Here is a 57,671-nt window from a genome sequence, read left to right as displayed (position 1 = left end):
CGTAGAAAAGTATCGTCTCGTCAATGACGCCTTCACGATTGATGGAAGGGATGTGGCGTTGGAAGGGGCGAGGAAAATAGGCCTCCATCAACTGCATGTCTTGGCTGCTCAAATATTTCGCATAGAAGTTCTCTGGAGTGTCGAGCCATTCTGGCCGAAGGGCACGATTGACAATGATGTCTTGGCAGAGCACCATGAAATGATATGCGCGCTCGGCTGGCGACGCGGAGGGGGGCGACTGGAGATCCCCTTCCTCCAGTATCACCACAGTTCCTTCGGGGGCGACACGTTTCAGGAAGGCCCCTATCTCGGACCACCGATGTTCAGGAAAGACGTGGTGCAGTGTCCAGAAGGCCAGAACTATATCGAATTCCGTGCCGCCCATCCCTTCCATCTCGGTCGATTGCACATCATTGATGTCGGAATGCTGAAGGCTGCTGAAAGGATTGTAGCGAAAAATGATGGCCTCCTTGCAAGCTCCCCGCTTGATGAGACCCTCGGCGATCCGGCGTTCATCCGCACACGAGTCAGCTCCATAGCCGAGAATATTGATCGAATCCCGAGGAGATAGAGCTGAGAGGTGCTGCATCATTGCGGCGTTAAGGGCGCGGTCGCGGGTGGCCGTTATCTCGAAGAAGGCCTTCGCCGACACTTGTGACGGATAGTTGAGATAGTTGCGAATAAGTACTTGAATCACCTCCTCCTCGACGGCTTCACCAGAAAGGAGCCGCGTCATCAACTCGCCATGCGCGGCGATGAATTCCCTTGCCATGGCGCAGTATTCATCGCCAATGATCGGATATGATCGGAAAATTCCGAGCTTGCGGCACATGCTTGCCGAGTCCGGCGACGAGAGCATTTCGATAACCTGGCGAGACGTGATGCTGTTGGATCCAAAAATCAGTTCCGAATTGTTCGTTGTTTTTCGCACGACTCTGACCACCTACTCCTTGTCGTCTCTCGGTATTGGCGTAGCGAGAACTGTGCCCCTCCTGAACCCTTGTGAGGGCCGACCAGGAGCGCACATTGCCTGTCCTGTTCTTGAACAGTCGCAAACTGCCGACATCTGATCAGTTCGCGATTTCGCAATCGGCAGCTGTGCGCCCCTCCTGCTCAAGCTTCACTAACTGCATGCGCTCACAGCGGTGATCGGTGCCTAAGCAAGTACTTTCCCTGGCCTCGCCCACGTGTGTCAATCCCCTGCAATCGTGGAGGGTGTCGTTATGCGGCCGGGCCTCCGGTGCGCGGGTCTCTGATCGTTCTCAGCCGATGGGTGATCGCCGGTCGCAGACGGAGTGTCGGCGGCGCCGGTTGTAGAAGTCGGTGATCCAGGTCGCGATCTTGCGGCATGGAGTACGCCGACTGGAAGTCGTCGCTTACCGCCATCGGCTTCGAGATCGACGCTGGCTTACCGACATCGGCTTCGAGATCGACGCCGCGAGCGGAACGTCCCGCAACGATTGGATCGTCACCAGCCGTCTCGCCCCGGTGGCCGCCTCAGCGCCCCGGCCGGCGAGCCGCTGGACTGGCCGGTCACCCACGTGCGCCTGGTCGCCCGCCGTCCGGTCAACACCTGACGGCCCGGCAGCCCGGTCGGGGGAGGGCCGCGATGTCGGTGGTCGGCCCAGTGCCGACCCACCTTCGCGTGCCGTCGGCTCGCGGAGACCGTCAGCCGCTTCGCCGAAGCTCACAGGTGCGTTCCGCCGGTGGCGTCGACGGTCTGGCCCGTGATCCATCTGCCGGCGTCGCTTGCGAGGAAGCGGACCACGTCGGCGATGTCCTCAGCGGTTCCGAGGCGGCCGAAGGCGGACAGCGCCGCGGCTTGCTCGCGCGCGCCGGGCGCGTCGATCCAGTCGGCATTGATGTCGGTGTCCACGACGCCGGGCGCGACCGCGTTGACGGTGATGCCGCGGGACGCCAGCTCGGGCGCGATGGCTCGTAGCGCCCCCTCCAAGCCAGCCTTCGAGGCGGTGTAGGCCACGTGGGTGGGCGCAGCGATCCGCGTGTACCCGGTCGAGATCGCGACAACTCGCCCCTGGTCGGTGAGGTGGTCGCCGAGGGCGTGCAAGAGGAAGAGAGGCGCAGTCAGGTTCACGGCCAGCACGCGGGCGTAGGTTTCGGGATCCAGCTGCGGGAGTGTCTGGGCGCCGTTGATCCCGGCGTTGCTGACCAAGATGTCCGTGCCCGAGTGCCCATGGTCGGCGACGGCAGCCTTCCACTGGTCGGCGATCGTCTGCGCGGCCCGTTCACCCTCGGAGAGGTCCGCTCTGATGATCACGGGAGTGGCGCCGTGCGCGCGGATGCGGTCGGCGGTCGCCTCCGCGGCGTCGCGGTCGTGGCCGTAGTGGATGCCGATGAGTGCGGCCCCATCGCGGGCTAGGCCTTCGGCGACGGCAGCGCCGATGCCGCGCGAGGCGCCGGTGATGAGAGCGGTCGGTCGGGTCACGACTTCCTCCGTAGCGATCGTTACGAAATCCTTCGTGCGATATCGTAGCACTCACTATGGAACCTCTGACGCGTCGCGCGGGACGCCCGCGCTCCTTCGATCCCGATGTTGCGCTGGATACGGCGCTGGCCCAGTTCTGGGAGCACGGATACGAGGGCGCGAGCCTGGCCAGGTTGCAGGAGGCCACGGGGCTGACCGCGCCCGCCCTGTACCGGGCGTTCGGATCGAAGGAGCAGCTGTTCGAACAGGCCGTGAAGCGGTACCAGGACAAACAGGGGTTCGCCCTGAATGATGAACTCCCGTTCCGCCGAGCCGTCGCCGAATACCTGACCCGCGCCGCCCGCGAGTTCACCACCGGTCCCGGGCGCGGCTGCATGATCTCGACGGGCATGCTGGCAACGAGCCCGGATGCACACGTCGCGGCCGAGGCCGTCCGCATCGAGCGCGAACGCGCGCTGGACATGATCCGCAACCGCTGCGACGACGCCCTGGAACAGGGGGAGCTTCCCGAGGGAACCGACACCGAGAGCTTGGCCAGGGCGCTGGCAGCGGTGATTCAAGGCATGTCCGTCCAAGCACGCGACGGCGCCGACACTCGGCAACTTGAAGGCCTCGCCGAGGCCGCCATGGCAGTCATCCCGAGTCGCGGATAGCGGCAGGCCGTGCGTAATCCACGGTTCGCTGTGCGTGGCACCCCGTCGACTCGGCCAGGCTCGGTGGCATCCTGGTGATCACCGCCGCCCCGGTCAGCGCGGGTGGGTCATTCGCAGCGACCAGAAGTTCTCCATCAGGGGCGTTGTCGTAGCTGTCGCCGACCGACCCATCGAGGGCAGGATGCCGTTGGCGGCCAGGCGTTGGGCGAAGCGGAAGGATGTGTAGTTCGATCCCCTGTCCGAGTGGTGGATCAGTTGGCCGTCGCGGACGTCATGCGACCAGATGCCCGTATTCGAGGGCGCCGAGGATCAGGTCCGTGTCGCACCGGTCGGAGCAGCGCCAGCCCACGATGTGGTTGGAGAACACGTCGCGCACCGCGATTCCTGATGCTGCCGGCCCCGGACGTTACCGCAGCCCGTTTCGGTCAGGCCGATGACACATGGAACCCAGGTGCACGGATCTGCCGCCGATCGCGCGCGCCGACAATCTGCGAGGCATCTGGGCCTGGTGCGGCAGTTGCGTCCGAGCCGCCCGGCGACGGCGATCAGTGCCGCGCTCTTCTGCCGCGAGCCGTGCGTCGCGGTACCTCGTGCAGGCGCGACGGCGCCCCGCGCGGTCTTGCCGATGTGAGGCCCCCGCACGCGCACTTGTCCTGATGGGAGTGCGTCGTCGAGGCAGCGTGGCGCTGCTTCCCCGGTCAGATCGGAATGTGGCCGGATAGTCCCTGTGGCTCGCAGGCGAGGGCCGAGGAGAGCGCGGGCGCTGAATGCCAGATCCTCCGCTTGCGCGGAGGTACCGAATCGAACGGGATAGCAGGAAGCGCCCGCATGGCCTCGGCTCTCGCCGCTTACTCAGGGATCAGCTCACTGAGCCGATCTAGTGTATATGCCTCCGATCCGTCTGGCAGGTCCTCGGGCGCCTCGATGCCGACGAAGGTGACCGGCTCGTCCGGCAGTTGGCCGTTCCACGTCGTCACCTCGGCCCCCGCGCGCCAGCGGTCGACAAGGTACGACACGGTGAGGTGACGCCGCTCCATCAGTGCTCGTACCCGGTCGGCCGTGGTGAACGTGTTCTCCTCCACACGGTTGAACGACGGCCTGCCCCGCAGGTACAGGTGCAGCCACACGGCCTGCCAGCCATGCTCGCTCCTGGCGAACACCATCGGCAGCGCGACCCGGCCCTGGCCCCGCAGGTGCGAACGCGCCCGCACGGTCCGTGCGTCGAACGGGGCGCCGAGCTGGTCCCGTGTGCGGGTCTGGTACCCGAACATCGACTCGGCGACCTCGTCGAACGACTCGCCCGAATAGATGTTGACCTGCGGAACCACATAGTGCCCGCGGGCGGTCAGCGGCACGTCGATGAACTCGGTCGCACCGTTCGTCGCGTCGGTGATGTCGCCGGAATGCACCACGCCGTCGTGGCGGTAGTTCGTCCATGACACCTGGCCCGCACTGTGGAACCCGTCATCGAGCAGCAGCACCGACAGGTCGTAGTCGGTGCGACGACTGCTCTGGCGCCAGTACGTGAAGAAGCGCAGCAGCTCACCGGAGACCGATGCCCGCGAGCCCCTCGGCAGCACCGCGAAACCCCCTTCGGCCGCCTTGCCGGACAGGGGCAGTGCGACGTCGAGCACCTCCGGGGCCACCACCAGCGGTCGTTCCAGTACGGGCAGCCGGGCGCTGATCTCGGCGTCGAGCAGCGACGACAGCTCGGCCACCAGCCCGGCCGGCAGCGGCGGCCGCTCGTCGGGCCCGACCCAGGCGTTGCGCGAGCGGCTCGAGTACATCCGGGCGGACGCGGGCGTCAGCCGGTTGTCGACATGCTCCCGCAGCGAGAGGAGCACCCGGCCCGACGCCGAGCCGAGCGCACCGGTGACCGCTTCGACAACAGCGGTTCGCTCCGACGCCGACGCCAGCCGCAGCAGCCGGTCGGCGGATCGCAGGAGCAGGCCCGGCGCAGCCGACAGCACCGATGCGGCCCGACCGACGGCTCCGGCGCGGATCGCCGCGTCCGCGCGGCCGGCGATGGTGCGTACCCGCCGCTCGCCACGCGCGACCGCGAACACCTCTTGCGCGTGCGGCCAGTGGTCGTACTCGTGCGGGTGCAGCCGCTCCCCGAGCCGCTTCCACCGCTCCGCGTAGCGCACGACGTCACCGAGCTTGGCGGGACTCGCACCGACGACCTCGTCCAGCGCGGCCAGCAGCATCCGCCGCTCCGGGCGCCGGAAGGCACGAAATCGCGTGGGCGTCTCGAGCGAGGCGTCCCCACCGGAGACCTGGCAGGCGAGGCGCAGCACGTCGGTCGTCGTGTCCACGCCGACCAACGGCCGGCCGAGGACGAGCCGGATCCCGTTGAGCACGGCACGGTTCTCCCGTACCGGAATCTCGGCCGGCTGCGCGCCGTCGACGCAGGCGACTGCGAGCTGGCTGAGGATCGCGAGGTCCGCCTCGCCGTGTGGCGTCGAGCTGCCGGCCAGGGCCAGATAGAGCCGCGCTGCCTCCGCGTCGGCGGTGTCGCCGAGACGCAGCAAGGTCACCCGGTCAGCGGCTGCGGTGATCAGGTCGTCGTGCACGGCCAACAGCTCGGCGTAGGTGTGCCGGTAGGTCCCGTAGGCCGGCAGGTCGAGCAGATTCACCCCGCCCGACGCGACGGCGTCCCGCAGCTGCTCGTCGGTCGCCGTGCCCCCGCCGGTGAGTACGGCGGCCCGCAGCCGGTCCGTCCAGAACTCGATGGTGTCCGGCACGTCGTCCGGGAAGCCGATGAAATAGGCGTTGTGCTGGACATGGTCGCCCACCAGCTCGCGTACCGCCGAGACGACCGTAACGGCGAGGTCCATCGCCGGTGCGGGCGCCAGGGTGCCGATGTGTTCCAGCAGAGCCCGCGACGCCGAGAACCCGACATCGAGCAGCGCCGCGTCCAGTTGCCGGGCCACCGGTGCGCCGTCGCCAGCCGCGCCGGTGCTAGCCGGCACGCGCAGTGTCTTCTGGATGATCAGCTTCTCGAGCACGTGGTCCTCCGGTCCGGTCGACTCCGGCACATGCCGGCCTGCAGCCGCGGCACAGTGGGTCGCCGGGGACTCGAACCCCGAACCCTTCGATCCAACTAGGAGAAGGAAGCGCTTCCATGACCGCACAGGCGGAGGGCGTTCGCGCTACTCAGTCGAATGCTCTGCCATTGAGCTAGCGACCCAGATGTCGATCATCGCATCGACCGAGTCGACACGGCTACCGGGTTTCGGAGTCCCACCATCTGCTTGACGAATCCGTCCCAGGACATGCTTGACGGCCTGGGTCTCATCACCCCTAGAGTCTCGGCCCCATGGGTTGGTTCGGGACGCTGCTGCTGGCAAGGCCGACGACCGCCACGCTTCCATCGCAGCCGGGGGTGCGCGAGGCATTCGGTTCTTCCTTCGCCACGCCGACTTCTTCAGGTAGCAAGCTTGGGCTCTACGACCTGGGCCAGGGCTGGCAGCGAGTGGGAGTCATGCCGTTCTACACGGAGCGGCTGCGGTTCTCCGCGGGCGTGGACGGTCTCGTGACGGTTGCGGCGGCTCCAGCTATGGCTGCGTACGTGTCCAACAGCGCCTGCGCCCACCTGGAGGGCCGGACTTCGGTGGGCCACAGCTTCTCGCTGCACCTACCCAACACGGACCAGCCGTGTGGGTACCAGCACTCGGAGGGCAGGCCCGGGCGGGTCGACCCGGACGTCGCGGTGGATGTGTTGCGAACCTGGGCGGTGGAAGCAGGCCGAACGCCTTCGACGGAGGCCGAGCAAAGGGTGGCCGCTTGGCGACGACCTGAAGGCAGCCCCTCAGAACCTCGACTACCTCCGCTTCCGGGACCTGCTGTGGAGTTCGGTCGACGGCGGAGGAGCGACACGGACGAACTGGTCGCGCAGTACCAGCAATTGGCCGCTCGATGGAAGAAGCACTGACGGTCGCCCAGTCCCGCTCGAGGAGACGCGCGGCGGCCGGCAGGTGCGACGACGCCGGCCGCTGAGGCCACACGCCTGCTGTCGCTCACCCACGGCCGGGCACCAGCCTGCTGGTCGGTCACCACACCGCAGCGACCGGCAACCATCCACCCGGCCCCGACGCGACTGCGATGCCGCGCGCCCGCGCCAAGCGGCGACTGGACGAGACGAGCGCGTCACTCGTTGACCCGGCCGCTGCGGTGTCTTCAGACCAGGAGACGCTCCCGCATCCTCGCGCCCAGATTGATGGCACCCACCGCCCGAGGGCCGGTCGGATCGTGCACGTCGAGGGTGTTGTTGCGACGCATCAGCTCACGGACCGCAGGTGGCAGTCGGGGCGGGTCGTCCATGGCTGCGAGGATCTGGCCGGCGCTTGAGATCAGTCGATCCGCCAGGGCGGCGGCGTCGGTGTCTATCCGCACCCGGCCGTACTCCCAGCTGGCGGTGGTGAGGTCGAGCACCTCGAACACGTGGGTCACAAGCGGGTTCGGGTCGGTCACCCGGTCGAGCCGGGGCGCCTGGCTGCCGACCACCGCGACGGCGGCGGCCACCTGCGCGTACGGGTGGAAGCCGGACGGCAACGCGATCAGTGGCCAGCGCAGTGCTGGGCCGGCCTCCAGCCACAGCGGCCGGTAGTTGCGGCGGTGCACCAGGAGCCGCCGGCCCGTCCGCCGGTGTATGTCGTGGGCCTGGGCCTGTAGGTCCGCGTAGGCCTCGTCGGCGACCTGGCTCACGATCCGGGCCGCCACCACCAAGCCGTCGTCGCCGTTGAGCATCCCGGTGATCGCCTCGACCTGCTCGGGAAACCGGATCTGCGCGTGGGCGCCGTACCGGTGCTGGACGTCCCGTAGCAGAGCCTGCTGCCGTCCCGGATCGAGCTGGACCCGCCCGCCGCCCAGCAATCGCTGGAGCCAACGCATGTCGCCTCGTTTCAGCAGAGCCGTCCCGGACTGTGGCAATGCTAGTGCGTCGGACCTTTCCCGCGTGCCGAAGGGGTGGCTGAACGATCCCCTTGACGTTGACTGCGGTGCACGCGCTCTCGTCGGCACCCGACCCAGCCACCGCCTTCTGTCGTGGGCCTGGCGGGGTGCCGGAGCTTGCGCTGGGTTCGCTCTGTCGGTGCGGCAGGATGCTGGTGTGAGCGCGGAGGAAGACGACGAGTTCGAGGAGGTCGCCATGTCCTTCGAGGGCGGACGACCGTTGACGCGGAACTTCGCCCGGCAATTGAGGCGCTTGAGGCTCGGCTCGGTCAGCCCCTCATTGCCCTCACCTGCGGGTCCATGAACTTTGTGGCCGGTCACGGAGTCCCGGGCGTGGAGGTTCCGACCATCACCGCCTGGGTACGTGGCGCGGCACTCGACCATGATCGCCGCCTGCAGGCGGACGCCGTGCTCGATCAGATCGTTGCCGAGTTCGGTCCGTGGCGGTGGCGGCAGTTCACGGCACGGGCGTTGCGAATCGGGAGCCTTCCACGTTCGCGGGCCCGGCGCATCGCAGCACTTGCCGGCGGCGAGTACGTGACTGATCCGGTTATGGGCGGGCTGGGGTACTTCGACGAGGAGGCCACGGCACGTGTCATGGCAGCGATACCGCAGGAGCGGTGGGACCAGTTCCGCGACGACTGGGGAGACAGCGTCTGGACCGTCGCGGTGAACGCGGATCTTCACCGCGTCTCCGTGCTCGTCCACACCGCGGCTCAGGTCGCGCAACTGCAGCAGACACCGCGATGGCATGAGTGGGAACGACAACTTCGCGCTCTGATCGCCGAAGAGGACGAGTTCGGGTCGACCAGCATCATCCCGGTAGATATCGCTCTCGAGAGCCGGGAATCATTCGAGTCCGACTGCCAGGGAAACTGGAGCTACTACTGGTACTGAGGTTCGTGCCGCGCTCGCGCCGAGCACAACACCGGCGGCCCGCCATCGCGACAGGCCGGCGTCGACCACCGGCTGCGCCCGGTCTCGGGATCGGGCGAGGGGCCGCGACGGCTCCTGGGCGAAGAGCAGGGGAGCGGTGAGGCGACGGTGTTGCTGCCGGCCGGCGTGGTGTCGGCAGGGCTGTCTCGTCGCCCTCATCTGGCCGGGCTGCGGTCGTAGCGCCAGTTGACGAACAGCCGGTGAGAGTGCGTCGCTCGACCGGCAGCCTCGCGATCAAAGCAGCTCGCCGGCGCAGCGTTCATGCTCGCCACAGCCGTAGCAGGTGTATCGCATGCAGCCGGTGCAGATGCCGAGGTTCTCCAGTCGGTACCGGTCATGGCAGGTGGAACAGATCTCGCGGCTGTTGAGCATGGCGTTCCAGCCGGCGGACCCGCCATTGAGTTCGTGCGAGGCGGCGACGAACTCGGCCAGCTCGGCATCGTAGGTCGGAGCCGTCGGGTCGCCGATCTTGTAGTTCAAGCTCCAGCAGTAGACCGCGAAGAACGCCGTGTCGGTGACCAGGAAAGCGCGACCGCGTCCGTCCCGGACCCAGGCGTCGTGGAGGTGCTGGACGCGTTCCCGGATAGGTCGCGAGCCGTCCAACATCACGCGTTCGCCAGTCATCACGGCATCATGCGGGCAGAGTCAGGTGGTGCTTGCAACGGCGCTGGTGCGCCGTTGGCTCGTTTCACACCGGCGGTGTCACCTGTTCGATCCGCTCCCGGACGCATGTCGGGCATTGTCCGCGCTACTCAGGACGGCGGCCATGGTGTGTCGCCGACCGGCCGCCCTGCCCGCCTCGACCCCAGGGGAGGTGACGACGCGGTCGGGGCCCGGCACCGCGCCGGGCCCCGGACCGCGTAGCGGGGATCAGCCCTTGCGACCCTGGGTGGCGACGCCCTCGATGAAGTACCGCTGGCCGAAGCTGAACAGCAGCAGCATGGGCAGCGTGACGAGCAGCGAGGCGACCATGACGTACTGATAGTCGCCCTCCCCGCCCGCCGTGGGGCTGTACTTCGTCATGGCGTATGCGATGCCGAGGGGAGCGGTGAAGTCCTCCATCGACTCCCCGTTGAGATAGATCAGCGCGCCCTGGAAGTTGTTCCACGCCGCCTGGAACTCGAACAGGAAGACGATGACGAACGACGGGATGGACAGCGGCATGGCGATCTTCCAGAACAGCTGCCAGTAGTTGGTGCCGTCGATCCGGGCCGCCTCGAACAGCTCCCGAGGCAGGCTCAGGTAGAACTGCCGTTGCAGGAAGATGTAGAACGCCGACCCGAACAGGTTGGCGCCGAACAGCGGCACCCACGTGCCGAGGAAGCCCGCCTCCTTCCAGATCAGGTACATCGGGATCATCGTGACCGCGCCGGGCAGCATCATCGTGCCCAGGACCAGCCCGAACAGGATGTTGCGGCCGGGGAAGCGGAAGTAGGCGAACCCGAAGGCCACCATCGAACTGGAGATGGCGACCGTCGTCGCGGCGAGCAGTGAGATCGACACGCTGTTGAACACCCAGTGCAGCAGCGGCAGCTCGCTCCAGACCTGGACGTAGTTGTCCCACCGCCAGGTCTCGGGGATCAACGAGTTGTCGAACACCTGGCTGGCCGGCTTGAGACTGGCCGCGACCAGCCAGACCAGGGGATACAGGAACAACGCGGCGAACCCGACGAGCAGGAGGGTGAGCAGTACCCGCCCGATCGTCCACCTCGTGGGTCGACGCCCGGGATCCCGTCGCCCTCCGGAGGGCGCGGCGTCCACGGCCTGGGCCAGGGCGGGGGCCGCGGTGGGTGCGGTGCTGGGGCCGATTGTCGTCACGACCGCTCTCCCTCGTAGTACACGAAGCGGTTGCCGACCTTGACCTGGATGAAGGTCAGGATCATCAGGATGACGAAGAGCAGCCAGGCCATCGCCGCGGCGAAGCCGAAGTTGAACTGCCGGAACGCCTCCTGGAAGAGGTAGACCGCGTAGAACAGCGACGCCTCCGGCGCCACGTTGTTCTGGTCCCGCCAGAACAGCAGGTACGCCTGGTCGAAGACCTGGAACGCCGCGATGGTCAGGATGATTACGTTGAAGAACATCGCCCCGGAGATCATCGGCAGGGTGATGGAGAAGAACTGGCGGACGGGTCCCGCCCCGTCGAGCGAGGCGACCTCGTACAGGTCACGCGGCACGTTCTTCAGCGCGGCCAGGAAGATGACCATCGTGCCGCTGACCGTCCAGAGGGTCATGAGCACGATCGACGGCTTGACCCACGTCGGGTCGACCAGCCACTGCGGGCCCTCGACGCCGATGAAGCGCAGGCCCTGGTTGATGGCGCCGGTGTTGCCGTTCAGCAGCAGGAAGAAGATCGATGCCGTCGCCACCGCCGGGGTCATCTTCGGCAGGTAGTAGACCGTGCGGAAGAACCCCGCGCCGCGGCCCACCCGGTTGAGCAGCACGGCCAGCAGCAGCGCGAAGCAGATCTCCAGGGGTACGGCCAGCACGGCGTAGAACAGGGTGTTCGCCAGCGACTTGGCGACCTTCGGGTTCTCCAGCAACGCCTCGTAGTTGCTGGTTCCGGTCGGCCGGATGACGTTCGTCGCCAGGTTGTACTTGCTGAACGAGATGACCAGGCTGTAGATCATCGATCCGGCGGTGAAGACGAGGAAGCCGATGATCCACGGCGAGATGAAGAGGTAGCCGGCCAGCGCCTCCCGGCGGTTGTACTTCCTTGTCCGGCCCGGCCGTTTCCTGCTGCTGTCGCGGGTGCCGTCGCCGGAGGGTGCGACGGTGGTACTTGTCATCCAACGCCTCCATGGTGTGCCGGGTGCCGGAGATTCCCGGGGTGGATCGCAAGATCTCCACAATGCGGCGTGGCGGGCTCCCGCGCCATGCGAGGACCCGCCACGCCCACGAGGAACGTTGCTGGCGGTCAGCCGCCGGTAACGGTCTTGTACGCGTTCATCGATGCCGTCTGGGCGTCGGCGAGCGCCTGCTGGGCGGGCTTGCTGCCGAGCAACGCCGCGGTGACGGCGTTCAGCAGCTCCTGCTTGATCTGCTGGCCGGCCGGCGAGGCTCCCACGCTCTTGCCGGCGTCCGCGACCTCGTAGTAGGTGCTGATCACCTGGTCGAAGCCGGCGTCACCGCTGGGCTTGACGTACTTCTCCCGGATGGCCTTGTCGGACACGGGCGACCCGGTGAACAGGCCGGTGTTGATGGACTTCTTCTCCGCCACCGTCTTGGCCCGGGCCTCTGCGGCGGCGTTCCAGGAGCCCTCCTCGGTCAGCGCGAGCGCCCACTTGCAGGCGGCCGAGGGGTTCTTGGCCTGTGCGGGGATCACGAACGAGGTGCCGCCGGCCTGGGTGACCGGGTTGCCGTCCTTGCCCTTGAACGGCACGGCGCCCAGCTTGATCTTGTCCTTGTACGGCGAGAGGACGTTGGGGTACCACTGGGCGTCCACCTCCGCCCCGACCTGGTTCTGGACGAACTGGTTCTTCTCGCCGAACATGTCGAACGAGTCGGTGAAGCTCTTGTACTTGGCGAACCCGCCCTGCGCGTCCACGATCTTCTTGAGCAGTTCGAGCGCGGCGACGTTGTTCGGGTCGTCCAGGGTGGGCTTGCCGTCCGCGTCGGCGAGCTTGCCGCCCATGCCGACGAGCCAGAGGTTGATCTGGCCGGTCGCCTGCGGGTTGAACCCGAGCGTCGTCGGCACGCCGCCGTTGGCCTTGTACATCTTCGCGACGGCGGTGAGCAGCTTGTCGGGGTTCGACGTGTCGATGTCGGCGTCCTGCACGCCCGCCGCGTCCATGGCCTTCTTGTTCAGGATGATCGCCGCCGGCTGGTAGAACTGCGGCACCGCCCACATCTGGCCCTTGTACGTGACGTCGTTGGCCACCGCCGGGTACCAGCGGTCCTTGGTGACCTTGTTGACCTCCAGGCACTTGTCGAGCGGCTGGATGAGGCCCTGGGCGGCGTAGGTGAGGACCAGCTCACGGTCCATCTGCACCACGTCGGGGACGTTGCCGCTGGCCTGGCGGGTGGTGAACTTCTGCGCGTCGAAGCCCGTCTGGTCCATCTCGATCTTGACGCCGTCGAGCTGCTTGGCCGCGTACTCGATCCGGGCCTTGCCGACGTCGTCGGCGTTGTTGAAACCCCAGGCGCTCAAGGTCCCGGTGGGCTTGGCGTCGAAGTTCGCGGCCTCGCCGCCGCTGTCGCCTTCGGACGATCCACAGGCGGCAGTCGCGACAAGTGCGGCGGCGACGCCTGCGGCCATGAAGGCAGCTCGCCTTTTCCTCATCTGGGTCCCTTCGACGGCGTGCGGGGCCGGCGGGACCGGCCCTAAAGAGGCTGAAGTCAGCATGGAATCCGTACCAGGCGGGACCGTATCCGAACGTGACACCGGACACAAGTGGGGAATGTTTCCATTAGGTATCGGCGCAGCTCAGAGGCAAAACTGGGGTTGCCAGGAGGGCCAAAGTGGAGTTGGATCCGGTGTGACAACGATGCCACAACCGGGGGCCTGAGTGTCGACCATCAGCCAGATCCTGCTCGTCGGACATACCCACCACGACGTGGGCTACACCAACAGCCCGCGACTGCTGGACGATCAGCACCGGCGCGTCGTCGCCGAGGTGCTGCGGCTCTGCGAGGCGGACCCGGAACCGGGCCCGGCCCAGTTCCGCTGGACGTTCGAGGTGGCCCGGCCGGTGCTGCGCCACCTCGCCGAGACCGACGAAGCCGGGGCGGCGCGGCTGCGGCGGCTCGTGCACGAGGGCCGGGTCGCCGTGACGGGTGGCTACCTCAACATGACCCAGTTGCCGTCCGATGCGGAGTTCGGGGCGGCGTACGACGCGGTCCAGGTGCTCCGGGCCGCCGGGCTGCCGGTGCGCACCGAGCAGCACGGCGACGTCAACGGCATCGCCTGGGGCGCCGTCGAGGCGATGCGCCGGGCGGGGATGTCCCGGCTCGTGATGGCGCTCAACCCCGACCACGGCCGGGCACCGTACGAGCAGCCGACCGGGTTCTGGTGGGAGGGGCCCAGCGGCCAGCGGGTGTTCGTGTGGCTGTCCACGCACTACGGCATCGGCGAGGAGTGGGGGATCGTCGACGGCGACGTGGTCGCCGCGCAACGCCACATCGCGGCCTTCGTCCAGCGGCTGGAGGCGCGCCCGGACTACCCGTACGACGTCGCGGTGGTCCACGCGGCGAACGACAACCGCTGGCCGACGCCGTTGTTCCTCGACGTGGTGCGGCACTGGAACGCCGTGCCGGGCAACCCGCCGATGCGCACCGCGACCATCGACGAGGCCCTCGACCTGCTGGAGCCGCAGGCCAGCCGGGCGGACGTGCCGGTCGTACGCGGCGAGTGGTCGGACTGGTGGTCGCACGGCCACGGCTCCACGGCCCGGGAGGTGGCCGTCTACCGGGAGGCCCGGTCGTTCGCCCGGGCGGCCCAGACGAGTCTCGGGCTGACCCTGCTCCGGGGGGACGGCGACCCGGCGCTCGCCCACGTGCTCGGCTACCGGCGCGGGCCGACCCGGCTGCGCGACGAACACGAGTTGGTCGCCGACCTGGCCAGGGTGGACGAGGACCTGCTGCTGTTCGGCGAGCACACCTGGGGATCCTGGGAGACGTACTCCAAGCCGCACTCCACCTTCAGCCACTCGCACTGGAACGCCAAGGCCGGATTCGCGTACCAGGCGTACGACCTCGCGCGGGACCTGGCCGTCGAGGGGATGTTCCGGCTCGCGGCGAGCGGCGCGGACCCGGCCGGCACGGCGCCCGTGCCGGCGGCGGGCGACGGGATCCTCGTGGTCAACCCGACCGAGCGGGACCGGACCGAGCCCGTCGAGGTCGAGCTGGACACCACCCGCCGGGCGCGACTGGTCGCCCGGGCGCCGGCCTTCGGCGTGGCACTGCTGCCGGCGCCCGGAGCGTCGACGGCGCGGACCGGCCGGGAGATCGCCAAGGGGCCGTACCGGGTGGTGGTCGATCCGGCGGGCGGCGGCGTGGTGTCCCTGGTCGACCGGCGCGACGGCCGGGAGCTGGTGGACCCCGCGGTGCCGCACGGGCTGGGCGCCGTGGTGATCGAGAGGATCCCCACCGGCTGCGACCATCCGATGGTGGTGCGCTCGCCCAAGGACTTCCATCCGGACTTCCCGGGACCGGACTTCGAGCGGCTGGTCGCCCGGGGCGAGGACGAACCGGCGATCGCCGAGTCGGCCGAGCTGGCCACCATCACGTGGCGGGTCACCCCGGCGGATCTCCCGGCGGCCACCGTGGCGCTCACGCTCTACCGCGACGCCGACGTCGTGGATCTCGACGTGCACCTGGTCAAGCCCGCGCGGCTGGAACCGGAGAGCATCTTCGTGGCGTTCCCCTTCGCGGTGCCCGACCCGGAGTTCCTGCTGGAGACCGCCGGCGCGGTGTACGCCGCCGGGACGGAACAGCTCCCGGACACCAGCAGGGACTGGCACTCGGTCCAGCACGCGGTCGGTGTGACCAACCGTGACCACGGCATCCTGTGGGGCAGCTTCGACGCGCCGCTCGTGCAGGTGGGCGGCTTCCACACCGGGCGGTGGGCGCGGACCCTCGCGGTGGCCGGCGGACAGGTGAACAGCTGGCTGATGAACAACCTGCACTTCACCAACTTCCAGGCGAGCCAGGACGGCACCCGGCGGTACCGCTACCGGCTCGCCGCGCGCTCCGGCCCGGTGACCCGCGAGCAGGTCCGGGTGTACGGCCGGAACCTGCTGGAGCCGTTGCAGGCGCGGCGGTACGCGGGACCGGTCGGCGTGGCGGGCGGCAGCGGGCTCCGGGTGGAGCCGGCGGACCGCCTGCTCGCCGAGGTCCGGCCGGCCGGCGATCAGGCGGTGCGGGTACGGCTGCGCAACATCGGTGCCGAACCGGTGGCGGCCACCGTCGAGTGGGCCGGCCCGGGGGTGACCGGAGGCGGTCCGGTGACCGTCGCCGGCCACGGGATCGCCGACGTGACGCTGCGCCGCGTCGACCCGCCGTCCTGACCCCAGCGACCCGGGCGTGATCTCCGCTGACTCCAGTCAGCGAAGATCACGCCCGGGTGTCACCACGCCCTCTCAGGCTCGCGCCGGCGTCAGCCGGAGCGTCACCACCTGGAACGGCGTCAGGGCGAGGTCGACGGCGTCACCCTCGACCGTGACCGGGGCCAGTGCGGCGACCGATTCGTCCGCCCGCTCCAGCAGGTCGACCACCCGGGCCGCGGCGAGGCCGAACGAGGCGCGCAGACGGGCGCGGGCGCGTCCGCCGAGCGACTCGTACAGCCGGACGATCACGTCGCCGGAGCGGTCGTCGGCCAGCTTCACCGCCTCCACCACGACGGCCGGGTCGCTGACCTCGATCAGCGGGTCCACCGGGTGCCCACCGGTGCGGCGGCGGGCCGGCAGGTTGGCCCGGTAGCCCTCGCGTACCGCGTCCTCGATCTCCGCCCCGCAGACCAGCGCGTAGCCGAAGCGGTGCGCGCCCCGGTCGGTGTCCGGGTCGGGGTAGCGGGGGCCGCGCAGCAGGGACAGCCGTACGGTGGTCGGCTGCGCGCCCTGCGCGTCGCCGGGCGGCCGGCGCGTCACGTCGTGTCCGTACGTGCCGTCGTTGACCAGCGCCACGCCGTATCCCGGTTCCCCGACGTGCAGCCACCGGTGCGCGCAGATCTCGAAGCGCGCCGCGTCCCACGAGGTGTTGGTGTGGGTGGGCCGCTGGAGGTGGCCGAACTGGATCTCCGAGCTGGAGTGCGTGGCCTGGACGTCGACGGGGAAGGCCACCTTGAGGAAGGTCTCCCGCTCGTGCCAGTCCACCTCGGTCTCGAACCGCAGCACGCGCTCCCCGGCGGCGAGGGACACCGTCTGCACGTACGCGGAGTCGCGGTCGGCGCGGCTGATCCGGACGCGGACGCACCGGGGATCGTCGGCCTGGACCGTCAGCTCGGTGACCTCGGTGAGGTCGTGGCGCCGGTTGCGGTAGAACTCGTCGACGTCCCAGGCGTCGAACTTGTTCGGCAGGTCCGGGTGCAGTTGCAGGACGTTGGCCGGGGCGCCGGCCGGCAGCACCTCCCGGTCGGCCACCAGGTCGCGGATCGCCGCGACCGTCCCGTCGGTGGCGATGCGCACCCGGAGCAGGCCGTTGTCCAGCACGGTGCCGTCCGGGCCCGTCCGCACCGACACCGCCGGGGCGTCGGGCCCGGTGCCGTCCGCGGGGGCCGGCGCGATCCCGAGCGCCGGCACGCCGGGCCGCGGGTGCGGCGCGGCGTTGGCGACCAGTGGCACCGACCCCGGGCCGGTGAGCGCCGCGAGCGCAGCGTCGATCAGCGTCTCCAGCCGGTCGGCCAGTCTCGCGTACGTCTGCCGGGCCTCGCGGTGCACCCAGGCGATCGAGCTGCCCGGCAGGATGTCGTGGAACTGGAGCAGCAGGGTCTCCTGCCAGATGGCGTCCAGTTCGTCGTACGGGTACTCGTGGCCGGTCCGCGACGCCGCGGTGGCGCACCACAGCTCGGCCTCGCGCAGCAGGTGCTCGGTGTGCCGGTTGCCGCGCTTCATCGCCGACTGGCTGGTGTACGTGCCCCGGTGGTATTCGAGGTACATCTCGCCGTTCCACACGGGCGCGTCCGGATACTCGTGCTCCGCCTCGGCGAAGAACTCGGCCGGGGTGCGGATGGCCAGCCGGGGCGAGCCTTCGAGGTCGGCGACGCGGCGGGCGATCTCCAGCATCTCCCGAGTCGGCCCGCCGCCGCCGTTGCCGTAGCCGAACGGCAGCAGCGACACGGTGGAGCGCCCGTGCTCGGTGAAGTTGGCGACCCCGAACGCCAGCTCGCGCCCGCTCAGCTCCGAGCTGTACGTCTCGGCCGGCGGGAAGTGGGTGAAGACCCGGCTCCCGTCGATGCCCTCCCACCAGAAGGTGTGGTGCGGGAAGCGGTTGGTCTGGTTCCAGGACATCTTCTGGCTGAGGAACCAGCGGAAGCCGGCGAGGCGGGCGAGCTGCGGCAGGGACCCGGAGTAGCCGAACGAGTCCGGCAGCCAGACCTCTCGCGGTTCGATCCCGAACTCGGCGGCGAAGAACCGCTTGCCCTGGGTGAACTGACGCACCAGGGCCTCGCCGCCCGGCATGTTGGTGTCGGACTCCACCCACATGCCGCCGACCGGCAGGAACTGCCCGCTGGCCACCTTCTCCGCCACGCGGCGGTACACCTGCGGGTGGTGCTCGCGCAGCCAGGCGTACTGCTGGGCGGAGGAGCAGGCGAAGACGAGTTCGGGGTACTCGTCGGCGAGCGCCACGACGTTCGAGAAGGTGCGCGAGCACTTGCGGATCGTCTCGCGTACCGGCCACAGCCAGGCCGAGTCGATGTGCGCGTGGCCGACGGCGGTGACCCGGTGGGCGCTCGGCGCCGCCGGGGAGGCGAGGACGCCGGCCAGCCGCTTGCGGGCGGCGGGCGCGCTGCCGGTGAGGTCGCCGAGGTCCAGCTCGTCGAGCATCAGCTCCAGGGCGCGACGGATCTCGTGGTGCCGCGGGTCGGTCACGGCCAGCTCCAGGGCGAGCTGGTGCAGCACCTGCACGTCCAGGACGAGCGCGTACACCTCCTCGTCCCGTAGCGCCAGTTCCGCCCGGTCGAGCCGGTAGAGCGGCGTGTCTGGGGCGGTCTCCCGGTCACCGAGCTGCGTGACGGTGCCGTCGAAGCGCGGGTTCGCCGCGGCCTCGACGTACACCTCGACGCGCTCGCCGCCGGCCGCCTCCCGCGCCACCGGCACGTACGCCGTGCGTGGCTCGATGCCCTTGATCGGCGTGCCGTCCGCCGTGTACGCGAGGCCCTCCGAGCGGAAGCCGGGTCCGGCCCGTTCGAAGCCGAGATCGACGATCAGTTCGACCCGCCCGCCGCGCATCCGCTCGGGCACCTCGCCGGTGAAGCGGAACCAGGTGGTGCTCCAGGCGGGGCCCCAGAACTGGCCCACGGCGAACGGCGCGTAGGGCAGCGCCAGCCCGACGTCGGCGGGCACCGGCTCGCCGGGCAGGTGGGCCGCCTCGACGGTCACGGGTTCGACGTCGCGGTAGATCGCGGGGATCAACCGTTCGAGCAGCACCCGGTCGATCCGTTGGGTCAGGTTGGACAGAGAGCGATGCATCGGGAAGCTCCCGGGGGAGTGAGCGGCCGGGCCGCTTATGGGAACGAATCCACAGACGCAACCACACGCTTTTTGGGTGTGTCAATGCGTTCCGTCCGTCCGATCCCTGGCCCCGTAGGGGTACTTCCGCTATCTTGGCGGGTCAATAGTGGTATCGATCCCAGAGTGCGAAGGATGTGCACGCCAAGGTGACCGGCCCCCTGCCCGCTGCGGTCGCAGTGCCCATGCCACTGCGCAACGCGGCCGGTGAGACGGTCGGCTCGGCGCCCGGGACGGTCGACGTCGTCTGGGCCGACGGCCGGACCGAACCGGCCGTCGACGGGCCGTTCACGGCCACCCTCGACTGGGCGCCGCCGTCGGCCACCGGGCGGCGCGACGTCCGGCTGACCGTCGAGTACCGGGGCGACGCGGTGGTGGACGCGGGAATCCGGTACCGGGTCGACCTCGCCGCCGACCCAGACCCGCCGTGGTGGCTGCTGCCCGGCGCGTTCTACGGCGAGAACCGGCCCGCGGACTGCCTGCGGGTGTATCCCCGGTTCGCGGTCGACGGCACCGACCACGCCGGCATGGTCAGCGACCACTGGGAGTTCCGGGCCGACCGAGCGGCCACCCCGGCGGTGTTCGGCTGGGCCGGCGAGGGCGGCGTCGCCCTGGTCGCCGACGAGACCACCGCCCTCGGCATGACCGGGCTGGGGTTCGGGCACGACGCCGGGCGCGGCGGCGGACACCTGCACCTGACGTTTCCGTTCCGGGAGGCGCCGGTCAGCTACGACGGATCCGCGGCACCGGGGCCCGCCGAGGTCAGCACGTACACCTGGCGCCCGGGCGAGCGGGTGGAACTGGACCTCGCCGTCTACGCGCTGGACCGGGACCGGCACGGCTACGCGGCCGTGCTGCGCGAGGAGCACGCCCGCCAGGCCGCCGACGCCCCGCTGCGGCCCTGGGTCGACGTCACGCAGGCCGCCGTGCTGGCCGCCGAGGGGTTGCGCCGGTGGCACTACGCCGAGCCCGGCGTCCTGCTGGAGACCGTCGCGTTCGACCGGGGCATCAGCGGCCAGGACGGGCTGCCCGTGGACCGGCAGGCCATGCACGTGGGCTGGGTCAGCGGCATCCCGTGGGCGTACGCGCTGCTGGCGCACGGCCGACGGGTCGGCGCGACGGCCGACGTCACGGCCGCGGCGCGGGTCATCGACTTCTGCTGCGCCGAGCTGTCCCCGTCCGGCACCTTCTGGGGCGTCTGGTACCGCCACCGGGGCTGGTCGCAGAGCTGGTCACCGGTGCCGCACACGCTGCACTCGCGCACCCTCGCCGAGGCGACGCAGTTCCTCGTCCGGGCCCTGGAGCTCGACGGTGACCCGGGCGGCCCGCGGCCGGCGTGGATCCACGCGGTCCGGTCCAACCTCGACGCGGTCGTCGCCCGGCAGCGCCCGGACGGCAACCTCGGCTCGACCCATCACGCGCTGACCGGCGACGTGCTCTCCTGGGCCGGCTGCGCGGGACTGGCCTGGGTGGGCGCGCTGGCCGAGGCCGCCCGCTGGGACGGGCCGGACGGCGCCGGGGGCGGATACCTGGCCGCCGCCGTCCGGGCCGGGGAGTACTACGCGCCGTTCGTGGAGAGCGAGTTCCTGCACGGCGCGCCGGAGGACGTGGACCTGGCCCCCACCTCGGAGGACGGCTACGTCGCCGTGATGGCGTACCTGGCGCTGTACCGCCGCACCGGCGAGCGACGCTGGCTGGACCTCGCCCGCCGCGCCGCCGACTGGACGCTGACCTTCCGGTACACGTACAACACCACGTTCCCGGCCGGCACCCTGCTGCACACCTACCGCTTCGCCACCCGGGGGGCCGACAACGCCTCGCCCTCCAACCAGCACCTGCACGCGTACGGGCTGATCTGCACGGCCGAGTTCGCGGAACTCTCCGCCGCCTGCGGCGACCCGCACTACGTCGAGCGTGCGCGCGAGGCGCTGGCCTGCTTCCGCCAGTTCGTCGCGCGCTTCGACGGCGACTTCAACGCGTACCGGGGGATGGTGAGCGAGCGGTACTACCAGACCGCCTGCTTCCAGCCGAAGGGCATGCTGCTGACGCTGTCGCACGCGTGGAGCGTGGGGGTGCTGCTGCTCGGCTGCGAGCAGGCGCTGGCCGATCCCGCCCTCCTGGTCCCGCCCCGCTGACCCGCCCCGGACGCGCGGGGGCGGGCCAGCGGGGGAGCGGTCCCGCGCGCCGGGACTCAGCCGCCCTCGCGGCGGCGTTGGTTCGGGGCCAGCCGCTCGGCCGGCATCGTCGCGTCGGAGGACTCGCGGTCGGGCTCGGTGCTGCGCCGCCCGCCCGGCGCCGCCGGGATCGCCGACTCCGTGACCGACCCGGGCGACGCCTCGGCGAGGTCCCACTCGATGAGGTCGACCTCCCGGACGGCGCCCCCGTTTACCGGCACCCGGAAGGTGCGGAGCTGGCTGGGACCGAAGTCGGCCTCGATGACCCGCCCGAGCACCGGCAGGTCGATGCGGGCCCGGGCGGGCCGGCCGGTGGTCTCCACCGCCCGGACGACCAGGTCCGGGGCCCCGCCGCCGTCCTCGTGGCCCTTCACGGCGGTCACCATCACCTGGTCACCACCGTCGGACAGGTAGCTCTGCTGGGCGGGCAGCGGACCCCGGTGGAAGCTCTCCAACATGGCCCGGACCGGCGCGCCCAGCTCGGCCGCCCGCCGGAACAGGCCGGCCTGCCGCCAGTCGCCCCCGTGCGGCACGAGCAGGTAGCGGAAGGACTGGATCCCCTGGTCCTGGTACGAGTAGAAGCCGTCCGGATCGAGCTGACGCGGATCGTGCCAGGAGTAGACGGGGCTGCGTACGGCCGTGATGCCGATGCTCGGGGTGTCCCCGTCGGGATCGCCGGGCGAGACGTCGTACCCGTGCTTGGCGTTGTTGACCACCGCGAGCCCGGCGGGCCGGCCGTCCACCGTGCCGCTGACGTCCACCCACGACTGTGCGGGGTTCTCCCCGCCGTCGACCGGCTGCCCGATGGAGCCGAACGGGATCTCGTAGGTGGCGACCGGGTCGCTCACGGCCGTCGGGAAGCAGAGCTTGAGCAGGTGGGCCTGCTCCCGCCAGTCGAGGGTCACCCGGACCTCGACGTGGTCGTCGCGGTGCCCGAGGATGAACTCCTCGACCATCGTGGAACGGTTCCACGCCCGCTCCACCCGCAGCCGGGCGCGCAGCGGCCCCGCCTCGCGCAGGGTGACGCGGCTGGTCCGCATGGGAGCCCCGGGCCACCGGTACGAGACGACCCGGTGGCCCCAGGTGTCCGTCGGGTCCTGGCAGATCTGGGTGTGCTCGCCCCGGGCGCCGGCCACCAGGTCCACCCCGGTCCGCTTGTCGAGCAGCCCGCGCAGCCATCCGGTCTCCGGGTCGATCTCCACCCGGAGCAGGTCGTTCTCCAGGACCGTGTCGGTGGCCCGCAGGGTGCCCGCGTGCCGCTCACCGACCGGCGTGTCCGCCGACGCGGCGCCGGACCGCAGCCGGTAGAGCCGGTAGCCCAGTGGCGGCAGCACCGCCTCGAACACCGTCGCCCCGCGCCCCTTGTCGTCGGTCGTGGCCACCGACTGGGTCCGCTGGGCGAGGGTCACGCGGTCGTCGGCGTCCACCACGTGCACCCCGGTGGGCTGGGTGCCGTACTGGAGTTCCACCTGCGCCGTCACCGGCCACGGATGGGGATTGAAGACCAGGACGGGCTGGGTGCCCTCGACCAGCGGGATGTCGACGTGCCGGGCGATCACGTTGTGCGTACGCGTGATGATCCGCTTGGCGACCGCCACCGCCTCGCCGAGCTGGTCGCGGGCGTCGTCGTACGCGCTCTCGATCGCGGAGCCCGGCAGGACGTCGTGGAACTGGTTGAACAGGATCTGCCGCCAGGCCCGGCCGAGGTCGTCGGTGGGGTAGTCCAGCCCGAACAGCGTCGAGCCGAGCACCGCCCACCGCTCCGCGGACAGGATCGCGGCCTGCGCGCGGCGCTGCCAGAGCTTGATCCCGGAATGCGCGGAGTAGCAGCCCGGGGCGTGCATCTGCAGGTCGTCCCGCCAGACCGGCAGCTTCGCCAGCCCCTCTTCGCCCTGGTTCTTGGCGAACTCGTCGAAGTAACGGGCCGGCGAGGAGATGACCATCCGGCCGAACGAGCCCATCCGGTCGTAGCGGTGGATGGACTCGATGTTGGCCCGGGTGGGTCCGCCGCCGTGGTTCCCGACGCCGAAGTAGATCATCATGTCGCCCAGGCCGTGGTCGAGCACGCCGAGCGACTTGTCGGTCTGCCCCGCCACGTCACCGGGCGGGCTGCAGTACTCGAACGGGATGCGGTAGGCGAGCACGCGGGAACCGTCGGGCGACTCCCACCAGAAGGCGGTGCCGGTGAGGTGGGACTCGTGCGGGCCGGGCCGCAGGAAACAGTACGCGTGCATGCCCTGGCCGCGCAGGATCTGCGGCAGCATGCCGTTGTGCCCGAACGGGTCGACGTTCATGCCGACCGTGGCGGTGACGCCGAACTTCTCCTTGAGATAGCGCTGGCCGTACAGCCCCTGCCGGACGAACGACTCGCCCGAGGGCATGTTGCAGTCCGGTTCCACCCACCAGCCGCCGACCATCTGCCAGCGGCCCTCGGCGACCCGTTCCCGGATCCGGGCGAACAGTTCGGGGTCGGACTCCTCCACCCAGCTCAGCAGCACCACCTGGTTGCAGGTGAAGACGAAGTCCGGATACTCCTCCATCCGGTGGATCGCCGACCAGAAGGTGGCCCGGGTCTCCTGGTAGCCCTCCTGCCACGGCCACAGCCAGACCGGATCGAGGTGGGCGTTGCCGATCATGTGCAGGGTGCGTTGCGGTGTCGCCGCCGGGCGGCGCGCGGGGTGCAGGCCGGGCGGCTGGTCGCCGGAGGGGGCGTTGGCGACCGGCGCCGTCGGGCGTCCGGTGGTGGCCTCCGCCGCCGTCCGCTGCCGGGGCGGCTGCGCCGTCGGGCCCGACGGCGGTGCCGATGGCGTGGTGCCGGTGCCGGTGCCGTCGCGGTGGTCGGGCTCGGTCACGCCGTGGGCTCCTCGCCGGCGGCCCACGCGTCGACCATCTCGCTGATCACGTGCAACATCAGGGTGTGCATCTCCTGGATCCGCTGGGTGCTCTTGCTGGGCACGAGCAGGGCGTGGTCGGCGTGGATGCGGGCCGGACCGCCGTCGCCGCCGGCGAACAGCACCGTCGTGGCGCCGCCGGCCTGCCCGGCGGCGAGGGCCGCCACGACGTTGGGGGACCGCCCCGAGGTGGTGAAGGCGATGACCACGTCGTCCGGGCGGGCGAGCGCCCGCACCTGGCGGGAGAAGACGTCCTCGTACGAGTAGTCGTTGGCGATGCAGGTCATCACGCTGGCGTCGGTGCTCAAAGTCACCGCGGGCAGTGGCCTGCGGTCGCGCTTGTAGCGGCCGATGAGTTCGCCGGCGAGGTGCTGCGCGTCCGCGGCGCTGCCTCCGTTGCCGAGGGTGTAGACGACGCCGCCGCGGGCGAGCCGGTGACAGACGAGCTCGCCCACCGTCCGGATGTCGTCGGCCAGTGTGGTGGTCGCCTCGGCGACGGCCACGTGGTCGTCCAGTTGGGTCTTCAACCAGTCAGACATGGGCTCGCTCCACTCGCAGGTTCCGGGTCATGTCGCCGGCCAGATCGGCCTCGGCGAGCAGGTCGTGGCCGATGGCTCCGGCACCCACCACGCAGACCAGGTCGCCGAGTTCGGCCGGGACGACGCGGGCGGCGCGGGCCGCCGGCGCCATGGCCTCCCGCGCCACGAGGGCGCGGACCGGGTCGATCAGCATGGCCCCGGCCCGGGTGACGCCCCCGCCCAGCACCACCATGTCGGGTTCGAACACGTTCACGAGGTCGGTGACCGCCGCGCCGAGCAGGTCGACGGTCTCGGTCCACACCCGCACGGCCAGCGGGTCGCCGGCGGCGGCCGCCGCCGAGACGTCCGCGGCGGTCACCGTGGGCAGCGCCGACATCGACGAGGCCGCGCCACCGGCCAGGGCCTCGCGGGCGCGCTGGGCGATCGACGTGCCGGAGGCGTACGCCTCGACGCAGCCCCGTCGTCCGCAGCCGCATCGCCGGCCGCCCCGGTGCACGGTCAGGTGCCCGAACTCCCCGCCGTTGCCCGCGGCGCCGCGGTGCGGGGTGCCGTTGATGACGGCGCCGCCGCCGACTCCGGTCGAGACGGTCAGGTAGAGCATGGTGGTGGTGCCACGGCCGGCGCCGAACCGGTACTCGGCGATGGCGCCGACGGTCGCGTCGTTCTGCAGCGCGAACGGCACCCCGAACGCGTCCGCCGCGAGCGGCCCGATGGGCACGTCTGTCCAGCCGGGCAGGTGCGGTGGGGACAGCAGCCTGCCGGACGGCCCGTCCAGCGGCCCGCCGCAGGCGATGCCCACCGCCCGTACGGGCCCGACGCCGGCGAGTTCGACGGCGCGGCGGCCCATCTCGAAGAGCCGCCGTGTCACGACGCGCCAGCCGTCCTCCCGGCGGGTGGGCTCCACCACCAGGCCGTGGCTGGATCCGTCGGCCGTCACCACGCCCACGGCCAGCTTCGTGCCGCCGATGTCGAGGGCCAGAACCGGGCCCGGGCTGCCGGCGGGCGGCAGGGCGAACCGGTCAGCGTCGGTCATGGGAGTCCTCTCGGTCGGCCCCGGAGGGTGGTGCAGCGGGATGCCCGCGGGGTCCCCGGGGCGGCCGTCCGAAGGGCGGGCGGTCTATGGGATCGATCCCAGACAGAGCCTATGAGTGAGCCCGGACGCCGTCAAGACAGGGCGCCCGGGCGCGTGCCGGGTGGATCGGGATGGTGCCGTCGGTGCGCGGTTCAGCGCGGCGGGGGCGGTGCCGTCGAGCCGCGGGAGGTGACCGTGGCCGAGAGCAGCACGGTGCGCACCGGCGCGTGCGGCGACTGGATGCGCTCGAAGAGCTGGGAGACGGCCGCCTCGCCGAGGGCCACCGGATCCTGCGCCACGGCGGTCACCCCGGGTTGGACCAGGCTCATCCACGAGACGTCGTCGAAGGACACCAGGCTGAGCTGACCGGGGATGGTGAGGTTGAGCTCGGTCGCGGCCCGCCACACGGCCTCGGCCAGGACGTTGTTGGCGGCGAACACGGCGGTCGGCGGCTCCGGCCGGCTGAGCAGCTTGTGTGCCTCGATCCGGGCGGCGTCGACGTCCCAGCCGGCGGTGACCACCAGCGAGTCGTCGAACGGCACGCCGGCCGCCGCGAACGCCGCCCGGTAGCCGGCGAGCCGGTCCCGGCCGGTGGTCCAGTGCATCTCGTCGATCACCATCGCGATGCGCCGGTGGCCGAGTTCCAGCAGCTGCGAGGTGACCTGCCGCGCGGCGCTGCCGTTGTCGACCATGACGGCGTCGCAGGCGCCCAGCGAGAACTGGCGGTCCACCTCCACCACCGGGATCCGCTGCCGGGCCAGGTAGGTGCTGATCTCCGCCGACACGGGGGTGACGATGACCCCGGCCACCCGCAGGGCCACGAACGCCTCGGCCGCCTCCGCCTCGACCTCCGGAGAGCCGCCGTCGTCGGCCAGCATCATCGTGTACTGCCGCTTGCGGGCCTGCTGGCCGATGCCGGCCGCGAGCCCCGCGTAGAACGGGTTGTTCAGGTCGGACACCAGCACGCCGATCGACTGGCTGGCCTGCTGCCGCAGGTGCCGGGCGGTAGCGTCGGGCACGTAGCCGAGGCTGCGGGCGACCTCCCGGACCCGGTCGCGCACCGCCGGTGCGACGTACCCGCGACCGGTCAACGCCCGGGAGGCGGTCGACCGGGACACCCCTGCCGTCTCGGCGACCTCCCTGATGGTAGGCCGACGTGCCGGAGGAAACCCGTCGGGCACTGTCAGCCCACTCTTCATCCGGCCACCTGTCCCGCTTCCGTCACGTCGACCCAGCTTCCGTCACGTCCACCAGTGCCTCCGCGTGCTGACCCAGGTGGAGATCGCCGATACTCACATCGACGGCCATCCGGGCCCGTCGTCGCGCCGGCCCTGTCATCGTCACCTCGACCTCTATCTCCCCCCGCCCGAGCGGGGGCAACGAGATCGCCGCGACGTCCGGCACAGCGACCCAGCCTACCGGCAGCACAAGACATACCACGGCCTTCTCGACGGAGGGTCGCGGGTTGCTCACGCTGACGACGAAGCGGGCGACCGTGCCAGTCTGCGCCCGCGAGTAGTACGGCGCAATTCGGGCGAGCACGCCGTCCGCGACGACCTCGCCCTCGTCCAGCGGCAGCAGGTCCCGGTGGATCCGGACGAGTTCGTCGCCCGCCTCGGTCAACAGCTCCAGGTAGTCGTCGGTGACCCAGCGCGGCGACCAGTGCCCGGAGACCATCAGCCCCGGGCCGACCCGGCGGTACAGCTCGGCGCTCGCCCGGTAGTCGCCGACGCGGAAGCGGTTGCGGTACTGGTAGTTCAGGACCTCGCGGGGGCCGCCGCGCACTCCCGTGCCGACCTGCTGGTCGCTGGTGACCAGCACGGTCACTCCGTCCACCACGAACTCGTACGCCGCCGCGTAGAGGGTGTGGCCGGGCAGTTCGTGGACCATGATCTCGTACTCGTGCCAGGTGAAGCTCTCGCCCAGCGGGAGCCGCCGGTCCACCGGGATCGGGTCGTACCAGGTGCACGGCAGGTCCTGGACCATGGGCGCCTCGAGGATCCCGGCCACGTTCTCCGGCGCCCAGATCTCGGTGCCCGCCACGTCCCGCAGCAGGTTCATGCCGGCCACGTGGTCGTCGTGGTAGTGGGTCGGCAGGGCCACCTCGATCGACGTGACGCCGTGGTTGCGCCGCAGCGCCGGCAGGGAGGCCAACCAGGGGCGGCGCGACGCCCGGTCGGTGCCCGAGGGCAGGCCGGTGGTCATGTCGTAGCCGTAGTCGATCACGAGTGCCGCGCCCGTCTCCGACAGCAGGACGTAGCTGCACGAGTTGCTGGTCCGGTTTAACAGCAGGTGCGCGGTGAGCGCGGTGAACGGGTTGTCCAGCCGGTCGCGCAGGTCCCAGGGGTACGGGCGGCGCGAGTCGACGTACTGGCCCATCCGGGTGGCGAGCAGGCCCAGGGCCGTCCGCGGCTCGTCCATCGGCTCGCCGTGCGAGGGCAGCAGCAGGTCGAGGTCGCGCTCCATGAGCTGATAGCAGCTCAGCACGGTCATCGCCGGGCCCTCGTTGTCGGTGTACGACCACTGTGTGGCGGCCAGCGACCAGACCTTTCCCGGGGCGTAGACCAGGTCGCCGGTGAACGCCAGGCGACGGCCGTCGCGCTCGACGAGGTAGGTCACCGACCCGGTGGTGTGGCCGGGCGTGGGCACCACCTCGACGGTGGTTCCGGCGTACGTGCGGCGCCGGTACTCGGGCACCACGTCGTGCACCGGTACCGACTCCAGTAGCGAGAACCTGTCCTGCCGCAGGTTGTAGTCGTTGTGGAGGGTGCGCGCCTGCCACATCCCCTCCACGTCGGCGAACAGGTCCCGCTCGACCGGCGGCACGTGGATCCGGATGCCCGCGGCCACCGCCAGCGGCAGGCCCTGCCCCTGGTCGCGGTGATGGTGGGTCATCAGGACGTCGGTGATCCGGTCGATCCCCATCTCGGCCAGGTGGTCGAGTGCGAGACCGGAGCCGAAGTCGACGGCGAAGGCGGTGCGCGGGGCCGAGGCGCCGTCCCGGCCGGTCGCGCCGTCCGGTCCTTGCGGTCCTTCCGGCGAGCGCACCACGTAGACGTTGCAGGTGTCCGTGACCCGGAAGACGCCGGGCGCTATCTCCGCTACACGCGACTCGGTCATGTGCGGGATGGTATCGATCCCATAGCCCTCGGGGAAGATTCAATATTCGCACCAAGATAAGCGTTGGTTCATAAGGGAAAGACCTACTGATAACGTTCCCAGAATGTCGGCTCCCACCCTCTCCCCGGATGGTCAACCGCCCCCCGTCCTGTCCATCCGCGGCACCGTCGAGGGCTTCTACGGCCCGCCCTGGTCGCACGCCGAGCGCATGGCGCACCTGGAGTTCTCCGCCCGCGTCGGCCTGAACGCGTACGTCTACGCCCCGAAGAACGACCCCTACCACCGGGCCCGCTGGCGGCACCGGTACCCGGCACCCGACCTCGCCCGGCTCGCCGAGCTGGCGGAGACCGCCCGTACGCTGGGCATCCGCTTCACGTACGCGATCAGCCCCGGCCTGTCGATGCGCTTCGCCGAGGAGGTGGACTACCAGGCGCTCGCCGCGAAGGCCGCCCAGTTGCACGACGCCGGGGTGGACTCGTTCGCCCTGTTCTTCGACGACGTACCGGCCGAACTGACCCGGCCCGAGGAGGTGGACCGGTGGCCCGGCGCCGGGGCGACCGGCGCCGCGCACGGCGAGACGTGCACCCGGTTCGTGGCGGAGTTCCTGACGCCCCGTGGCATCCGGGAGCCGCTGCTGGTCTGCCCCACGGACTACGCCGGGGTCGAGGAGACCGCCTACCGCCGGCGGTTCGCCGCGACCGCCCCGCCGGACGTGGTGGTGGCCTGGACCGGGCACGACATCGTGGTGGGCGAGGTGAGCCGGTCGGACGTCGACCGGGCCGCCGCCAGCTACCGGCGCCGCCTGATGCTGTGGGACAACTTCCCGGTCAACGACTTCGAGCCGAGCCGGCTCTTCCTCGGCCCGCTCACCGGGCGCACCACCGAGCTGGCCGGCTCGCCGCTGGCCGGGGTGCTCGCCAACCCGATGATCCAGGCCGTGCCGTCCCGGATCCCGTTGACGTCGGTGGCCGACTGGGCCCGCGACCCGGATGGTTACGATCCGGCGGTGTCCGCCCGGCGGGCGCTGGACGCGGTGGCCGGGGCCGGAGCGGAGCACCTGGCGCCGCTGGTCGGCGTGTGCGGCTCCTGGCCGCCGAGCGCCGAACCGGACGCCGAACTGGTCCGTGCGGTGACCGACACCCTCGCCGGGCGGCCGGGCGCCGCCGGGGTGCTGACCGGGCGCCTCACCGGGTTGGCCCGGGCGTGCCGCGCGGCGGCCGAGCCGGAGCTCCTGGTGGCGGCCCTGCGCCCGTGGCTCGTCGCGGGCGCCGACATGGCGGCGGCGGGACTGGCGGCCGTCCGCCTGCTGGACACCGCGACCGCCGCCCGAACCGCCGACGCGGTCGAGGACACCCGGCGGGCCCTCGCGCGGGCCGAGAGCCACTACGCCGACGTCCTGCGTGCGGTCGTCCCGCCGTTCGTGCGGGAGGTGTTGGACCGCGCCGGCCGGCCGGGTCCGGGGCCGGCCGGACAGGCGGAGCGGGACGCGGCCGGCCGCCCCGCCCGCGCCGACGGTCGGCCGGTGGCACTGCTGGTCACCGGCGAGCGCCGCACCGCCGGGGACGAGGCCGTCGCCGCGCTGCTCGGCGAGCGGGGGTACGCGGTGTGCCGGCAGCACGCTCCGGGCCCCGACGAGGTCGCGGCGGCGTCGCTCGTCGTCGTCACCCGGGGCGCCGACGGACCGGCGATCGAGGCGGTCGCCCACGCCGGCGCACCGCTGCTGGCCTGGCACGGCCTCGTCCCGCTCGGGCTCGCCCGGCACAGCGAGGTGCTGCTGGCCCGCGACCGGGTGCGGATCGTGGACCCGGCCGACCCCGCCGCCGCCGGGCTCGACGACGTGGTGTCGGTCTACCGGGGACCGGCCAAGCTGACGGTCGCCGAGGTCGGGCCGGAGGCGCAGGTCGTGGCGCTGGTCGTGGACGAGAACCGCCCGGCCCTGTTCCGCTACCCGCGCGGTGCCCGACTGCCGGACGGGACCGTCGCACCCGCGCCGCGGGTCGGCGTGTTCCTGGGCGCGGACGGCCTGGCGCCGTGGCTGATGACCGCCGAGGGGAGGGCACTGGTCGTGGCCGCGCTGGACGCCTGCGCGGCCCGGGGCCGTCCCGCGCCCGCCGCGGGGGAGCGGCCGGGCACGGTCACGACGGGCCCGGCCGCCAACCGGCAGCGCGGGGCGTCACAGCCCGAGGACCTGCCCCGCGTCCCGGAGGTGTCGCTGTAGCAGCCGGGTGTCCACCGACTGCACGGGGCGGCCGTCGCGCAGCGCCAGCGTGGCGGCCAACCCGGCGACGTGCCCCAGCATCGGGTACTGCACCTCCGTCCGGATCGACGAGAACGCCACGTGCGAGGCGGAGACGCAGGCCGGGACGATGAGGTTCAGGTACACGACCACCTCGGCCGGTGTGTCATCCGACCTCCAGCGCCCGGCGCGCGGTCGCCTCCGGAGCGTCGCCGGCCGTCTCCCGCCCGGCCCGGTAGTCCCGCCAGGTGCGGGCCACCAGGGCCAGGTCGTTCCCGGTCAGCTCCTCGGCGGAGCGGTCGATGCGTTCGGCGTAGTAGAGCGCCGGTACGCCGAGCCGGCGTTGCGCCTCGACGTACGCGTGCCACTCCGCCCGGTCCGCGATCGGCCACTGGTCGGTGTCGACGAGGTGGCCGGGCATCGTCGCCGCGACCACGGCGTGCCGGAAGGCGAGCTGGTCGACGGCCGGGACGACCCCGCCGGCCGGGTCGCGTTCGAGGATGTCGTTGAGCCGGATCATGTCGCAGACGTCGCCGAAGCCGGGGTGCGGCGTGTGGGTGACGACGAGAGCGTCCGGCTTGACCGCCTTCGCCGCCCGGTACAGCGTCTCCAGCATCCGGTGCAGCGCGGCGATCCCCCACGGGGCGTCGGCCGGGGCGCCCGGTCGCCGCAGCCCCCGACCGGTCGGCGCGCGCTGGGTGAAGTCGATCTTGAAGCCGTCCGCGTCCAGGCCGTCCGGGCCGAGCAGCCCGGTCACGATCCGGGCCAGCCGGTCGAGGTACGCGGGGCTGCCGGGGTCGACGGCTACCGGCCGCCCGCCCGGGTCGGTCACACATTCCGCCGCCGGCAGGCCGGTCGGGTCCCACGCCTTCCACCAGAGCAGCACCCGCTGGCCGGCGGCGTGCCGCTGGTCGATCCAGGACCGCAGGTCGGGCCAGCGGGCCGGGTCCGGCTCGGCGGTGCCGTACGCCAGCTGCCAGCGGTCGTCGATCACCACCGTGCCCGGGACGACGCCGTGTTCCGCGAGCCGGCCGAGCCAGCCGTCGTAGCGGTCCTGACGGGCCAGGTCGAAGGCGATCGGCAGGCCGTCCGGCACCAGCGCCGGCCCGAGTTCCGACAGGTGGTACGGGTACGACATGGGCTGGCCCGGGATGGGCGCGGCGGCGCACTGCGCGCCCCAGCCGCAGAAGATCGGCTCGGTCCACCAGCCGGCCCGGGGCGTGGCCGCAGCGGCGGGCGCGAAGCCGCGCTCCACCAGGTCCGCCCGGTACGTCGCCAGGCCCTGCCACGGGTCGGCCGCCGGCCGGAGCACGACGGCGGGGCTCTCGAACGACCCGTCGACGCACGTGTGCCCGTCGTAGTCGAGTTCCAGCAGGAAGCCGCCGTCCAGCGGGACGTACCTCAGCTCGGTGAAGCGCAGGTCGGCGACGCGGCCCCGCACTCCCGCGGTGAGCCAGCCACCGTCGGGGACGTGGGTGGCGTGCCGGGCGGTCTCCCGCCCGAACGCCAGGAACAGCGGCGGCGGGGAGAAGACGGCGTGCAGCCGTCCGGCCGAGGCGTCGCCGACGACCCCGAGGGCGGCGCCGGCGGAGGCCGGCCGCACGACCTGGACCGGCTCGGTGGGGGTGGGATTGAACACCGAGGCGAAGTCGGTCGAGGAACGGAAGGTGCCGCACGCCCCGCTCGGCAGGACCGCCCGGCCGCCCAGCAGCCGGACGTCGCCGAGCGTGCCGGAGCCGGTGACGCTGACCGACGCCTCGATTCGGTCGGCGAAGCAGCGGAGCCGGACCGACTTGGCCGTCCACGCGGTGCTCCGGCAGGCCAGTTCCACCTCGACGACGTCCTCGCCGTCGCACCGCCCGGCGGACACCACCGGCTCGCCGAAGTCGTACGACTCGTCCGCCAGGTCGACCCGGTCCACCGAGGCCAGCAGGCTCAGCCGGGACCAGATCCGGCCGTCCGCGTCGGCCAGGACGGCGAGCCGCTGCGGAGCGCGTACCTGCAACACGTAGCCGGCAGCCGTGACGGTGTGGGTGCCGGGCCCAGAGGTGAGCTTGATGGGAGTTCTCCTTCGATGTCAGCCGAACGGCGGCACGGTGGGGCGGGCGTCGGGAAGCTGGCCGGTGGCGGCGATGCGGGCGTACACCCTGCCGGAGTCCTTCACGGTCAGCCGGCCGGAGGGGTAGTCCACGTGCACGAGGCCGAACCGGGGGCGGTAGCCGAGCGCCCACTCGAAGTTGTCCAGCAGCGACCAGTGCAGGTAGCCCACCACCTCCGCGCCCGCGTCGACGGCCTCACGCACCGCCCGCAGGTGGCCGAGCAGGAAGTCGATGCGCCGCTGGTCGTGCACCAGCCCGTCGTGGGTGGGGGTGTCGCCGTACACCGCCCCGTTCTCCGTGATCATCAGAGGGACCCCGGGGTGGTCGCGGTGCAACCGGATCAGCAGGTCGCGCAGGCTGTCCGGGGCCACCTCCCAGCCCTCGTCGGTGCGGGTCACGTCACCAGAGGGGCCCACCACCCGCCACGGGAAGGGGCGCCCGGGGCCCGGCTGCGCGGCGGCCATGACCCGGCGGGTGTAGTAGTTGACGCCCAGGAAGTCACTGCGGCCACCGATCAGCTCGGCGTCGCCGGGCCGGATGATGTCGTCGAGGCCGCCACCCAGGGCCCGTTCGTAGTGCGCCCACATGTCGGCCGGGTAGCCGTCGCCGAGCAGCGGGTCGAGGTACCACCGGTTCACGTACCCGTCCGAGCCCCGGGCGGCGGCGAGGTCGGCCGGGTCGTCGCTGGCCGGGTCGCACGGGAACAGGCTCAGCGCGCAGCCGACCCGCGCCCGTGGCGCGCGGGCGTGGATCACGTCGGCGCCCGCGCCGTGCCCGAGCAGGACGTGGTGACCGGCCGCGACCGACGCGCGCAGGTCCCGGACGCCGGGGGCGTGCAGGCCGAGCTGGTAGCCCAGCAGCGCGATGATCCACGGCTCGTTCTGGGTGATCCACCAGTGCACCCGGTCGCCGAGCCGGTCGGCCACCGCCGCCGCGAACTCGGCGAACGCGTCCACACTGGAGCGGCCCACCCAACCGCCGTCGGCCATCAGCGCCTCCGGCATGTCCCAGTGGTTGAGCGTGAGGACCGGCGTCACGTCGCGGGCGAGCAGCGCGTCGACGAACCGCTCGTAGTGGTCCAGGCCGCGCGGCTCGACCCGGCCGCGACCCTGCGGCACGATCCGGGACCAGGAGACCGAGAACCGGTACGCGCCCAGGCCGAGCCCGGCGACCAGCTCCACGTCGCGGTCCCACCGCCGGTACGAGTCGCAGGCCCGCGAGCCGTCGCCGCCGCCCTCGACGGTGCCCGGCCGCGCGGCGAAGGTGTCCCACACCGAGGGCCCCCGCCCGTCGGCGTCGAGGCTGCCCTCGATCTGGTACGCGGAGGTCGCCGCGCCCCAGAGGAAGCCGGGCGGGAAGCGGTGCGTCGTCATCGGTCACTTCCTCGGAGGTGTCGGCGGATCAGTCCGGCCGGTCGGACAGGACACGCAACAGCGCGGCCACGCCGCCGTGCGGCGAACTGAGCACCGGCACCGCGACGTCGGCCAGCGCCGCCGCGCGGGCCATGGACGCCTGGGCCAGCACGACCACGTCCGCGCCGGCCGCGGCGTGGGCGACGGCCGCCGCGACGAGGCTGTCCACGCGGTCCCGGTCGCCGCGGTCCTGCGCCTCGGCGGCGTCCGCCACCAGTTCCGCGGTCACCTCCACGGGCCGGCCGGCGCTGCGGGCCGCCCGCTCGACGAGCCGTCCGGTCGGCCCGAGCGTGGACGGGAGGGTGGCGAGCACGCGGACGCGTCCCCGCGCCCCGGGGCCGGCGGCGACGGCGACCGCCTCGTCGGCCATCGCCGCGTCCACCCGTACGACCGGAACGCGCACCCGCCCCGCCGCGGCCTCCGCCGCCTCGCCGATGGAGGAGCAGGTGACCAGGACGGCGTCGACCCCGACCGACTCCAGGCTGCGCAGGTGCGCGAGCACGGTGTCCCGGACGGCCGGCGTGACGCCCTCCCGGCGTGCGATGTCCAGCAGCCAGGCGTCGGCGACGTGGATCCGGCGGGGCGTCGCGGTCGAGGCGCGCAGCAGGTCGTCGAACGTCGCGGCCAGCGCGGGAACGGTGTGCAGCAGGCCGACCGTGCCGGGGTCGGCGGTCACGCCCTCCGCCACGGCGTCGCCTCCCGGTCGACCACCTCGACGAGCCGTTCGAGGCGGGGCACGGAGATCTCGGCCAGTGCCCGGTCCACGTCGGGGCGGCCCACCACGTCGCTCCACAGCGCCCGGCCGGCGAGGAAGCCGCTGGCGCCGCCCTGGCAGGCGGCCCGTACCGCGCCGAGGAAGTCGTCGCGGTGCACGCCCTGGGACAGCACCACCCAGGGGCCGGTGACGGCGGAGCCGAGGTCCTCACACGCCCGCCGGAGTTCGTCGGTCGCGCCCCGGCCCTGCCGCGGCACCTGCGCCTTGTAGAGGCTGGGGCGCAGCGGGGAGAGTTCCCGGGCCGCCTCGATGATCGCCGCGTCCGGGTCCCACCGGCCGGCGGACAGTTCCTCGGGGGTGGCCCGGACCACCGGCTCCAGCACCGAGAGCACGTCGCGCTCCGCGGCCAGGCCGATGAACCGCCGGGCCAGTTCGACGCGTTGCTCGCGGTGCGCGTCGCGGCGCCAGAGCAGCAACAGCTTGATCGCCCGTACGCCGGTGAGGTCGAACTCCGGCGCGGCGACCACCTCGTCGAGCCGGGTGTCCTCGACCGGTTGGCCGGGCTCCTGGTCGAGGGCGTCGGCGGCGAGGATCAGCCCGCACCCGGCGGGCAGCAGCCCGTCGCGGCGGATCTGATCGAGGCCGGTCGTCCGGTCGATGAGGAACCCGGAGGCCAGCGGGCCGAGCGCGCGGGCCACCGCGGTCTTGAAGGCGACCATCCCGGCGTGGTCCGGCCGGCCGGCGCCGGCCTCGGCGAACATCGTCCGCAGGCTCTCCCGCTGGTCCATCGCCACCATCGCGAACCCGCCCGCCGGCCGCGCGATGGCGTCCAGGGTGGGCGCCGCGCTCTCCGATCCCGTCATCTGACCTCTTCTCCTCGCGAATCGTCGTCGGCCGCCCCGGCGCCGGTCGCGGCCGTCACGAACCTGGCGAACGGCGCGTCGTAGTCGCGGCCGGCGCCCGCGACCGCCGGTCCCGGCTGCCAGGCCAGCGCGGGGGCCGCCGGCCCGGCCCGGTGCGCCCGGACGGCGGCGACGATCGCCGCGCCCGCGGCCACCGGCTGCGCCGCCGGCACCACCCGCAGCCCGGCGGGCAGGACGTGGGCCTTGACCCGGACCCAGGCGGGGTTGGCCGCGCCGGCCCCACCCAACAGGGTCACCGCCGCATCGGCGGGCCCGCCGGCGAGCCGGGCCTGCTCGTGCAGCATCCACCGGGTCTGCAGGCACAGCCCTTCGAACATCGCGCGGGCCAGCTCGGCCGGTGTGTGCGTGGGGCGTCGCCCGAGGACCCGCAGCCGGGCGCGCGGGTCGGGCGCCGGGGCCTGCCGCCCGGACAGGTACGGCAGGACGATCACGTCGGTGGGCCGGTCACCGCGGCCGAGCACCTGGGCGGACAGCTCGGCAGCCGGGACGCCGCCCGACTCGTGGGCCAGCCACCAGGCGATGGTGGCTCCGGCGCTCGACGAGCCGGCGAGGATCGCCCGGTGCCGGCCGGCCACCGGGACGACCGTGCTCATGCCGGCCCGGGCCACCGCCACCGGGTCGGGGCAACCGGCGACGACGGAGAGCACCGCCTCGGCCGTACCGAGCGAGTTCGCGACGTCGCCCGGCTCCCGCACCCCGCAGGCGTACGCGCCGACGGCGTGGTCGTGGCCCGCCACCACCACCGGTGTCCCGGACCGCAGTCCGGCGTCCACGAAGGCCGGGTCCCGGACGGTGGCGGCGAACGTGTCCGGCGGCACGACGGTCGGCAGCTGCTCCGGTCGCAGGCCCACCTCGGCCAGCAGGTCGGTGTCGAAGGACTCCGGCACCGGCTGACCGGGCCGGGGCAGCCGGTACGCCATGGTCCGCCCGGCCAGCGTGTGGTCGGTCGTCAGGTGGCCGGTGAGCAGCAGGCAGACGAGGTCCGCCGCGCCCGCCCAGGACGCCATGGCCCGCGACTCGTCCGGCCGGTTGGTCCGCAGCCACGCCCAGGTGGCCAGCGGGACCTTGGCGCTGGGCCGTACCCCCGTCGCCGCGACGAGGTGCGTCCAGCCGAGGCGGCGGGACAGCCCGTCGGCCTCGGTCCCGGCCCGGTGGCCGTCCCAGCGCAGCCAGGCGCCGAGTGGAGCTCCGGTCGCGTCGAGCGGCACGCCGGTCTCGGCCATCGAGGCGATGCCCACGGCGTCCGGCGCCGGCGACCCGTCCAGCACCTGGCGGAGCAGGCCGACCAGCACGCGCCGCACGGAGTCGGGCGGGGGAGTGGGGGCGGTGGCGACGGCGCGTACCCGGACGGCGGAGCCGTCGATCGCCACGAGGGCCACCTTGGTGTTGGTGGTCCCCACGTCGATGCCCACGCTCAGGCAGGCCCCGTCCGAGGGGCCGCCACGCGGAGCCTCCGGCGGGTCGGCCTCGGCCGCGTCGGTGGGACGCGTGGCGCCATTCACGGGGCCATTCTGTTCGGTTTCGAACGAACGGGTCAAGGTCGATGTTCGGCGATTGACAAACAGGTGGGGTCGCACTTGGATGGACCGGTGCGCTACACGCAGGCTCCCGAGCGGCGTCGCGAACTCCTGCGCCGGGCGGCCGAGGCCGGCTACGTCTCCTCGACCGACGCGGCGGCCGAGCTGGGCGTGTCGGAGATGACCATCCGCCGTGACCTGCGGCAGTTGGCCGCCCAGGGACTGGTGAACCGGGTCGCCGGTGGCGCGAGCGCCCCCGTGCCGGCGTACGGCGTCCCGTTCGAGCAGCGCAGGGATGCCGCGACGGCGGAGAAGGAAGCGGTCGGCCGGGCCGCCGTGCCGCTCGTACCGGCGGGCGCGGTGGTGGCCCTCGACGCCGGCACCACGGTCGCGGCCCTCGCCGCCCGGCTGCCCGGCGGCCTCACCGTCGTCACCCACTCGATACCGGTGATCCTGGCGTGCACCGGGCGCGAGGACCTCGAACTGATCTCCCTCGGCGGTGCCTACCACCGCGCGACCTGCTCATTCACCGGGCCGGTCACCCGTGGCAGCCTGGAGGACCTGGCGGTGGACGTGGCCGTGCTCTCCGCGACGGCCGCCGGACCGACGGGGGTCTACTCCGCCAACGCCGCGGACGCCGAGATCAAGCGGGCGATGGCCCGCATCGCCCGCCGGGTGGTCCTGCTGCTCGACCACGGCAAGCTGGCGGCGCACGCTCCGATGCGGTTCCTGGACCTGGCGGCGGTCGACACGGTCGTCGTCGACGCGGGGACGGACGCCGACCAGCTCGCGCTGCTGCGGGCGACCTGCCGGGAGGTGGTGGTCGCGCCGCTGGACGCCGGGACGGCCGTCCCGGCGTCCCGGCCGGCGGCCAGCGCCAGCCGGGCGGCCGGGACGTGACCGGGCCCTGGCTCGGTGCCGTGGCCGACGACCTCACGGGGGCCTGCGACCTCGCGGACGCGGTGAGCGAGGCGGGTGGGTCGGCGGTCGTGGTGGTGGGCCGCCCCACGGCGCCGCCGCCCGCCAGCGACTGCGTGGTCGTGGCGCTGAAGTCCCGGACCGCACCGCGCGACCAGGCCGTCGCGGAGTCGCTCGCCGCGGCGCGGTGGCTGCTCGACGCCGGCTGCACCACCCTCTACCAGAAGTACTGCTCGACGTTCGACTCCACCGACGCGGGCAACATCGGCCCGGTGGCGGACGCCCTGGTCGGCCTCGTCGGGGACGCCGTCGCCGTGGGCACGCCGGCCACGCCGCGGGTGGGCCGCACGGTCTACCAGGGACACCTCTTCGTCGGCCGGCAACTGCTGTCCGAGTCGCCGCTGCGGGACCACCCGCTCACCCCGATGCGCGACCCCGACCTCGTGCGGGTGCTCTCCCGCCAGGCCGAGGGCGGGGTCACGCTCGTCGACCGGGCCACGGTCACCGCCGGCCCCGCCGCCGTCGCCGCCGCGATCGGGGCCGCCCGTCGGGCCGGCGCCCGGCACGTGATCGTCGACGCCCTCGCCGACGGCGACCTGGACACGCTGGCCACGGCGCTGCTGGCGACGCCGGACGGGCTGCTGGTGGGCGGTGCCGCCGGGCTGGCCGCCGCGCTCGCGCGGGTCTCCGGGGCGGGGGCGCGATCCTCGACGGCCGGCGCCGGCCCGGGCGACGCGGTCACCGCGCGGGCCGTGCCGACGGTGCCGGAGGGCCGGCGGCTGATCCTCTCCGGCAGCTGCTCCACGCGCACCCGGGAGCAGGTGGACGCGTTCCCCGGGCCCCGGGTCGCCCTGTCCCCGGTCGACCTCGACACCGGTCTACCGGAGACGGTCGACGCCGTGGTCGACGCCGTGGCCCGGGCGTACCGGGACACGCCCGGGCCCGTCCTGGTCACCTCCTCGGCCGACCCGGAGCAGGTCGCACGGTACGAGTCCCGGCTCGGCTCCGGGCGAGCCGCCGCGCTGCTGGAAGCGGCCACCGCGGAGATCGCCCGCCGCGCGGTGGACACCCTCGGGGTCCGCCGCCTCCTGGTGGCCGGCGGGGAGACGTCGGGCGCGGTGGTCCGGGCACTCGACCTCGGCACGCTGCGGGTCGGACCGGCGGCCGGCCCCGGCCTGCCGTGGATGGTTCCCGAGGGCGGCCCCGCCCTCGCCCTGTTGCTCAAGTCGGGAAACTTCGGCGACCCGGACCTGTTCGCCATCGCCTGGCGGCACTGCCCCTGAGGGCCGCCGTGGTCGCCGTACGAGTCGAGCCCGAGGGATCGGGTTCTTCAGTGCGCCGGCGAGGGCTGCTCGGGCGGGCGGCGGGCGGCGTGGCTGGCGTCGGCCAGGGCGACACCGAGCAGCACGAGCGCGGCCACGACGGCGGCGACCAGCGGCGGGGCGAGATACAGGGGTACGGCAGCCGCCGCGAGGGTGGCGATGGCGACGACCCGGCGGATCGACAGCCGGTCGAACACGACCCGTTCCAGGCGGATGCGGCCGTAGAGGAACAGCGCCGGACCGCCGAGGACCACCGCGAGCCACACCGGTTCCGGCCGCCCCCCGGGTTGTTTCAGGACGATCTCGTAGCCGACGGCGGTGGTGACGATCCCGACCACCATCACGACGTGGGCGATGCCGGTGGCGCGACCGGCGGCCAGCCGGTCCCTGGCGGCGGCGACCGCGTCGCTGAGGACCTGCCCGGAGCGGTAGAAGTAGATCCGCCAGAGCAGCACCGTCGACAGGTACGCCACCACCAGCGCCGCCGACGTGGCCGCGGTGGCCGGCTGCTCGGTGAAGGTGATGCCCGCGGCCAGGACGGTCTCCCCGAGGGCGATCATCAGCAACTGCTGGTAGCGCTCGGGTAGGTGGCGGTTGCTGTCCATGGCCCACGCGCTGATGGGTGGCCGGGCCCGGCGGGGTAGTGGCCAGCGCAGTTGCGCGGCGACGATGTCCACCGTCACCGCGACCCCCCAGAGGGTGGCCCGGGCAACGCCGCTGACCAGCGCGCCGGCGATCCAGAACGTCGCCCCGGCCTTGCACCACAGCACCGAGCGGACGTAGAGGTCGCGCAGGGCGTGCCCGTGCAGGCCGGGCAGGAGGACCAGTGGGCGGGCGCATTGCAGGAGCAGGTACGGCAGCACGAACGCCCAGCCCCGGCTGTCGAACGCGTACGGCAGGGACGAGGCCATGAGCAGCAGGCCGAACGCGCTGGCCAGCACGATCAACTGGATCTTGCGGCGGCGGGGGTCGAACCAGCTGGTGATGTGCGCGGTGGTGATCCACAACCAGATCAGCGGCATGGCCAGGACCAGCAGGTACGCCAGCGACCGCCACCGCACGAGCGGATCGCCCGCGGTGACGTCCTGCATCACCCGTTCGACCACCCCCGCGAGGGCGAACACCAGCACCAGGTCGACGAAGAGTTCCAGGAAGTTCGCCTGCCGCACGTCCTCGCGGCGTTCCAACAGGTCCCGACCGTCACCTCCCCGCAGCCCCATGCCGCCCATGCTCGTCCCCGCGACGCCGCCCCGGAGGCCGGTTCAGGGCGCTCCACCCACACGAAGTCGGTCCCGGCAGTCGGAGTGCAGCACCGAAGCCGACTGCACAGGTCGGCACACCTGTCCCGCCGTCACCGCGGGTCGTCGAAGCCCTCGGTGGCCCGTTCCCGGCGCAGGTGCGCCAGCGCCCGCCGGCCCACGTCGGTGTCCTCCCGACCGAGCGCCTCGTACATGGTCGCGACCTTCTCGTACGGCTGGGCGGGCGGCAGCAGGGGGATCGCCGGATCCACCATCGCCTCGATGAGCGTCGGCCGGTCCGCCGACAGGGCCCGGTCCCAGGCGGCGTCGACCTCGGCCGGCGTGGTGACCCGGACGCCGTGCAGGTCCAGCAGCTCGGCCCAGCGGGCGTACGGGGCGTCCGGCAGGCGCTGGGAGTCGACGAAGCGGGGATCGCCCTCCATCTCCCGCTGCTCCCAGCTCACCTCGGCGAGATCGCGGTTGTGCAACACCAGCACCACGAACCGGGGGTCCGCCCAGTCCCGCCACCGGTGGGCGACGGTGAGCAGCTCGGCGAGCCCGTTCATCTGCATGGCACCGTCCCCGGCGAGGGCCACCACCGGCCGGTGCGGCTCGGCGAGCTTCGCCGCCAGCCCGTACGGCAGCGCCGAACCCATCGAGGCCAGCGTGCTCGACAGGTGCGCGTCGACACCGACGGGCAGCCGCAGGTGCCGCGCGTACCAGTAGGTCACCGAGCCGACGTCCACCGACACCTGCGCGTCCCCGGGCAGCCGGTCGGTGAGGGCGTGCACGACGTACTGCGGATTGAGCGGCTCGGCCTCGGCGGTCGCCCGCCGGCGGGCGATGTCGCGCCACCGGGTCACCTCGCCCTCGACGCGCTGCCGCCAGCTCCGGTCGGACCGGGGCGTGAGCAGTGGCAGCAGGGCCCGGATGGTCTCGGCGGCGTCGCCGAGCAGCGGCACCTCCACCGGATAGCGCATGCCGAGGCGCCGGCCGTCGATGTCGATCTGCACCGCCCGGGCCTGTCCCGGCGCCGGGTAGAACTCCGACCACGGGTCGTTGCTGCCGACGATGAGCAGCGTGTCGCACCCGCTCATCAGGGCGCTGCTGGCGGTGCTGCCGAGGTGTCCCATCACGCCGGTGTGAAACGGCAGCGACTCGTCGAGCACCGGCTTGCCCAGCAGCGACGCCGTCACTCCCGCGCCGAGCGCCTCGGCCAGCTCGACCACCTCGCCGGCGGCGGCCCGGGCGCCCTGCCCCACCAGGATCGCCACCCGCTGGCCGGCGTCGAGCAGGTCGGCGGCGGCCCGCAGGTCCTCCGCGCGGGGACGCAGCTCGGGCACCGGCAGCCCGGGGTTGGTCACCATGATCCCGTGCTCGTGGGCCCGCGGGTCGGGGGCGGGGGCGGTCTGTACGTCGTGCGGCAGGATCACGCAGGTCGGGCTGCGGGTGGCCAGCGCGGTGCGGATCGCGCGGTCGAGGAGCATCGGCAGTTGCTCGGGCGTGTACGCGGTCTGCACGAACTGGGCGCACACGTCGTCGTAGAGGCGGACCAGGTCGATCTCCTGCTGGTAGCCGCTGCCCAGTACCGACGTCACCTGCTGTCCGACGATCGCGAGCACCGGCTGGGAGTCCAGCCGGGCGTCGTAGAGGCCGTTGAGCAGGTGCACCGCGCCCGGCCCCTGGGTGGACAGGCACACCCCCAGCCCGCCGGTGTACTTCGCGTGGCCGCAGGCCATGAGCGCTGCGGTCTCCTCGTGCCGGGCCTGCACGAACTCCGGCCGCCCGGCGCGGCGCAGCGCGCCCATTAGCCCGTCGATGCCGTCGCCGGAGTAGCCGAAGACCCGGCCCACGCCCCAGTCCGCCAACCGGGCCACCACCAGGTCCGACACCGTCGCGTCCGTCATCGCCGCCTCCTCGCCTCGCCTCGGCCCTCCCAGCATGTGGCGACACCCCGGACCGCCATGCCGAACCGGACCGACAGCACCGGTTCGGGTGTCCGTAGCGGCCGCCTCGGCCGATCAGCCCCGCAGTCGGCGCTCATGGCCGCACGCTGAACCGGCGCGAGGACGGCACCAGCGCCGCGGCGGCGGGCGCGGCGAAGCACACCACGGCACACACGGCCAGGACGCCGACCGCGCCGAAACGGTCGATCGCGGGAGCGATGAGCGCCAGACCGACAGGCGCGAGCCCGTAGGACAGGAGGAAGTCCAGCGAGGACACCCGGGCGAGCTTCGTCGGCTCGACCTCACGCTGCGTGGCGGTGAACCAGGGGACGTTGAACAGTTCGATGCCGAGTCCGGCGAGCACGTAGGCGGAGACGACCAGCACGGGGTGCACCGGCAGGAGCAGGCTGAGCGGTACGAGCCCGTACAGGGCGAGCCCGGCCAGGGCGGTCCAGCCCGGTGCCGGCGGGCGCCACCGCCCGATCACCACGGCCCCGGCGAGCGCGCCGAGGGTGTACGCGGTCATGGCGGCGGCGAGCACGGCCTCGGTGCCGTAGCGGTCGCGGCTGATCAGTGGAAGGACCACGCCGGTGGCCGAGTATCCGGTGGCGATGACGGCGGTCAGCGCGGCCAGGCCCGCGAGGAACCAGGGGTGACGGCGTGCCTCGCGCACTCCGTCGGCGAACTCGGCCAGGATTCCGGGCCTGGCGACGGGCGTGTCGGGTCGGCCGGTCCCGGCGGGTGGGATCAGGGCGGCCGCCAGCCACAGGCCGCCGACGCCGAGCAGGAGCATCGGGACGGAGACGACCAGGGCCAGTAGCGCGGTCAGGCTCGGGGCGACGAGGGTCGTGACCCGCACGGCGAGGGTGATCGCGGCGTTGGCCTGCTGCCGTTGCGGTTCGGCGACCACCTCGGCGGTCAGCGCCTGGAAGGCGGGCCGGCACGCGCCCTGTCCCGCACCCGTCACGGCCGCCGCCACGGCTGTCAGGGCGAGCGACCGGCCCATTCCGACCGCCATCACCGGGGCGGCGAGGGCGCCCATCAGGCCCGACCACAGCACCACCCTCCGTCGCGAGTGCCGGTCGGCGAGCACGCCGCCGATCGGGACGGCGACGAGGAAACCCACGGTCCGTGCGGCCAGCAGCACACCCAGTTCGACGGCGGTCAGCGAGCGGTCGAGTACCGCCAACCCGAGGATGAACGGCAGGGCCCACGTGGCCATGCCCGAGGCCGTCGTGCCAGTCCACAGCCGGGCGAAGGACGTGCTCCGCAGCGCCGATCCCGGCTCCGGGCGGGTCTGGACGGTGTCGTCAAGCATGCGCATCGATCCCTCGGCCCTTGACCTGACAATGATTGTCATTATAGTAACGGTCGCGGTTCGTCTCGTCCCGGAGTGTCCATGTCACGTCCCGCCCGACCCGCCCGCTGACCTGAAGGAGGACCATGAACATCAGCCTGGCCGACCTGCCACCGGTGCTGTCCGCCGACCACGTCATCGCGATCAACCAGCCCAAAGCCGACCTGCACACCCACCGCGACTACGCCTGGAACGGCATGACCTTCGACCTGCCGCCCGGCGTCTTCCACCCCGGCGAGACCAGCCGGATGCTGCACCAGCGACTCCTCGACGGCGACATCGAGACCCGGGGCCGCGTCTACGCCGCGATGGGCGTCGGCGTCGGAGTCGAGGCCGTCGCCGCCGGGCTGCGGGGCGCGCACACCGTCTACGCCCTCGACGTGCACCCCGCCAGCGTGCGGGCCACCGCACGGCACTACCGCACCCATGCCGGCGAACGACCCGACACCCGCTTCGTCCCGCTGGTGTCCGACCTGTTCGACGCGCTGCCCGACGGCACCCGGCTGGATGTCGTGACCTTCAACCCGCCCGCCGTCAGCCAGCCGGTCAGCGACGACCCCGACGTCGTACGCAACGTCTGCGTCGGCGCCTCCCTGGTCACCCGGTTCCTCGACCAGCTCGTCGACCGCGACCTGCTGGCCGAACACGGCGAGGTCTTCCTGATCCTGTCCAACACCGCCGACCTGCACGCCATCGTCGGCCATGCCACCCGGCGGGGCTTCGCCACGACGATCCACCACCGCCACGACTGGCACGACGGCGTCGTCACGCTCCTGTTCCGACTCACCCGCCACCAGCGATGACGGCCCTCACCGACCTGGTGACGGCGGTCCTCGACGGCCGGCACGGCCCCGACCCGGCATCCCTCGTAGCCACCAGCGTCTTCTGGGTGCACCACGGCACCCGCCTCACCGGCGGGAACACCACCTACCGCAACCAGTACGTGCTCGCCCGCGTCGGCACCGCCATCGGCGCGTGCGCCTTCGCCGCCGGCGACGTGGACCCGGCGGTGTGTCTGGAGTACTCCGGCGCGCCCGTCGCCCAACTGCTCACCGACGCACCGCCCGCGGTGCGGGTGGCGACCCTCGACGCGTACCTGGCGCACGTCCGTCCCCACCGGGACTCCGACGCCGAGCCCGTCGTGCTGCCCGCCGGCACCCCGGAGGCGCGGGCGCAGGCGCGCGACGCCGCGGTCGCCGGACTCCTCGACGTCACACCCGGTGCGAAGGTCGCCCTGATCGGCGTGGTCAACCCGCTCGTGGCCGCCATCCGTCAACGCGGCGCCGAGTGCCTGCCCTGCGACCTCACCCTGCGCACCACCCAGTGGGGTGACCCCGTCACCCCCGACATGCGCGACGTCCTCGACGTCGCCGACGCCGTCGTCGCCACCGGTATGACCATCGGCAACGGCACCTTCGACAAGATCCTGCACACCTGTCACCACCGGGGCGTCCCGCTGGTCGTCTACGCGCAGACCGCCAGCGCGGTGGCCCGACACTTCCTCGGCGCAGGCGTCACCGCCCTGTCGGCGGAGCCGTTCCCGTTCTCACAGTTCAGCGCCGAGCGGACCGTGCTGTACCGGTACCACGCCCAGTCCTGACCAGCCCGAGGGGAAGACGTGGACGAGCACATCAGCGAGACACTCAGCAGACCAGCCCTGATCCGCCTGGACGACCGCACCACCTGCCTGCGCTTCGAGACCATGAAGGTGGCCTCCGCGCTCGCCGCGGTACGGCATCTGTTGCGCCGGGGCGTGATCGCACCCGGCGACACCCTTGTCGACAGTTCCAGCGGCATCTACGCCCACGCGCTGGCCCTGGCCTGCCACCGCCACGGCCTGCGATGCCACATCGTCGCTTCCACCACCGTCGACATCACGCTGCGCACCCAGCTGGAGATCCTCGGCGCCACCGTGGAACCCATGCCACCGACCGCCAACCTGAAGCTGGACCAGGACCGCCGGGTCGCGCGGGTCCAGGAGATCCTGCGTGCGAAGCCGCGCCACCACTGGATGCGCCAGTACCACGACGACATCCACTATCTGGGTTACCGCCCGATCGCCACACTGATCCGCCGGGAACTCGACGGGCAGCGCCTGACGATCGTCGGAGGCGTCGGCACCGGGGCCTCGACCGGTGCCCTGGCCACCTACCTACGCGATGCCGCCCTCGACGTGTCCCTCGTCGGCGTCCAGCCGTTCGACAGCGTCACCTTCGGCAGCGACCACGTCCGCGACCCCGAGATCATCATTGCCGGCATCGGCAGTGCCATTCCCTTCGCCAACGTCCGCCACACCCTCTACGACACCCTGCACTGGGTCGGCTTCGACGCCGCGCTGGCCGGCGGTATCGCCCTGCTACGCGACCACGCCGTCTTCGCCGGCCTGTCGACGGGCGCCGCCTACCTGGCCGCGCGCTTCGAGCGACGTGCGGACTCCCGGCGGCACGTCGTACTACTGGCCCCCGACACCGGCCACCGCTACGTCGACGCCGCCTACAGCCGACACGCCCGGGCCCTCACCGCACACGACCTGCAACCCCACCAGATCAGCGAACTGGCCGAGATGAAACTGCCGTGGTCGCGCATGGACTGGAACGCCGCCCCGGCCCCCACGGGCGCCGCAACGGACCCGGCCCTTCGACCCGCATCCGGTCCGGCGGCCAGCGGCGTCCGATGATCACCAACTGTCAGGCGGGCACGCTTCCGTTGAGTACGCGTTGATCTGGTCGACCTCCAGCGGGTCGAGGACCTCCGGCTGGCTGACCCCCGGCGTCACGATCCAGCCGTGGTCCATGACCACCTGTCCTCCTGCCGGCGGCTGGCGCGTGCGCAGCGTTGTGAAGCTCGCTCGATCGCACGACGCTCGACGGACCGGCACCGCACCCTTGAAGGATCGCGAGCCGGTCCGTGTCACGTGCGCTGATCCACGGTCAGGGCCGCAGGTCCCGCAGGTACGCGGCGAACTTCTCCAGGCCGTCGACGTTGCGAGGGCTGCTGATGCCCTCGTTGTAGTCGAGGACGAAGAAGCGGTCGTTGACCACCGCTGGCAGATTCCGGGTCTTGGGCGAGGTCTTGAGGAACCTGATCTTCTGCTCGGCCGGCTGATCCTGGTAGTCGAGAATGATGATCACCTCTGGCCGGGCCTGGACGACCGCTTCCCAGCCGACCTGCGTCCACCGGCCGTCGAGGTCGGCGAAGATGTTCCGGCCACCCGCGAAGGAGATGATGTCGTTCGGCGGCACCTGCCTGCCGGCCGTGAACGGCTGGTCGGTGCCCGAGTCGTAGAGGAACACCGGGGTCCGGGTGCTCGGTGCCTGAGCCCTGACCGCCTCGACCCGTCGCTTCATGTCGGCCACCACGGTTGCGGCCCGCTGCTGCACACCGAAGATCTGGCCGAGTCGCTCCAGGTCGGTGTAGAGGCCGTCGAACGGGGCGTGCCGCTCGGGGTGGTTCGGATAGTTGAAGCAGGACTCGGCGTGCATGAAGCTCTGGATGCCCAGCCCGTCGAGGATCTCCGGAGAGGTGCCGCGCTTGTCGCTGAGCCCGGAGTTCCAACCGGCGACCACGAAGTCGGCCTTGGCCTCCACCAGCAGTTCCCGGTTGAGCAGGTCGTCGCTGAGGAACTTCACCTTGGCGTACTCGGCGGCCCACGGCGATTCGGTCACCGGCGGATTGGCGGGCGGCATGACGTATCCGTGGACGTGCTCGGTGAGGCCGAGGGCGAACATCTTGTCGGCGCTACCGCCCTCGTAGACGACAGCACGTCGCGGGGTGGTGTATTCCACCGGTTCACCGCACCGGTTGACGGTGACCTTCTGCACCCCGCTCCCGCTCGGTTCGACCTCGGCACCACAACCGGCGAGCAGCGCCGTGGCGGTCAACGACGCCAACACGGTACGGACTCCGGTTCGCCGTCGGGAAACGTTTCCGTTCATCTGGGGATTCCTTCCGAAGATCTTGCTGGGCCCAGGGAATAGAGCAGTTGTGGATCACCGGTCAGCGGGTGCGTCACCACGCTGACCAGGACGCCGAACACCTCGCGGATCAGATCGGCGGTCAGGACCTCGGCTGGGGTTCCGGTGGCGACGACCCGGCCTCCGGACAGCACGCCGAGCCGGTCGCAGGCCGCCGCGGCGAGGTTCAGGTCGTGCAGCACGACCAGGACGGTGAGCCCTGAGCCGCGCAACAGGGACAGCAGCTCGATCTGGTGCCGGACGTCCAGGTGGTTGGTCGGCTCGTCGAGCACCAGGACCTGCGGCTCCTGCACGAGGGCGCGGGCGACGAACACCCGTTGCCGCTCACCGCCCGACAGCGCGAGCATCCCGCGGTCGGCCAGGTGCAGCACGTCGAGCTGTGCCATGGCCCGTCGACACAGGTCCCGCTCCCGTTCGCTGAGCGGCTGGTTGCCGCGCAGGTGCGGGGCACGACCGAGAGCCACCGTCTCGGCAACGGTGAAGTCGAGGTCCGTGCCGCCGTCCTGGGTGAGCGCGGCGACCGACCGCGCGCTGCGGCGCAGCTTCAGCGTGGACAGGTCGTCGGAGCCGAGCCACACCACGCCGCGGCTCGGCCGCAGCGCCCGGTAGACGCAGCGCAACGCAGTCGACTTGCCGGATCCGTTCGGTCCGATCAGTCCGACGATCCGCCCGTCCGGCACGTCGAGCGACAGGTCCTGGACGATGACGTTCCCGTCGACCTCCACCGTGACGCCGTCGAGTCGAAGATCCATCACCGGCCGCCGAACAGGTAGCCACGGCGGCGCATCAGCGCGAGGAACACCGGTACGCCGACCAGAGCGGTGATCACGCCCAGTGGCAGCTCCCGGGGAGCCACCAGGGTGCGGGATACCAGGTCGACCCAGACCATGAAGACGGCACCGGCCAGCGGCGCGACGACCAGCACCCGGTGGTGCGAGGCGCCGACCACGATCCGGACCAGGTGCGGCAACACCAGGCCGACGAACGCGACAGCTCCGCTGACCGCCACCATCGCACCGGTGACCAGTGAGGTGATGACGAACAGTCGTCGACGTACCCGGGTCGTGTCGACGCCCAGGCTGAGGGACGCCTCGTCGCCGAAGGTCAGCACGTCGAGGGTGCGGCTGTGCCGGTGCAGGACGACCCCTCCGACGAGGACGGTGGCCGCGGCCACCGGCAGGCCGCCCCAGGTCGCGGCGCCGAAGCTGCCCATGGACCAGAACAGCATGGTGGCGGTCGCCTCGCTGTCCGGTGTGAAGTAGATGATCACTGCCATCAGTGCCTGGAAGCCGAACGACATGACCACGCCGGTCAGCACGAGGCGCAGGGGCGTGATGCCGGCGCGGCTGTACGCGGCCAGGTAGACCAGCGCCGCGGCGGCCATCGCGCCGAGGAAGGCGCCGGCGGAGACCGCGTAGACGCCGAGCGCGCCGAGTCCGCCGGCGACCGTGACCGAGACGGCGCCGACCGAGGCGCCGGAGGAGACCCCGAGCACGTACGGATCGGCCAGGGCGTTGCGTACCAGGGACTGGATCGCCACACCGACCGCGGACAGGCCCGCCCCGACGATCGCCGCGAGCAACACCCGTGGCGTGCGGATCTGCCAGACGATCTGGTACGTGGTCACCTCGTCGGCGTGGATGCGGCCGCCGGTGAGCGCGGCCCAGAGGTACCGGGCCGTCTCGTCGGGCGGGATGGCGACCGGCCCGAGGCCGATCACCACCACGAGCGAGGCGGCCAGCAGGACCAGCAGGGCGACCACGGTGCCACCCGTTCGCAGTGACTGGCGAGGGGCGCCGGCGGCAGGGGCGTCCGGGTCGACCACGAGGTCGACGGCCGTGGAGGGCGTCACGCCGAATCACTCTCCCGGTAACGAAATCCATTGTCAAATGCACATGGTGGCACGTGACCTGAGCGATGAACCCGTACCGCCCGGGCCGTGCCTCGACGGATCGGCGACCCGGCGGGACGACCCGCCAGCGGCAGTCGGCGGGCGTCCTGGTGCTCAGCTGCCCTGAGTTCCACGGCGGGCGTACCTGTTGCGGAACTTCTCGACCCGGCCGGCGGTGTCGAGCAGGCGCTGCCTCCCGGTCCAGAAGGGATGGCTGGCTGACGAGATCTGCACGTCGATGACGGGGTAGGTGTTCCCGTCGGTCCACTCGACCGTCTGGTCGCTGGTCGCGGTGGAACGGGTGAGGAAGGCGAAGTCGGCGTCCTTGTCGCGGTAGACGACGGGTCGGTACCGGGGGTGGATTCCGGGCTTCATGCGAGTCGTGCTCCTTCGGTGTCGGTGTCGGTGTCGGTGTCGGTGTCGGTCAGCTCCGCCACGTCGAGGGGGAAGCAGCCGGCGAACGGGTCGTGGTAGGTCCGCCAGACCTCCTCGCCGTCGGCGAGTTCGGCGTCGGTCAGCAGGCAGCCGGTGAGGGCGCGGTGCAGCTCGACGGGATCGACGTCGAGGCCGATGAAGGCCAGGTGCTGGTGCCGGTCGCCGTAGTAGGGGTCCCACTCCAGGGCGGCGGCGAGCCGGCGCTGGTCGCACACGTGCTCCCAGCCGTCCTCGGGCAGGCTCACCAGCCAGTGTCCGAGAGAGCCCATCGTCAGGCCGCCGCCGGCGAACTCCCAGGCCACGACCGTGTCGGGTTGGCTGGCCAGCCAGAGGTGGCCCCGGGAGCGGATCATGTCGGCGTTGACGTCCTCCAGGACATCGTGCAGCCGTCGCGGGTGGAACGGGCGGCGGGCACGGAAGACGGCGGAGACCACGCCGCAGTCGGCCTCCGGCTCGTGCGTGCCCAGCGCGAAGCCCTGTAGACCCCGGGCGAGGACGCCGGGGGTCTCCGGCCGGTGCCGGTGGGTGTGGCGCAGTTGGCGGGTGAGCGCGTCGGCGTCGACGAGATCGCCGTCGACCCGGAAGTGCGCCGCCCACGGCGCCATCCGCTGGAGCAGGACCGCGATCCGGCTGGTGTCGAACTCGCCCTCCGGGGACCGTCCCCAGAGCACCAGGGTGTCGGCGTACTCGATCTGCCGGACCACGACGTCGGCGAGACCGCGGTGGTCGTCCTCGGCGGCCTGGATGCCGAGCGTGGCGAGGTCGTCGGTGCTGGCCAGGCCGTCGAGCAGGTGCTCGGCGTCGAGGACGGTGACGTAGGAGTCGACGCGGACGAGATCGGTGACCGGTGTGCCGTCGACCAGGTGGTGGGCGCAGGCGGCGGCGACCGCCTCGGGTTCCACCACCTCGGGCAGCATCAGCACCAGGTCGTGACCGGGATGGCTACGGGCGAGCCGGGCGAGGGTGGGCAGCACGTCCTCCCGCAGCGTGCAGGAGGCGCAGCCGTGCGCCAGGGTGACCCGCTCGTCCTCGACGATGCCGGTGCCGGTGCGGACCACCCGGCGGACGACGCCGTCGCGGATGCCGGCGAGGTCGTGTCGCACCAGCAGCAGCGACGGGTCGGCGGCGAGCAGCGTGCGGGCGACGGCGAAGGTCGCCGCCGGCCAGAACCCGGACAGCACGGTCAGCGACGGGCGGGTACCGGCGTCGGCTGTCTCGACGCGGATCGGGGCCTGCGGGGACGACGTCATCATGTTCCTCTCGGCTAATGAAAACGATTGTCATTCTAGGCAGACGTGGCTGCGGGCGCGAGTCGCGTCCCGGCCCGGCTGATCGCGCGGCTCCGCCGGTGTCGGCGGCCCCTGCGCGGTGCCGGCCGCAGTGTCGGCCCCCTCGTGACCCGGCACGGATCCGTCCGATCGGATGGTGTAAAAATGAAAACCGTTGTCGTTAGCGTAACGACCTCAGCAAGGAGCGATCACTGTGTCCAGACGTTGTGACGTCACCGGCGCGCGGCCGAGTTTCGGCAACGCCGTGTCCCACTCCCACCGGCGCACCCGCCGCCGCTGGAACCCGAACCTGCAGAACCACCGCTACTGGCTGCCCTCCGAGCGACGGTGGGTCGGCCTGACCCTGACGGCGAAGGCACTGAAGACCGTCGACCGCAAGGGCATCGAGCGCGTGGTCGCCGAACTGCGCGGCAGGGGAGTGCGGCTCTGATGGCCCGGCAGACCGACGTACGCCCGATCGTCCGGCTGCGCAGCACCGCCGGCACCGGCTACACGTACGTGACCCGCAAGAACCGTCGCAACGACCCGGACCGGCTGGTGCTGCGCAAGTACGACCCGGTCGTACGCCGGCACGTCGAGTTCCGCGAGGCGCGCTGATGGCCCGCAAGAGCCTCGGCCGTCGGCAGGCGCGCCGCGAGACGCTCGTCGCCCGGTACGCCGAGGCGCGGGGCGAGCTGAGGCGGGCGGTCGGCAGCCCGGACACCGACCCGGACGTACGAGCCGACGCGGCGCGCCGACTCAGCCGCCTGCCCCGGGACTCCAGCCCCGTACGACTGCGCTCCCGCGACCAGATCGACGGCCGCCCGCGCGGCGTGCTGTCCCGGTTCGGACTGTCCCGGGTGCGGTTCCGCGAGCTGGCCCTGCGCGGTGAGCTGCCCGGAGTGCGCAAGGCGTCGTGGTGACGTCGCCTCGCCCCGCCCGCTACGCGGGAGGCCACCGCGCGGATCACCGCCACATGCACCACCGCGCGCAGGGGCGCGCGGTGTGGAAAGGGGAGGAACGAATGCGACTCTGAGGGCGCGCGGTCTCGCGGCGCTGGCTGTCGGAGCGGTGGTGGTCGCCGGCACGGTGCTGGCTCCCACCGCCGCCTCCGCAGCCGAGAAGGTGGTGCTGTCCAAGGGGCACACCGACGCGCTGGACGTGCACTACGAGGACGGCGCGCTGTCGTTGAAGGTGAACGACGACACCGTCAGTCCCTCGGTCACGCGGGATCCCGCGGACGTGACGTTCCAGGTCCTGCCGGACGCGGCCATGGCCGTCCCTGACGACCCGCGGTTCGCCTTCCTCGGGCCGGCCGGCAGTCAGGTCTGGCTGCTGCCACTGACCCAGGACCCGGATCTGCTCTGGCCGGGGCTGGAACACCACCACGCTCGACTCGGGGGTGTTCCAGGGCAACAAGGTGCGGCTAAGCCTGGTCGACGTGCAGGGGCCCGGCAATGCCACGCTGTTCACGCAGGACTCGTTCGGCGGCCCGATCGTCAAGTTCCGCGGCGACGATGGTCTGCCCGACGCGATCGACGTCCCGGTGCACACCCACGCGCACTCGAACTGGGCCTTCAGCGTGCCGGGCAGCTACACCCTGACGTTCCAGGCCGACGCGACGCTGACCAACGGCACCACGGTCAGCACCGGGCCGGTCGACTACTCGTTCGTCGTCGGCGAGCTGCCCGGCAACGGACCGAAGGTCGGCCTCTCGGTCAGCGGCATGGTCGGCGAGTACCAGCCCAACGACACGGTCACGCTCAACGCGGTGCAGACGCCGCAGACCGAACTGGACCACCACCACTGTTCAGCAGGTGCCCCGGCGCGGCCGACTGGTCGATCATCCCGGGCGAGGCCGGCGCGAGCTACTCCTTCACAGCGACCCGCAAGCTCGACGGCTGCCAGTACGTGGCCAAGCTCTACGGCGACGGCCACGCCGTGGCCGCGACCAGCGAGCCGGTGACCCTCCGGGTGGCGTCGCCGCCCCCGGGCCCCGGCACCTCGCAGACCATCACCGCGTCGATCGATGCCACGCAGGGGCGCCTTGGTGATCAGCGTCGACCCCGACGACCGGGCCGTCGTACTGTCACCCGCGCAGCTCGCCGCCTCCGGTGACCGCTGGGAGAGCAACGGTGAGCTTCGCCCGGTCACGGTGACCGACACCCGCGCCGGTCAGCCGGGGTGGAGCGCGTCCGGGCAGCTTCCGACGGACTTCACCGGACCGGACGGAGCGACCTTCCGCGCCGGGCACCTCGGCTGGAGTCCCCGGATCCTCGCCCAGGGATCCGGCCAGAGGGTGGTCGCCGGTCCGGCGGTGACGCCGACCTGCAGGACGTCGAGCTGTGGACGAGGACCTTCGGGGTGAGTGAGACGCTCCGCTGTTGAAGCTCGTGAAGGCGGTCTAGTGTCCATCACCGATTTCGTCACCGATCTGTTCAAGCCCGACCTTGCGTTCCTGCCCAAGGCGCTGGCGATCGCGGTCATGTCCAGCATCGTCTGCGGTGTCGTCGGCTGCTACGTGGTCCTGCGGGGCATGGCCTTCATCGGCGACGCCGTGGCCCACGCGGTCTTCCCGGGCATCGCGGTCGCCTTCGTCCTGCAGGGCAGCCTGGTGCTCGGCGGCGCCGTCGCCGGCGTCGCGACCGCACTGCTGATCGTGATCTTCTCGCAGAACCGGCGCGTCAAGGAGGACTCGCTGATCGGCGTCTTCCTGGTCGCCGCGTTCGCCCTCGGCATCGTGATCATCTCACGGGCACCCGGCTACGCCGGATCGCTGCAACAGTTCCTGTTCGGCTCGATGACCGGCATCCCGGACCGGGACCTCTACCTGGTCGGGGGGACCGGCCTGGTCATCCTCGGGCTGGTGCTGGCGCTGCACAAGGAGTTCGTCGCCGTGTGCCTGGACCGGGAGATGTCCCGCGCGATGGGGCTGCCGGTCTTCTGGCTCGACATCGTGCTCTACGTCCTGGTGACCCTGGCCGTGGTGATTTCGTTGCAGACCATCGGCAACATCCTCGTCCTGGGCCTGCTGATCACCCCCGCCGCGGCCGCCCGCCTGCTCACCGACCGGCTCGGCGTGATGATGCTGCTCGCCCCGGTGATCGGCGGCGCGTCGGCGACCGTTGGGCTGTACCTGTCCTGGAGCTACGACACACCCGTCGGGGGCACCATCGTCCTGGTCGCCACCGCCGTCTTCCTCACGGCCTGGCTGATCGCCCCACGACACGGCCGGCTGACCAGGCGCCGGCGACGTCCGGGCGGGCACGGGCCCGCCGACGACGACGCGAGGCTGGATCCCCGGTCCGGCTCCACTCGACCGCCGCAAGCGCCGCTGGTCGTTCGACAGGCGGACGGGCGGACGCCGTGAAGGGGCGATGGCGCTCGGTCGCCCGGGCCTACGGGCGCAGCGCCGGTCTTCACTCCTGGCCGCCCCTGCGGCAAGCTTGAGCGGCGTCGCCAGCGAGCCCTTCCCATCCTGCGTCGTGGCAGGTCCCGACCCGGTGCGGGACGAGGACGGCCTGCACGATCGCGGTCGCCCGGCGTTTGGGCGGCCTCGTCCCCGGAGCCGTGGTGGTCCGACGGGACGATCGGTGGGCGCGTGCCGGCCGCGTCGCTGGCGGGCCCGAGGCCGGGCCATGGCCGGCAGGTGGCGACCCACTGTCACAATCGGACACGCGTTTCGCTCGACCATCGTCGATGCCCGGCTCGTCGGGCACCTGGGCTGTGAGGTCATCGCATGGGGAGACTCGTACTGCCGGTCGTCGTGACACTGCTGGCGCTGTCCGCGGTGCGATGGGCCGATCCGGACGCCCTGCGGGTTGACGGGTTCTGGCCGCTGGCGGCGGTCGCGCTGGTCACCTCCGTCGGAGCGGCGGCGACCCTGCGGCTGCTCCGCCTCGTCCTGACGCACGTGCCGCCGTGGACCAGTGGCCTCCTCGCCACCGTCGTCGCCTTCGCCCTGCTGACGTCGTTCACCGACGGCCCCGGCCTGGCGGCGGTCATCGGGGGGATCGTCATGGCGCTGGTGCTGCTCGTCTCCCTGCTGCGCCGCGGCGGACGCGCCCTGCGGGCGGAGCCGTTCCCGCCGGACGTCCTCGGCGTGGCGCGGCTCGCGGCACGGTTCGCGGTGCCGCTGCTCTGGTACCTCGCCGCCGTCGAGCTGGTGCCGGGCGTGCAGTCGGCGCAGCGGTGGCCGGGCGCGCTGCTGGGCGGCCTGGCCGCGGGCGGCACGCTGGTCATGGGCACGACTCTGGCGTGGACCAGGCCGTGGCACGCCAGCGTGACGCCGGTGCCCGTGGACGGTCACCTCCAGGTCGCGTACGGCGGGATCGGCCACCTCGTCGGGGTCGGCGACCCGCGCGCCGGCAGGGAGCTGCGTGTGATGGGTTCCGCCGGCGTGCTGGTCGAGCTGGCGGGTCTGCTGCCGAGCCCGATTCCGGACCGCATCCTGCCGTACCTCGATCGCCTCACGCCGGGCCTGGTGCGGGCGGTCTGCGTGGTCGAGACCCCGCAGCGCGTGCTGCTCGCCTCCGCCGGCTACGGCGAGGCCGTGCACCTGTGGGACCCCGAGACCGGTGAGGCGGTGCACGCCCTCGCCGGCCACCGGGGGCCGGTGAACGCCCTGTGCGCCGTGCCGACCGGCGACACCGTCCTGCTCGCTTCCGGCGGCGACGACCGGGGAATACGGTTCTGGGAGCCCGAGACCGGCCGTCAGGTCCGGGCCGTCGGCCGTGAGGTTCGCCCGTCCGTCCGGGCGCTGTGCACCCTGTCGGTGGACGGTCAGCTCCTGCTCGCGGCCGGTTACGCGGACGGCGTCGTCCGGCTGTGGGACCCGGTGCGGCTGCGGCTCGTCGGTCAACTGGGCGTCCAGCGGGGCGGAGTCAACGCACTCTGCGCGGTCACCGTCGACGGCGCGGTCCGGCTCGCCTCGGCCGGCGGCGACGGCACCGTGGTCCTGTGGGACCCGGCCACGGGTGAAGGCCTCGGCGCCTACGACGACGGGGCCCCCCGGTACGCGCTCTGCGTCGTGGAGATGGACGGCGAGGTACTCCTGGCCGCCGCTGGGGACGGCGTCGGCGTCACGCTGTGGGACCCGGCGAGGATGGCGCGCCGGGGCTCGCTGGGTACCGGCTCGCCGATCAGCATGCTGCTCGACTCGACGGGTTGGATCCGGTCGATGTGCCAGCTCGGCACCGGCGACGACGCGTTCCTCATGCTCGCGGGGTACGACCGGGCGGTCCAGCAGATCCGGCTCCGGCCGGCGCTGCGGTCCCTCGCCGAGACCGAGGAGAACTCCTGATGGGGCTCGTTGGGCAGCGGCTCCGGTCGGGGGCCCCTGCTGCTTCGGGGGCGACGATCAGGGGGGTCGGGCATGGGTGACGCAGGCCGCACCGCCGACGCCGGAGACGCCCCGTCCGGTTTCCGCGGCGGTCACCCGGGTGGCCGGCCCGTCCGGCCGGTCGCCGCTGTG

General features: G+C 72.1%; 45 protein-coding genes, 1 tRNA gene and 1 pseudogene (2 of these 47 running past the window's edge). 17 read left to right on the top strand and 30 right to left on the bottom strand.

Annotated elements, in window-relative coordinates:
- Positions 1 to 943 carry the 5' portion of a hypothetical protein gene (locus AB0883_RS18410; RefSeq protein WP_366642361.1) on the bottom strand. Its footprint begins 11 nt before the window's first position, so 943 of the gene's 954 nt are visible here — the first part of the coding sequence; it begins with the start codon at positions 941 to 943; its stop codon lies beyond the left edge, outside the window.
- Between the two features lie 744 nt (positions 944 to 1,687).
- Positions 1,688 to 2,446, bottom strand: a complete 759-nt coding sequence (locus tag AB0883_RS18405) for an SDR family oxidoreductase (protein WP_366642359.1) — start codon at positions 2,444 to 2,446, stop codon at positions 1,688 to 1,690.
- Between the two features lie 56 nt (positions 2,447 to 2,502).
- Here AB0883_RS18405 and AB0883_RS18400 point away from each other — a divergent pair, with 56 nt between their 5' ends.
- Positions 2,503 to 3,099 carry a helix-turn-helix domain-containing protein gene (locus AB0883_RS18400; protein WP_366642358.1) on the top strand — a complete coding sequence of 199 codons (597 nt, stop codon included), beginning with the start codon at positions 2,503 to 2,505 and terminating at the stop codon, positions 3,097 to 3,099.
- Between the two features lie 848 nt (positions 3,100 to 3,947).
- Here the strand turns inward: AB0883_RS18400 and AB0883_RS18395 are convergent.
- From AB0883_RS18395 to AB0883_RS18385, 3 genes are all read right to left on the bottom strand, one after another.
- Positions 3,948 to 6,107, bottom strand: coding sequence for a hypothetical protein (locus AB0883_RS18395; RefSeq protein ID WP_366642357.1), 2,160 nt, complete (start codon positions 6,105 to 6,107; stop codon positions 3,948 to 3,950).
- A gap of 55 nt (positions 6,108 to 6,162) precedes the next feature.
- Positions 6,163 to 6,289: transfer RNA gene (locus AB0883_RS18390), tRNA-OTHER, on the bottom strand.
- A 989-nt stretch (positions 6,290 to 7,278) separates the two neighbouring features.
- On the bottom strand, positions 7,279 to 7,992 hold the full coding sequence (locus AB0883_RS18385; RefSeq protein ID WP_366642356.1) for a hypothetical protein: 714 nt from the start codon (positions 7,990 to 7,992) through the stop codon (positions 7,279 to 7,281).
- A gap of 393 nt (positions 7,993 to 8,385) precedes the next feature.
- On the opposite strand from AB0883_RS18385, the gene AB0883_RS18380 reads away from it, so the two are divergent.
- Positions 8,386 to 8,949 carry a hypothetical protein gene (locus tag AB0883_RS18380; RefSeq protein WP_366642355.1) on the top strand — a complete coding sequence of 188 codons (564 nt, stop codon included), beginning with the start codon at positions 8,386 to 8,388 and terminating at the stop codon, positions 8,947 to 8,949.
- A gap of 273 nt (positions 8,950 to 9,222) precedes the next feature.
- Here the strand turns inward: AB0883_RS18380 and AB0883_RS18375 are convergent, their stop codons facing one another.
- From AB0883_RS18375 to AB0883_RS18360, 4 genes are all read right to left on the bottom strand, one after another.
- On the bottom strand, positions 9,223 to 9,612 hold the full coding sequence (locus AB0883_RS18375) for a hypothetical protein (protein ID WP_366642354.1): 390 nt from the start codon (positions 9,610 to 9,612) through the stop codon (positions 9,223 to 9,225).
- A gap of 246 nt (positions 9,613 to 9,858) precedes the next feature.
- Positions 9,859 to 10,806 (bottom strand): carbohydrate ABC transporter permease, encoded by a 948-nt coding sequence (locus AB0883_RS18370; RefSeq protein ID WP_366642353.1) that lies wholly within the window; start codon positions 10,804 to 10,806, stop codon positions 9,859 to 9,861.
- On the bottom strand, positions 10,803 to 11,774 hold the full coding sequence (locus AB0883_RS18365; RefSeq protein ID WP_366642352.1) for a sugar ABC transporter permease: 972 nt from the start codon (positions 11,772 to 11,774) through the stop codon (positions 10,803 to 10,805). The genes AB0883_RS18370 and AB0883_RS18365 overlap by 4 nt, the downstream gene beginning before the upstream one ends.
- Before the next feature lie 128 nt (positions 11,775 to 11,902).
- Complete coding sequence (locus AB0883_RS18360) at positions 11,903 to 13,243, bottom strand: hypothetical protein (protein WP_366642351.1); 1,341 nt, start codon at positions 13,241 to 13,243, stop codon at positions 11,903 to 11,905.
- A gap of 250 nt (positions 13,244 to 13,493) precedes the next feature.
- On the opposite strand from AB0883_RS18360, the gene AB0883_RS18355 reads away from it, so the two are divergent.
- Entirely contained in the window at positions 13,494 to 15,992 is a 2,499-nt protein-coding gene (locus AB0883_RS18355) for a hypothetical protein (protein ID WP_366642350.1), read from the top strand.
- Positions 15,993 to 16,064: 72 nt separating this feature from the next.
- On the opposite strand, the gene AB0883_RS18350 is transcribed toward AB0883_RS18355, so the two are convergent.
- Entirely contained in the window at positions 16,065 to 19,112 is a 3,048-nt protein-coding gene (locus AB0883_RS18350; RefSeq protein WP_366642349.1) for a glycoside hydrolase family 38 C-terminal domain-containing protein, read from the bottom strand.
- Between the two features lie 224 nt (positions 19,113 to 19,336).
- Between AB0883_RS18350 and AB0883_RS18345 the strand changes: the two genes are divergently transcribed.
- A complete protein-coding gene (locus AB0883_RS18345) occupies positions 19,337 to 21,286 on the top strand; it encodes a hypothetical protein (RefSeq protein ID WP_366642348.1) in 1,950 nt (649 codons plus the stop codon).
- Between the two features lie 56 nt (positions 21,287 to 21,342).
- Here AB0883_RS18345 and AB0883_RS18340 read toward each other — a convergent pair whose 3' ends face one another.
- The 5 genes from AB0883_RS18340 to AB0883_RS18320 form a co-directional block, all read right to left on the bottom strand.
- Positions 21,343 to 24,177, bottom strand: a complete 2,835-nt coding sequence (locus tag AB0883_RS18340) for a glycoside hydrolase family 38 C-terminal domain-containing protein (protein ID WP_366642347.1) — start codon at positions 24,175 to 24,177, stop codon at positions 21,343 to 21,345.
- Positions 24,174 to 24,755: an SIS domain-containing protein gene (locus AB0883_RS18335; RefSeq protein ID WP_366642346.1), complete on the bottom strand. Its 582-nt coding sequence runs from the start codon at positions 24,753 to 24,755 to the stop codon at positions 24,174 to 24,176. Before AB0883_RS18335 ends, AB0883_RS18340 begins: the two co-directional genes overlap by 4 nt.
- Positions 24,748 to 25,788 carry an ROK family protein gene (locus tag AB0883_RS18330; protein ID WP_366642345.1) on the bottom strand — a complete coding sequence of 347 codons (1,041 nt, stop codon included), beginning with the start codon at positions 25,786 to 25,788 and terminating at the stop codon, positions 24,748 to 24,750. The genes AB0883_RS18335 and AB0883_RS18330 overlap by 8 nt, the downstream gene beginning before the upstream one ends.
- Before the next feature lie 191 nt (positions 25,789 to 25,979).
- Positions 25,980 to 27,026, bottom strand: a complete 1,047-nt coding sequence (locus tag AB0883_RS18325; RefSeq protein WP_366642344.1) for a LacI family DNA-binding transcriptional regulator — start codon at positions 27,024 to 27,026, stop codon at positions 25,980 to 25,982.
- Positions 27,027 to 27,048: 22 nt separating this feature from the next.
- On the bottom strand, positions 27,049 to 28,947 hold the full coding sequence (locus tag AB0883_RS18320) for an MBL fold metallo-hydrolase (RefSeq protein ID WP_366642343.1): 1,899 nt from the start codon (positions 28,945 to 28,947) through the stop codon (positions 27,049 to 27,051).
- A gap of 103 nt (positions 28,948 to 29,050) precedes the next feature.
- On the opposite strand from AB0883_RS18320, the gene AB0883_RS18315 reads away from it, so the two are divergent.
- Positions 29,051 to 31,165, top strand: coding sequence for a protein O-GlcNAcase (locus tag AB0883_RS18315; protein ID WP_366642342.1), 2,115 nt, complete (start codon positions 29,051 to 29,053; stop codon positions 31,163 to 31,165).
- On the opposite strand, the gene AB0883_RS18310 is transcribed toward AB0883_RS18315, so the two are convergent.
- From AB0883_RS18310 to AB0883_RS18285, 6 genes are all read right to left on the bottom strand, one after another.
- Positions 31,121 to 31,330 carry an FAD-dependent oxidoreductase gene (locus tag AB0883_RS18310; protein ID WP_366642341.1) on the bottom strand — a complete coding sequence of 70 codons (210 nt, stop codon included), beginning with the start codon at positions 31,328 to 31,330 and terminating at the stop codon, positions 31,121 to 31,123. The genes AB0883_RS18315 and AB0883_RS18310 overlap by 45 nt on opposite strands.
- A 19-nt stretch (positions 31,331 to 31,349) precedes the next feature.
- Positions 31,350 to 33,191: a hypothetical protein gene (locus tag AB0883_RS18305; protein WP_366642340.1), complete on the bottom strand. Its 1,842-nt coding sequence runs from the start codon at positions 33,189 to 33,191 to the stop codon at positions 31,350 to 31,352.
- Positions 33,192 to 33,260: 69 nt separating this feature from the next.
- Positions 33,261 to 34,655, bottom strand: coding sequence for a GH1 family beta-glucosidase (locus AB0883_RS18300; RefSeq protein WP_366642339.1), 1,395 nt, complete (start codon positions 34,653 to 34,655; stop codon positions 33,261 to 33,263).
- Between the two features lie 28 nt (positions 34,656 to 34,683).
- Positions 34,684 to 35,382 (bottom strand): aspartate/glutamate racemase family protein, encoded by a 699-nt coding sequence (locus AB0883_RS18295; protein ID WP_366642338.1) that lies wholly within the window; start codon positions 35,380 to 35,382, stop codon positions 34,684 to 34,686.
- The gene (locus AB0883_RS18290; protein ID WP_366642337.1) at positions 35,367 to 36,272 is read right to left on the bottom strand and encodes a hypothetical protein; all 906 of its coding nucleotides are present in this window, start codon (positions 36,270 to 36,272) and stop codon (positions 35,367 to 35,369) included. Before AB0883_RS18290 ends, AB0883_RS18295 begins: the two co-directional genes overlap by 16 nt.
- Positions 36,269 to 37,834 (bottom strand): FGGY family carbohydrate kinase, encoded by a 1,566-nt coding sequence (locus AB0883_RS18285; RefSeq protein WP_366642336.1) that lies wholly within the window; start codon positions 37,832 to 37,834, stop codon positions 36,269 to 36,271. Before AB0883_RS18285 ends, AB0883_RS18290 begins: the two co-directional genes overlap by 4 nt.
- An 87-nt stretch (positions 37,835 to 37,921) precedes the next feature.
- On the opposite strand from AB0883_RS18285, the gene AB0883_RS18280 reads away from it, so the two are divergent.
- Positions 37,922 to 38,749, top strand: a complete 828-nt coding sequence (locus AB0883_RS18280) for a DeoR/GlpR family DNA-binding transcription regulator (protein WP_366642335.1) — start codon at positions 37,922 to 37,924, stop codon at positions 38,747 to 38,749.
- Positions 38,746 to 40,050: a 3-oxo-tetronate kinase gene (gene otnK / locus AB0883_RS18275; RefSeq protein WP_366642334.1), complete on the top strand. Its 1,305-nt coding sequence runs from the start codon at positions 38,746 to 38,748 to the stop codon at positions 40,048 to 40,050. Before AB0883_RS18280 ends, otnK begins: the two co-directional genes overlap by 4 nt.
- A 47-nt stretch (positions 40,051 to 40,097) precedes the next feature.
- Here the strand turns inward: otnK and AB0883_RS18270 are convergent, their stop codons facing one another.
- From AB0883_RS18270 to AB0883_RS18260, 3 genes are all read right to left on the bottom strand, one after another.
- The gene (locus AB0883_RS18270) at positions 40,098 to 41,309 is read right to left on the bottom strand and encodes a low temperature requirement protein A (RefSeq protein WP_366642333.1); all 1,212 of its coding nucleotides are present in this window, start codon (positions 41,307 to 41,309) and stop codon (positions 40,098 to 40,100) included.
- 131 nt (positions 41,310 to 41,440) lie between these two features.
- Complete coding sequence (locus tag AB0883_RS18265; protein WP_366642332.1) at positions 41,441 to 43,234, bottom strand: thiamine pyrophosphate-requiring protein; 1,794 nt, start codon at positions 43,232 to 43,234, stop codon at positions 41,441 to 41,443.
- 133 nt (positions 43,235 to 43,367) lie between these two features.
- Positions 43,368 to 44,591 (bottom strand): MFS transporter, encoded by a 1,224-nt coding sequence (locus AB0883_RS18260; RefSeq protein ID WP_366642331.1) that lies wholly within the window; start codon positions 44,589 to 44,591, stop codon positions 43,368 to 43,370.
- A 125-nt stretch (positions 44,592 to 44,716) separates the two neighbouring features.
- Here AB0883_RS18260 and AB0883_RS18255 point away from each other — a divergent pair, with 125 nt between their 5' ends.
- From AB0883_RS18255 to AB0883_RS18245, 3 genes are read left to right on the top strand one after another with little or no spacing between them, the layout of a single operon-like run.
- Positions 44,717 to 45,433 carry a hypothetical protein gene (locus AB0883_RS18255; RefSeq protein WP_366642329.1) on the top strand — a complete coding sequence of 239 codons (717 nt, stop codon included), beginning with the start codon at positions 44,717 to 44,719 and terminating at the stop codon, positions 45,431 to 45,433.
- Positions 45,430 to 46,230 (top strand): DUF364 domain-containing protein, encoded by an 801-nt coding sequence (locus AB0883_RS18250; RefSeq protein WP_366642328.1) that lies wholly within the window; start codon positions 45,430 to 45,432, stop codon positions 46,228 to 46,230. Before AB0883_RS18255 ends, AB0883_RS18250 begins: the two co-directional genes overlap by 4 nt.
- 18 nt (positions 46,231 to 46,248) lie before the next feature.
- Positions 46,249 to 47,307, top strand: coding sequence for a pyridoxal-phosphate dependent enzyme (locus AB0883_RS18245; RefSeq protein WP_366642326.1), 1,059 nt, complete (start codon positions 46,249 to 46,251; stop codon positions 47,305 to 47,307).
- On the opposite strand, the gene AB0883_RS18240 is transcribed toward AB0883_RS18245, so the two are convergent.
- The 6 genes from AB0883_RS18240 to AB0883_RS18215 all read right to left on the bottom strand — a co-directional run bounded on the left by AB0883_RS18240 (position 47,308) and on the right by AB0883_RS18215 (position 52,180).
- Positions 47,308 to 47,430: a hypothetical protein gene (locus AB0883_RS18240; protein WP_366642325.1), complete on the bottom strand. Its 123-nt coding sequence runs from the start codon at positions 47,428 to 47,430 to the stop codon at positions 47,308 to 47,310. It abuts the gene before it with no gap.
- 130 nt (positions 47,431 to 47,560) lie between these two features.
- On the bottom strand, positions 47,561 to 48,511 hold the full coding sequence (locus AB0883_RS18235; protein WP_366642324.1) for an ABC transporter substrate-binding protein: 951 nt from the start codon (positions 48,509 to 48,511) through the stop codon (positions 47,561 to 47,563).
- 50 nt (positions 48,512 to 48,561) lie between these two features.
- Entirely contained in the window at positions 48,562 to 49,356 is a 795-nt protein-coding gene (locus tag AB0883_RS18230; RefSeq protein ID WP_366642323.1) for an ABC transporter ATP-binding protein, read from the bottom strand.
- Positions 49,356 to 50,456, bottom strand: coding sequence for an iron ABC transporter permease (locus tag AB0883_RS18225; protein ID WP_366642322.1), 1,101 nt, complete (start codon positions 50,454 to 50,456; stop codon positions 49,356 to 49,358). Before AB0883_RS18225 ends, AB0883_RS18230 begins: the two co-directional genes overlap by 1 nt.
- Positions 50,457 to 50,609: 153 nt before the next feature.
- Positions 50,610 to 50,870, bottom strand: coding sequence for a type B 50S ribosomal protein L31 (locus tag AB0883_RS18220; RefSeq protein WP_366642321.1), 261 nt, complete (start codon positions 50,868 to 50,870; stop codon positions 50,610 to 50,612).
- On the bottom strand, positions 50,867 to 52,180 hold the full coding sequence (locus tag AB0883_RS18215) for a GTP-binding protein (RefSeq protein ID WP_366642320.1): 1,314 nt from the start codon (positions 52,178 to 52,180) through the stop codon (positions 50,867 to 50,869). The genes AB0883_RS18220 and AB0883_RS18215 overlap by 4 nt, the downstream gene beginning before the upstream one ends.
- 232 nt (positions 52,181 to 52,412) lie before the next feature.
- Between AB0883_RS18215 and rpmB the strand changes: the two genes are divergently transcribed.
- The 7 genes and pseudogenes from rpmB to AB0883_RS18180 form a co-directional block, all read left to right on the top strand.
- Positions 52,413 to 52,649, top strand: coding sequence for a 50S ribosomal protein L28 (rpmB, locus tag AB0883_RS18210; protein WP_311412304.1), 237 nt, complete (start codon positions 52,413 to 52,415; stop codon positions 52,647 to 52,649).
- Complete coding sequence (gene rpmG / locus AB0883_RS18205; protein WP_013287204.1) at positions 52,649 to 52,816, top strand: 50S ribosomal protein L33; 168 nt, start codon at positions 52,649 to 52,651, stop codon at positions 52,814 to 52,816. Before rpmB ends, rpmG begins: the two co-directional genes overlap by 1 nt.
- A complete protein-coding gene (rpsN, locus tag AB0883_RS18200) occupies positions 52,816 to 53,121 on the top strand; it encodes a 30S ribosomal protein S14 (RefSeq protein WP_366642319.1) in 306 nt (101 codons plus the stop codon). Before rpmG ends, rpsN begins: the two co-directional genes overlap by 1 nt.
- A gap of 109 nt (positions 53,122 to 53,230) precedes the next feature.
- Positions 53,231 to 54,512: pseudogene (locus tag AB0883_RS18195) on the top strand (choice-of-anchor M domain-containing protein); the annotation flags it as partial.
- A gap of 93 nt (positions 54,513 to 54,605) precedes the next feature.
- Positions 54,606 to 55,568 (top strand): anchored repeat-type ABC transporter permease subunit, encoded by a 963-nt coding sequence (locus tag AB0883_RS18190; protein WP_366642318.1) that lies wholly within the window; start codon positions 54,606 to 54,608, stop codon positions 55,566 to 55,568.
- A 369-nt stretch (positions 55,569 to 55,937) separates the two neighbouring features.
- The gene (locus AB0883_RS18185; protein WP_366642317.1) at positions 55,938 to 57,500 is read left to right on the top strand and encodes a hypothetical protein; all 1,563 of its coding nucleotides are present in this window, start codon (positions 55,938 to 55,940) and stop codon (positions 57,498 to 57,500) included.
- Between the two features lie 72 nt (positions 57,501 to 57,572).
- Positions 57,573 to 57,671: the 5' end (the start) of a hypothetical protein gene (locus AB0883_RS18180; protein WP_366642316.1), read on the top strand. It continues 846 nt past the right edge of the window; 99 of the gene's 945 nt are visible here — the first part of the coding sequence; its start codon is at positions 57,573 to 57,575; its stop codon lies beyond the right edge, outside the window.

This window comes from Micromonospora sp. NPDC047812 (assembly GCF_040704175.1).
Taxonomy (GTDB): domain Bacteria; phylum Actinomycetota; class Actinomycetes; order Mycobacteriales; family Micromonosporaceae; genus Micromonospora.
This window is presented reverse-complemented; position numbering and strand designations above follow the sequence as displayed.

Coding starts and splice junctions, on each gene's coding strand:
- AB0883_RS18250 (WP_366642328.1), top strand. CDS start 45,430: ATGACGGCCCTCACCGACCTGGTGACGGCGGTCCTCGACGGCCGGCAC.
- AB0883_RS18385 (WP_366642356.1), bottom strand. CDS start 7,992: ATGCGTTGGCTCCAGCGATTGCTGGGCGGCGGGCGGGTCCAGCTCGAT.
- AB0883_RS18270 (WP_366642333.1), bottom strand. CDS start 41,309: ATGGGGCTGCGGGGAGGTGACGGTCGGGACCTGTTGGAACGCCGCGAG.
- AB0883_RS18300 (WP_366642339.1), bottom strand. CDS start 34,655: ATGACGACGCACCGCTTCCCGCCCGGCTTCCTCTGGGGCGCGGCGACC.
- AB0883_RS18230 (WP_366642323.1), bottom strand. CDS start 49,356: ATGGATCTTCGACTCGACGGCGTCACGGTGGAGGTCGACGGGAACGTC.
- AB0883_RS18400 (WP_366642358.1), top strand. CDS start 2,503: ATGGAACCTCTGACGCGTCGCGCGGGACGCCCGCGCTCCTTCGATCCC.
- AB0883_RS18320 (WP_366642343.1), bottom strand. CDS start 28,947: ATGACCGAGTCGCGTGTAGCGGAGATAGCGCCCGGCGTCTTCCGGGTC.
- AB0883_RS18220 (WP_366642321.1), bottom strand. CDS start 50,870: ATGAAGCCCGGAATCCACCCCCGGTACCGACCCGTCGTCTACCGCGAC.
- AB0883_RS18345 (WP_366642348.1), top strand. CDS start 19,337: ATGCCACTGCGCAACGCGGCCGGTGAGACGGTCGGCTCGGCGCCCGGG.
- AB0883_RS18290 (WP_366642337.1), bottom strand. CDS start 36,272: ATGACGGGATCGGAGAGCGCGGCGCCCACCCTGGACGCCATCGCGCGG.
- rpmG (WP_013287204.1), top strand. CDS start 52,649: ATGGCCCGGCAGACCGACGTACGCCCGATCGTCCGGCTGCGCAGCACC.
- AB0883_RS18265 (WP_366642332.1), bottom strand. CDS start 43,234: ATGACGGACGCGACGGTGTCGGACCTGGTGGTGGCCCGGTTGGCGGAC.
- AB0883_RS18260 (WP_366642331.1), bottom strand. CDS start 44,591: ATGCTTGACGACACCGTCCAGACCCGCCCGGAGCCGGGATCGGCGCTG.
- AB0883_RS18335 (WP_366642346.1), bottom strand. CDS start 24,755: ATGTCTGACTGGTTGAAGACCCAACTGGACGACCACGTGGCCGTCGCC.
- AB0883_RS18255 (WP_366642329.1), top strand. CDS start 44,717: ATGAACATCAGCCTGGCCGACCTGCCACCGGTGCTGTCCGCCGACCAC.
- AB0883_RS18330 (WP_366642345.1), bottom strand. CDS start 25,788: ATGACCGACGCTGACCGGTTCGCCCTGCCGCCCGCCGGCAGCCCGGGC.
- AB0883_RS18350 (WP_366642349.1), bottom strand. CDS start 19,112: ATGCATCGCTCTCTGTCCAACCTGACCCAACGGATCGACCGGGTGCTG.
- AB0883_RS18375 (WP_366642354.1), bottom strand. CDS start 9,612: ATGACTGGCGAACGCGTGATGTTGGACGGCTCGCGACCTATCCGGGAA.
- AB0883_RS18360 (WP_366642351.1), bottom strand. CDS start 13,243: ATGGCCGCAGGCGTCGCCGCCGCACTTGTCGCGACTGCCGCCTGTGGA.
- rpsN (WP_366642319.1), top strand. CDS start 52,816: ATGGCCCGCAAGAGCCTCGGCCGTCGGCAGGCGCGCCGCGAGACGCTC.
- AB0883_RS18185 (WP_366642317.1), top strand. CDS start 55,938: ATGGGGAGACTCGTACTGCCGGTCGTCGTGACACTGCTGGCGCTGTCC.
- AB0883_RS18365 (WP_366642352.1), bottom strand. CDS start 11,774: ATGACAAGTACCACCGTCGCACCCTCCGGCGACGGCACCCGCGACAGC.
- AB0883_RS18215 (WP_366642320.1), bottom strand. CDS start 52,180: ATGACGTCGTCCCCGCAGGCCCCGATCCGCGTCGAGACAGCCGACGCC.
- AB0883_RS18315 (WP_366642342.1), top strand. CDS start 29,051: ATGTCGGCTCCCACCCTCTCCCCGGATGGTCAACCGCCCCCCGTCCTG.
- AB0883_RS18325 (WP_366642344.1), bottom strand. CDS start 27,026: ATGAAGAGTGGGCTGACAGTGCCCGACGGGTTTCCTCCGGCACGTCGG.